The organism is Synechococcus sp. PROS-9-1, from assembly GCF_014279775.1.
GTDB lineage: Bacteria > Cyanobacteriota > Cyanobacteriia > PCC-6307 > Cyanobiaceae > Synechococcus_C.
This window is the reverse complement of record NZ_CP047961.1, coordinates 2179402-2232278: the sequence shown is the minus strand read 5'-3', so window position 1 is coordinate 2232278 and position 52877 is coordinate 2179402. Positions and strand designations below refer to the sequence as shown.

The following is a 52877-nucleotide window of genomic DNA, read 5'->3' as shown; positions in this document are numbered from 1 at the left end:
ATCGCTTCTATGAAATCATGCAGGTTTATGGAATGCCTATGAAAGATGTCATCCAGGAAAAGTTTGGCGATGGAATTATGAGCGCTATTGATTTTACTTTGGATGTAGATAAGGTTGAAGATCCAAAAGGTGATCGGGTGAAAATCACGATGTGTGGAAAATTCTTACCCTATAAAAAATGGTGAGTTTTTGATCTCATTTAAATAAGAGCTCGGCACGATCGGGCTTTTTTATTGTCTTTAATATTGCTGCTGAAGCTGGCGTACGGCTTGCTCACGTCGCTCTTGATTGGTGAGTTCTACGCTTAATGACTTCAACGCCATTTTGCTATGAGTTGTGGCCATGCATCCCAAGGCTCTTAATGCAGCCTCGGCAACAGCATCGGATCCTTCTTGGACCAGAATGCTAAGCCTCGTGCTAATGGCAATGTCGTCTCGTCGCTGAAGTAAGCGTATGCAGGCGATGACAACGGGATCACGCCAATCTTGCAGAGTGGATTCACACAACTGCAGCAATTCATTGGCTTGAAGTTGATGTGATTTGAAGCTGAGAAGATTTAAGCCAGCAAGTCGTTGGGCTTGACTTGGCAACTGCAGAATGTGCTGAAAGTCTGAATAGGTCAGCTCGGCGCCCCAGCAACTCAGTGCGTTGAGCAAGAAGGCATCTGGATCATTGGATTGGTTTAGTTGTGTGAGTAACCAATCTTTTGCTTCAGGTTGATGGCAAAGGCCGGCGGCATGGATTAATTCAGGCTGAATTCCGTGCTGTTGGATCAGGGTACGGATGATTGGCCATCCTGTTTCTGCCAACATCCCCAAGCGTTCAGCAACCGCAAAACGGAGTTCATCAGAAAGGCTGGGAGAGAATATCTCTCCCAGCCAAGTTGGATTCAATGGAATCCGTCGTGCATTGGCTAGCCGATCCCAAAGGGTGGCTTCATCAATGGCACTCATAAGCTTTGAAATCAGCGGGCGCCGAGCTCAGCGGCCAGTTCGCGTTCTAGTTTTTCATCATGCTCTGTTGGGAGCACATCAGAAATCTTGGTGCGGTGGGTGCTGTAGAAGAGCATGCCAATGAACACCATGCCGCCAACGATGTTGCCCAGGGTGACTGGCAAGAAGTTCCAGAAAATCACCTGACCGAAGCCCACACCGGAACCCAGGATCGGACCAGCAGTGTGAAGGAACTGGTTCACCACGATGTGCTCCATGCCCATCGATTGGAAGGCCGTAATTGGCAACCAGCAGGCCAGCAATTTGCCGGGAACACTTTTGCTCACAAGAGCCATCGTGACGCCTAGGCAAACCAACCAGTTGGCAACAACTCCACGCAGGAAGGCCAAGAAGAAGCCCATGGATTGAAGGTTCTCGTACTTGGTAACAACGTTGGTTTTGTTGAGGGCAATGATCTTCGCAGCCACCTGTTGCCACATGCCACCACCATCGGCAGCGGAGGCGGGATCCACGGTGCCACCACTGGTCAGGCTGATCGCCATGATCAAGGCAACTACAGCAGTGCCGATCCAGTTGCCCAGCCAGACCCAACCCCAGTTTCGGAACGTGGCTCTCCAGGTGCTCTTACCAGCCCATGTGGACATGGGTAGAAGCGCGAAGTTGCCAGTGACAAGCTCCATGCCAAACAGCACGATGCTGGCAAAGCCGAAGGGGAAGAGCAGGGATCCCAACCAAGGTTGGCCACTCTTGAGACCAATTGTGAGGGCAAGGATCACAGCAAGGCCGAGAATGGCGCCGGAATAAAAGCCACGAATGAGCAGGTTTTTGACGCTGACGGTCGCTTTTTTCCCGCCGGCGGCAATCATGCCGTCGACGAGTTCATTGGGCAGGACATAGTCCATCTGGGAAGCTGATGCACTCATGATTGGGTATTTAGTAAATAAAAGGGAATCAACCGCTGACGCGATTCATGAAGCGTGAGAAGACATCTTGATGCTGTGGTGCTACAGAAATTGGTGCTTTGTCTTCACCGCTTGCGCTAAGCCAATTGACAAAGCGTGATAGGAAATCAACTTTTAAAGTCATTGAGAAATGAGTAAATGTTTGACTTTTAGAGACGTTGCACCATGGCTTCAAAACAAAGCGCCACGGTTTAACGTCGTAGGCCTAATTCGGTTCGCTTAAGCCCGAGGCTTTGCACCGAATTGTTCGATGAGTACCTGTCGAAGAACGTTTTGAATGTCTTCTGCGGGAATTGCTTTGTGCTGCACTTCGCCGATCTGCGGGTTTTCACCCTGAGATCCTCCGATGCTCAGGGTGTAGGCCTCACCCATTTCGCCCTGACTGTTTTTAGCTTTGGTGCCCGTTAGGCCGATCGCACCCATGAAGGCTTGGCCACAGGTATTAGGGCAACCCGTCCAATGGATCTTGAGCTCTTCGGGTAATTCGAGATCTGCATCAAGTTTTTTTGCAGCTGCAATGGCTTGGTCTTTCGTGTTGGTTAGACCAAAACTGCAGTAGGTATTCCCTGTGCAGGAGACTGTTCCAGCTGCAATGGCACCTGGTTTAAGAGGGAAGCGTTGCAACAATGGATCTGCTTTGAAGCGATCCAGATTGGTTGTTGAAAGTCCCACGATGATCACGTTCTGGTCTTCAGTTAGGCGAATTTCGCCAGTTCCGTAATCCAAGCTTGCAGTGGCTAAATCGTGAAGGTCGGTTGCTGTAAGTCGTCCAACGCTTACGTGGAGCCCTGCGAAAAACTCACCTGCATTTTTTTGTGGGTGGATTCCGTAGTGAGAACGTGGTGTGGAATTAAAAACTGATCCTGGATCCTCTATGAGAGGACCAAAGAGGCCTTCCACTTTGCTCCTAAAAGTGTCAACACCTAGTTGGTCGAGATACATGCGGAAGCGGCCTTTGGGGCGTTTGTCACGCTCGCCGTTGTCACGCCAAAGGCGAATGACGCAATCGGTCATTTTGCAAATTTCATCCTGCTTCACCCAGGCATTCAGGGGGATGGCATAAGCATTCATCTGTGAAGAGAGGATTCCACCGATCCATACACCGAAACCCAAAACACCATCTCGTTCAACCGGATGAAAGACGATGTCGTTGTGAAGTAGAAAGTTATCTTTTGCTCCAGCTACAGCTGTATTCCATTTGCGTGGAAGGTTCGAAAACTCTGGATTACCTTCGCAGTGGTTGGTGAGAAAGTTTTGAAGCTCGGTGGTGAATGGCCGTGTATCGATAATTTCGTTCGGATCAATTCCTGCAAGGGGATTTCCAGTTACATTCCTAGGATTGTCAAAACCCGATTGGATGGAGCTCAGTCCAGCATCCTTTAGCCGTTTGAGAATGTCTGGCAAATCATCCAGTAGCACGCCGCGAAGTTGTAAGTTTTGGCGTGTTGTGATGTCGCAGCTTCCGTTGTCTCCGTAGCGCTCAACGATTGAGGCGACAACACGGAGTTGTTGGTGGTTGATGACCCCATTCGGTACCCGCAAGCGAAGCATGAACTTGCCTGGGGTTTTTGGGCGCCAGAACATTCCGTACCATTTTAGGCGAAGTTGAAGATCGGTTTCATCAACTTCTTCCCAGCCAATTCTTGCAAATTCTTCAATTTCATCACCTACAAGTAATCCGTCCTTTGCAGCTTTATTTTGCTCAATTTTATTGAGCTTCTTGTTTTCTAGGAATGGTCTTGTGGGCATTTGAATGCTCATAGCGCTGATGTCTGGTACGGGAATTCGTCGATTAGCGAGATTTCCAGCACATCAGAGAGAGGTATGCGTGCTGAGAAAAGGTTTATAGCGATCTGTGGGGTGATGTTTCGGTATCCGATCGAACCAAAATGGTGACAACAAGCTCGGAATTTTGTCTAATTCGATACAAGGAAGTTCCCTGATTTCTGGCTCGATTGATCTGTTCACAACGGCAGAGAATTGAATCAGTATTGGCGACCTATTTCTCCGATCCAGCGAACGGCACCATGGCGGAGCATGGACCAAACCCTTGCCATGGCCGCTAAATCGCGATCAAAATCATTCTTGAATCGCTGCGGTGCTCGATTGCTGCGAGCGGTTGACTGCATGGGAGCGCGAGAATGCCTTCTGCGGTAGTTAGTCATGCATGCATGAATGGAAACCACCTGACTACATCAGCTCAAGGGGCTTCAGATCCGTGGCCGTTGTTACGTAAACGTGGCGAATTAAGTGGCGCAACAGCCCTTCGTCTTGTGATCCATGGACGTTCAGGTGGATTGGTACCACCTTGTTTGCAGCAAATTGTGGTGGCTGTCGCTGAGCGCCGAGCGGCCCCAGTTGAATTGGAAGTGCTGACTGCCGAGCATCCGTCTCCAGTGCAGTGCGGCAGCCAGTGGCTTGTGCCTTTGCTCTTGCTCCCTGGCAGTCATGCACGCAGTGACGTCCCGCTGATTCGTAATCGGTTGAAGGCTGAGGGTGTTGTGGTGAAGTCGCTTCCTTTTCTGGGCGCCTGGGATTGTTGGTGGGTTCTGATGTCGCGTTGGATTGAGGATGTTGCTGCGAAGCATCCTTCTCTGGCGTTGGTTCATCATCCATTGAGGCCAGGGATTTCAGATCGTTTCCTCGCTTCAATTCAGCGTCGCTTTGATTTGCCTGTGGTTCCGTTTGATGCCTGGGACCAGTTTGCTAATGACCATCCCAACGTGGTTCCATTACCTCTTTCCTTGGCGCCTAATCGGATGTCTGAGGCGTTGCGTCAGGCTGGTGGTTTGCCATCCCTCCTTGAAGATCCCCAGCTTCGGCAGGGACTTATTCATTGTCTTGCCCTATTGCCGTGACTGACTCGACCATGACGGGAACTGTGTATCTCGTAGGAGCTGGACCAGGAGATCCCGACCTGCTCACCTTGAAGGCTCATCGTCTACTGCAATGTTGTGATGCCCTCGTCTACGACTCCCTAGTGCCAAGTGAGGTGCTTAATCTCGTCCCAGACTCATGTGAACGGCACTTTGTCGGTAAGCGTCGCGGACACCATTCCGTGCCTCAGCCCAGTACCAATTCAGTTCTTGTTGCCTTGGGTCAGCGCCATCAAACGGTGGTCCGCTTAAAAGGCGGCGATCCCTTCCTGTTTGGTCGTGGTGGAGAGGAAGCAGCCCATCTGGTTTCCCATGGCATTGCTGTTGAGGTCGTGCCGGGCGTGACGGCAGGAATTGCGGCTCCGGCCTATGCCGGAATACCGGTGACGCATCGACGAGCAGGCTCATCGGTCACCTTCGTGACGGGTCATGAGGAGATCGACAAGCGTCGACCGTCCGTGAATTGGCAAGCTCTTGCCACCGCGAGTGATGGTTTAGTGATTTATATGGGTTTGCATAATTTGCCGCGAATTGCCGAGGAATTGATGGCTGGTGGTCTTGATGGAAGTACCCCTGTCGCTGTCATTCAGCAGGGCACAGTCGCTGGTCAGCGTTGCTTGAAGGCACCCTTACGTGAAGTGGCAGCCGCTACTCGGACTGAACAATTTGCCTCCCCTTCGATCGTTGTTGTGGGAGACGTGGTCAATCATCAAGTTGATGCTTGTGCCCCTGAGCCTGCAGCGGTCACCATGCCGATTCCATTTTAAATTCTGTGCCTTTGGAAGCAGAGACGACGTAGAGCTTTGAGGTGTCCCAACGACTGAATCAGGATTCACAGATCTGGATTTACAGATCAGAATTCACTGGGGCTCTCCAGGATGCTTCTCGTAGTCGAGGCAGAAGTTGTACGAGATTGCAAGGACGCGTGTTCGCGTCTAATTGGCTGGAGATCAGTCGGTCCCAAGCTGTTTGAACGGCATCTAAAGAACCTGGAAGCACGAAGATGATGGTTCCGTTGGCGACGCCTGCTAAGCATCGACTTTGTAACGTGCTGGTCCCAATGCTCTCGTAGGAAAGAACGCGGAAGAGTTCACCAAAACCGTCGATGGTTTTGTCCAACAAAGGGGCGATCGCTTCTGGGGTTCCGTCTCGGCCGGTCAGGCCTGTTCCGCCGCTTGTGATCACAACATCAACGGTTGGATTGGCAATCCACTGACTGAGTTCTGAGCGGATCTGGTAGCGATCATCAGGGCAGATCCGTCGATCACTGAGTTGATGGCCTGCGGCCGTGAGGCGTTGTTCCAGTGCATCACCGCTGGTGTCTTCCGCTCTGGTGCGTCGGTCGGAAATGGTGAGGACAGCAATTGAAAGAGCCAGCTCCAAGATCGCGAGGGTTAGATAACGCTAGAACGAAGCTGAGCTTGTAGTTGATCGCTATGACGAAATCTTCTGACAGAACTCTTCAGGTGTTGTTGTTCGCTTCGCTTCGTGATCAAGCTGGTTGGGACGAACAGTGCATCTTTATTCCTGATAAAGATGTTGTGACGGCTGAAGATATTTGGCATCAATTGGAGCTTGGGCCTCGTCCATTATCCGTTCAGATTGCAATCAATCAGCAGTTGGTGAGTCCACTTACGCCTGTTCAAATAGGTGATGAAGTTGCATTTCTCCCACCCTTTACTGGTGGTTGAAGCGATGACACGAAAGCCAGATTTAATAGTTGAGATTCACCGCCATTCTTTTGATCCTTGGGTTCAGTTGTCTGATTGGTCATCGAATGCTGCTGCTTCAGCTTCATTCATTGGACGTGTTCGGCCTGCTGCTGAAAATGGGAGTTCTCTTGAAGCTCTAGAGCTCACGCACTATTCAGGGCTGTGCGAGGGTCTGATCCGTCAGGATGCGGAAAGGTTGTTGATGGCTCAAGGTGCTACGCGAGCACTTGTGATGCATCGGGTTGGACGCTTGTTGCCGACTGAGGTGATCGTGCTTGTGGCTGTTGAAGCTGATCGCCGTGGCCCTGCGCAACGTTGTTGCATGTCATTGCTGGAAGCGATCAAGCATCAGGCCCCTTTCTGGAAAAAAGAGTGGAGGAACGGACAAGGCTCGTGGGTTAGCGGAAATACGCCACTTTGATTGTCTTCTTAGAGGAGGCGGGATCGTATGAGTTGCGCCCAAAGACTCTCACCGGCTTTTAACCCTCCTGTCTCTGCGGGAATTTCCAGCAATAGATCGCTCTGAACCAGGGAGCCAATGCGGGATGAGGCTTGCGAATCGCTCACCCGAGCCATGAGCTCTCCGTTGGCATTGACCTCCAAGCGAGCGCGGGCTAGTTCGGGTCGTCCTGGCCGACGAGCCAAAGCGTTGGCCAGCTTGACTTTGATGCGTGGAAAGTACTCAGGCTCCTGTTGACCCTCCAAGATCTGTAAGGCTGGCCAGAGCAGTTGTAGGGCTGTGATCGCTGCAGCAACAGGGTTTCCCGGGAGGCCAAAGAAAGGCACGGTCCCTTCCTGGTTTTTGATGTGGCCGAAGGCAAAGGGGCGTCCCGGCTTCAGAAACAGTTTCCAGAAACTCACTTGCCCTAATTCGTTCACAAGCGCTCGGATCCAGTCACTTTCTCCTGCTGAAATCCCTCCTGTGCTCACCACAACATCACAGGTTTTGCTGAGTTCAGCTAAGGCTCGCCGCAATTCTTCTGGTTGATCGGGAACCACGCATTTTGTATGCACTACCTGGTGGAGGCTGTTCAAGATCGCCTCAAGCAGGGTGCTATTGCTTTCCCATATGGCTCCTGCTCGTCGCTCTAGCCCGGCTGGCACGAGCTCATCACCGCTGATCAGGAGGCCAATGCGAGGTTTGCGATGGACCTCAAGCGTGGCTACACCGCAACCTGCTAGGCGTCCTAGCTGGGAAGGCGTTAAGCGCTGGCCATGATTTATCAATCGATCCCCGGCTTTGCATTCTTCATCTTCGGCTCGGATCCAGGGTTGATCCGAGACTTCAGCAGCCAAGGTCAGTTGCGTTTGGCTGGTCTCCACACATTCCTGTGGCAAGACCCAGCCTGCTCCTTCTGGGAGGGGGGCTCCGGTCAAGATACGGATGGCTTCACCAGCGTTTAAGACCCGATCAAATGGAGAGCCAGGAGCTGATCGACCTTGAAGGGTCCATTGTTGACCGACTCTCGGTTGATGGTGTTGCCCTAAGGCGTACCCATCCATGATTGAGGCTCGGAACCCTGGGATCGAGACAGGAGCGTTGATTGACTTGGCATTGACGCGCCCAAGCGCCTCATCAAGAGGCAAATTATCTAACGCATTGATTGGGCTGATGTCTGCAAGAAGACGATGTCTGGCTTCGCTAAGAGGTAATCCTTCGCGTCCATAGGGCTCAACGGGACCAGGCACCGTTGCGACCTCCATCTTTATGGGTGAGAGCGATCTGACCCAAGGTCATCCCTGGATCAATGGACTTGAGCATGTCGTAAAGCGTGAGTAATCCAATGGACACTGCTGTCATGGATTCCATCTCCACACCCGTGTTGTTTGTTGTGCGGCACCGGCAACACAGGATGAGTCCCGGTAGGGAGGAATCCGGTTCAATCGTGACCTCCACACCACTGAGTGGTAATTGGTGGCAAAGGGGAATCAGTTCCCAGGTCCGTTTCGCCGCCTGTATGGCTGCGACTCGCGCAACAGCGAGGAGATCACCTTTCGGTGTGTTGCCGGAACGGATCAGTTCCAGCGTGGTTGGCTGCATTTGAAGGCAGCCCCTAGCGGTTGCTTCGCGTTTCGTTGGACGGCGATCACCCACGTCAACCATGTGAACCTCCCCTGATGTGTTGAGGTGAGTGAGGCCTTCTTCCATGTTCAGCGGCTTCCTAAGGCAGACCAAAGCGTTGCCTCAGATCCCACAACTGGATCGACTACGGCTTTTGGCGATGCGTTGGTGGCCGTTGATGACGAAAGTTGCTCAACCAACTCGCTGCGGGATCCCATATCGGCCCAGAGGGTGGCTGGTGAAGCAATCACTGGCTCCACTTGTGCATTGGGTCTAGTGCCGTCGATCGCAACCCCGCCTTGACTGAGCACCATTTGTACCGCAAGTGAGCCAACAATGAAGGCTCCTAGAAAGCCCGTCGCTATTGCGATTTGGCTGCGATTTCCTGTAGAGACGACCCCAGAGTTCATGCCTAAATCGAAGAATTCAGACTCTCACTATGGAAACGTGTTGAGTGAATCGCTACCAAATGCAGCAAAAGCTCCAGGATAATTCACATTCTTGATGCCGTAGGGCGTGCCTGCATGTGCATTGGCTTCGCTGGTATACCAACCGTGAAGAGAGCCAAGCAGAAGTCCAAGTGAAATGGCTAAACGCATCGAAGAGGCCATAAGATCGCAAAATCTTCTCTTTGAACGTTGAAGTTCGAGGTTGCGAATGAAACCATTTCGAGGGCGATGTCTACAAATGGTTCAATGCGAACATTTTGCGTCGTTCAATGCATGAATCAAGCCAGTCATTGCTTTGGATTTGAGAAGGATTTTGTGGGGAACTGGCGTTGCATTCCTCTTTGTGTGCGCCGGAAACTAGATCTCATCGGTGTCAAACTAAAATTGAGCCATTGGCTTGAGCTCACTCAGGAACAGCGCCAAATGCTTGTGGATTGGCCTGATGAGTTGCCAGCTTTGAATGCATTGCGTGAGCACTTGCGACTGCTCACTCGGTTGATGGCAGAGGGGATGGCAAAAGACTTGCCGATTGCGGTGGATGAACCTTGGCAAGTGTTGGGAGAGCTACCCAGCATTGTGAAGGAATCGGCTCGAAAGAAATCGATTGAGATTAGTGTTAGCCAATGGGCGTCTTTGTTTGAATTAGAGCGTTTTGCTTTGTGTAAATTGGCGCGTCCTGGCCATGATCACCACAATTTGGATGCTGCGTTCAGCGAAATGCTGGGATGATCATGCGTCGCAATCTTTTTAAGCGATTGCCTTGCTGTTCGATGGGTTTAATGACGGAGACAGCGGGGGCCACGATGACGGCACTGGCCTTCAATTCAGGTTGTTTCGAAATGGGGCAAGCATGGTCATGCATTAGCGCATTGACCTCACAGGCTTGAGTTTGCGTAAAGCCCCAATGCATGGGAAGAAACACCGTGCCCTTTCGGATCTTGTTTGTGACCAGCACGCGAGCGGTGAGTTGTCCGCGACGTGAGCTGATGGCGGCGAGTTCGCCATGTTCAACAGCGAACTGATCGGCATCCTTTGGGTGAATTTCAAGCAGGGGTTCGGGGTGCATCTTTGTTAAGCGCTTCACCTTCGCGGTGCGCGTCATGGTGTGCCACTGCCCCAGATATCGGCCAATGGTGAGCACCAGTGGGTAGGTGTCACAGGGTGGTTCTGCAAGACCACGTGGTTGGTCGGTACAGAACCGTGCTCGTCCATTCGCGGTTGAAAACTTCTGATTGGTGTACAGCCGTTTTGAATCTTGAGATGGTGAACTGTCTTGTGGAAATGGCCATTGTTGTGGTCCTTCTTTGGCCAGAACGTCATGACTTAACCCTGAAACATCACACAACCGCTTTTTCGTTAGTGCTGTGAATTCTGTATAGACCTCGGCTGCAGAGTTGTATGCGAATTGTTCTTTGAAACCAAGTCGCCGTCCGATCTCGGCAAAGACCTCCCAATCAGCACGGCTTTCTCGATGGGGATTCCTAAATGCAGGGCAGTAAGTCACTCTTCGCTCAGAGTTGGTCATGGTTCCGGCTTTTTCGCTCCATTGAGCGGCTGGTAGAAGGAGATGGGCGTAATGGGATGTTTCGGAGTCTGTATAGGCTTCGCTAACGACGACCAATGGGCAGCGCTTCATCGCTGCTTTAACGCGCTCGAGATCTGGCATGCTTACGAGAGGGTTGGTCGCAGCAACCCACCACAAATCAAGATCTCCTCGCTCCATCGCTTCCACCTGTTGCCAGGCCGTTAGGCCAGGCTCGGGTGCAATTTTCCCTTGAGGAAATCCCCAGGTTTGCTCGACTTCAGCTCGATGCGCTGGGTTTGTGACTTGACGATATCCAGGAAGAAGATGGGAGAGTCCGCCGGCTTCTCTGCCTCCCATGGCGTTGGGTTGTCCGGTTAGAGAAAAGGGTCCGGCTCCTTCTTTGCCAATTTGGCCTGTTAATAAGTGCAGATTGATGATTCCACCCACTACTGCGGTTCCTTCTCGCCGTTGATTCACTCCCATAGACCAGAGGCTCAAGACTTTTTCGCGGCGATGAAAAAGTTGGGCGACTTCTCGTAGGCGTTTTTCTGGAATGCCACAAAACAAGGCCACTCGTCTAGGCGTCCAACGGGCTACGACATCAAAAAAGGAGTCGTAGTTGTCTGTGCAGTCATCGATAAAGGTAGGATCTTGTCCGTTTTCACGCATTACCAGGTGGGCGATGCCGTGAAGCAGAGCAAGGTCACTCCCAGGAGCTACTGCTAGGTGAATGTCAGCTGCCTTTGCTGTATCGGTTTGGCGCGGATCCACCACCACGATGGTGACCGAGCCGGGATGTTTCTTTTTGCGTTTTAGTAATCGTTGAAAGAGCACTGGATGGCATTCAGCGGTGTTGGTTCCGATCAGGAATGCCACAGTGCAGTGGTCTAGGTCTTCATAGCTACATGGGGGACCATCTGAACCCAAGCTGCGGGTGTAACCCGCAACAGCAGAACTCATGCAGAGTCTTGAATTAGCGTCAAAGTTGTTAGTTCCTAGCGCTCCTTTGAGTAGTTTTTGCGCCAAATAATAGTCTTCAGTGTGGAATTGTCCGGAGCCATACATTGCAATGGAGTCTGGTCCCTTGGATTTCAGACTTGATTTGATTTGATTTGAGATGCGATCAAGAGCTTCATCCCAGCTGATCGGTTGGAAGTCGTCATCAAGACTGGTTCGACCAAGGGGTTGATCCAGTCTTCCCCTTGACAGGGTTTCTCCGACTGTGGCCCCCTTGATGCAAACCTGGCCGAGACTTGATGGATGCAGTCGATCTCCTCTAGCTGTCCACATGGGAGTTCCATCAGCATCTCGACGGACGGCTTCCCCTTTTTTTGCCGGTGGTCGCAAGTCCAAACCACACCCCACTCCGCAATAAGGACATTGACTGCGAATGGTTGTGTTTGGCTCTGCCATGGTTTTGATATAGGCGAATTAGAAACACCCTGTGCCAAAGCCACAGGGTGTGATTAAGTTATGAGTAGATCGTTGGTGTTAATTGTTAGCGAATTCAGGATTCGCTGTTTCTCCTTCATGAAGGTCATCGAAGGAACCCTTGGGTTCTTTGAGGAAAAAGAAGCAGAAGAAAGCAACAATCAGGCCAGCGACCCCCAAGACTTGAAAGAAAGCACTATTGGAGGCTGCGATGATTTCTGGTGAAGGATCCTTACCCCCACCCATCCACATCGGAAGCAGACTAAAAATTGTGAGATAAGTCACGGCTCCAACGTTGCCATAAGCACCAACCAAACCAGCGACTTGTCCTGTGACGCGTCGCTTTACCAAAGGAACGAGTGCAAACGTAGCCCCTTCTCCTGATTGAACGAAGAAGGAGGCAAGCATGGTGATCAACACAGCAATGATGATCCCTGTTGTTCCACTGAACGTGCCAGGTTTGATCATGCTCATGACGAGGTAACCAATCCCTAAACCTCCGGTTAAGAATGCCATCGTGTTCTTACGACTGCCGAGCTTGTCGGAGATCAGACCGCCGGCAGGTCGAGCGACAAGATTCACAAAAGCAAAGCAAGAGGCAAGGATGCCCGCGGTTGCCTTTGGGAGATCAAAAGTGGTTTCGAAGAATGTTGGCAACATCGAAACTACTGCCAACTCTGATCCAAAGTTCACAATGTATGTGAGTTCAAGAATGGCAACCTGCTTAAATTCATAGCGATCTTCTTTGGGGTACGTCTTCGTACCCATGATCAGCTCTCGATTGGTGCGAATAATTCCCCAGGTTTGAAAGATAAACCAGATCAGAACTGCACCTAAGGCCAGTGGATAGGTTCCTGCATTCAGGAAACCAACCTTTTGTAAGCGCCAGCAGAGTACACAGAGGATGGCTGCAAATGGAACATTCATTCCCAGCAATCCCCAGAAATCACGCATTGATGTGACTTCCAAGCCTGCTGTGCGCTCAGGCCTTTGATACGTTTTACCAGGAGGTGTATCGCTAACGTTGAAGTAATAAATAAAGCCGTATACGGCAGAAATAATTCCCGTAAGAGCAATAGCACCACGCCAATTAAGGACAGCGCCTGAGGGAAGTTCAAAACCGCCTGAGAACGAGAGCCACCCGGCCAGTCCTACGAGTGTTAGGGCCGAGAACGCTGATCCGAAATTGCCCCAACCGCCATAAATCCCCTCAGCCAGACCGATCTCTTTTGGAGGGAACCATTCGGCAACCATGCGGATCCCGATTACAAAGCCTGCACCCACGATGGATAAAAGCAGGCGTGCAACAACTAATTGATTGAAATCTTGGGCTGAGGCGAACATCAGGCAAGGAATGACTGAAAAAACCAGCAGGCTGGAATAGGTCAGTCGAGGCCCGTATTTGTCGAGGAGCATTCCAATCAGAACGCGGGCTGGGATTGTTAGCGCCACATTGCAGATCGCAACGGTACGGATTTGACCGAGAGTTAAGCCTAAATCGGCTTTAACGGTGGTAGCCAAAGGAGCCAGGTTGAACCAGACAACAAAGGTCAGAAAAAATGCGAACCAGGTGAGATGAAGAGTTCTGTATCTCCCCTGGAACGACCAGAGTTCTCCAAGCATGGGGGGTAATTGTGTGTGTAATTAAACCCCGGCTTCTAAAAAATGCGCTGAGGAATCAAGTTGCGGCGCACATGCAAACCGCCTTTATATTTCATCATTGGATCGTCATTGCCTTGGTTTCAATGGATACGGAATGCAAGGAGGTGAAGATGCTTGTCCTTGGTCTTTCGTCTTCTTCGCTACATTTTGGCCTCTGAGATGTCCAATCTTTTGATGGAGATGGATGTGTTATCGGTGCAGGGGCTTCGAGCTTGTCTGCTTTGCGGAGGGATGAGTCGTCGCATGGGACGAGACAAATCACTCTTGCCTCACCCACAAGGTGGCTGTTGGTTGTCGCACAGTATTGGTTTGTGCCGTCGCCTAGATCTGCCAGTTGATGTGGTTAGCTCAATTTCCAGTCATCATCAGTTGGCTTCAAGGTTTGATGGGGTTGAGTGCAGATTGGATCCCTTCCCTGGTCAGGGGCCTTTGGCTGCTTTGTCGGCTGTTTTTGGTCAGGAGAAGTTTCTTGCTTCACTCGTCCTTCCTGTTGATATGCCTTGGTTAGAGCCTTGGGTTCTGATCCAGCTGATTCGTGCTTGGCAGGAGCAGCCTTCCTTGGCTGTGGTGTCGCATGACAGTAGACAGCTTCAACCCCTGTTTGCTATTTACCCCAATGACAGCATTTATCGAGAACCCCTATTGCGTCAGCTGGCTGATCATCGGCTGAGCATGCATGATTGGCTTGGGAGGGTTCCGTATCGGGTTCTTGCTCTGCCGATGGGGCCGTTGCGCAATGTCAATTGTCCTTCTGATCTAGCAACTCTCGAAGAATGATAAAGCCAACACGTGTTCTTGATCTCTTGGCTAGGCCGTTGGGGGTTGTAAGGTTGTCCCTAACCGCTAAATGTAACTTAGCGTGTCCATATTGCTGCCCTGAAAGTATTGAACCTCCGGGTTTGTTGCACACACGCGATCAACTTCGCTTGATCCAAGCGGCCTGTCAATTGGGAGCACATACGCTTCGACTCACCGGTGGTGAACCCTTGCTCACCGACCGCCTTTGGCCGCTTCTTGATGCCCTCTCGCTTGGAAGGCAGACGGCTGCTCACCCTTTCAGTCGTTTGAAAGAGGTTGCCATCACCACCAATGGTTCTCTTCTCGATGATGAGAGGGTGAGACGTTTGCGCGCGGCAGGAGTCGATCGTATTACGATCAGCTTGGATGCTGTTGACGGCGCGAGTATCGCGCGAATGGCTGGCTTGCGTTCTGGTCCTGAGGCTGGGAATGCTCTGTTGGAGCGGGTGTTGGCTGGCATTGATGCGGCTCGTGCTGCTGGGTACAACCCTGCGCATGGAAGTCTGAAGCTCAATGCCGTGATCCAACGAGGCTGCAATGACGATCAGTTGATTCCCTTGGCACAGCTGGCCAGACAACAAGGATTGCAGTTGCGTCTGATCGAATATATGGATGTAGGCAATCGCAATGGCTGGTGTCGTGATCAGGTGATGCCAGCGAACGAGATGATTCAGCTCCTTCATCGCCATTGGCCGCTTCAATCCATTGGTCGACAACCTGGGGGAACAAGTAGTCAATGGCTTTATCAAGATGGTGAAGGGTCTATTGCCACAATTGCTTCAATTACGGAGCCATTCTGTTCTGATTGCAATCGTCTTAGGATCACTGCAGATGGGCAAGCCTTTACCTGTCTATTTGCGAGTGAAGGCCTTGATTTGCGTCCATGGCTTCGTATGGAGGTCTCCGACTCGGAGCTTGCAGAGGTGATGGCTCAGCTGTGGACTGGGCGTTCAGATCGTTTTAGTGAAGAGCGTGGATTGATGCAGAAAGGGAATCATCATGCTGAGATGGCTTATTTGGGTGGATGAGTGGCCTTTGCTACGGATTGAAAGAGATATCGGCGTTAAACCTGGGTTCTAAATCTTTGTTGAGATGTTTGAACTTATTCCGTACACGCGTTTTCGAGATACCCCATCTGTTCGTTTTTTTGATGTCACGATTCCTGATTCGAATGCTCGCGACTTAGTTGTTCACCGTGGGCCAGCGGTGAGTCCGCCGGATGCTGAAGATAGTGGGGCATGGCAGTTTTATCTGCATCCTCATCAGGACGATAATCTTCTCGCCGCCAGTGGTGGAAGAACTTTTTATTTGGTGAACTTGGCTTGGGAGCATCCTTTTCACATCGTTCGTTTGGACAGTGGTGGTGACATTCTCAATATTCCAAGAGGAACATTCCATCGCTCTTTGTCTGATCCCGATGGATCTGTTGTTCTTAATCAGGCCAAGCGAAATTCCAATGTATGTGTAGATAGAGAGTTCCGTGTTTACAACAGCCTGAAGATCCCAAAGCTCTATCAAGTCACTTCAAAAGCGGCAGCGCGTCCGCTATTGCATGGTCTTGCACCTGTCCTTCAGGCAGCGTGAGTTGTCTCTTGAGCCGTGTCCTCGGGCGGCCAACTTAAGACCTGTGCCTTGATTGTCCAGTTGAGGTTGCTGATGGTGTTGGGTGGACCTTTGAAATCGCCTGAAACAGCAGCGGTTAGTTCTGGATTTGATGAGCTGGCTAGCACGATGTAGCGCTCGCTGATTTCGCATCCAGCGCTGGGGTCAAAACCACGCCAGCCTGCTCCGGGAAGATAGATCTCGGCCCAGGCATGAAGGTCATAGTCAGTGGGGGCAGGATCGGTGAGTTGATACCCGCTGGTGAACCGTGCAGGCAGACCAACGCTCCTACAACATTCCACCATCAACATGGCTAAATCTCGGCAAGAACCCACCCTTTCTCTCAGGGTTCGGCCGGCTGGCCAGGCTCGACCTAAATGTCGCTCGGTGTATTTCACACGGTCTTGAATGGTCGCCATCAGTTCGCGCAAAAACGGCAAGGTTTGCTGGTTTCCTCCCATCAAGGCGTCTTGGGCTAGGGCTACGGCTGAGGGATCGTGCTGACCGTTTGGTAACCAGCCTTCCAGCGCACCGTATAGATCACGATTGAGATGTCCGCGGGGGTAGGGGAGCGGAGGATTCAGTGGGGTGAAGCATTCTTCAAGTGCCCTTGCAGCTTGGGTTTCCACTTTGCTGTGAGCCTCGATGCACAAATGACTCGTTGTACCTTGAAAGCAGATCCGTTGAATCTCATCTCCACTGGCTGCTACGAGAGCATGCTGATGGCTTGGTTCTGGAGACACGATCAGCTCGTGCTCAAGGAGCCGCTGATGACCGTGACCTCTGGGTTGGAGGCACAGGCGGTGTGCTCCAAGACTGATGGGTGCGTCGTATTGATACGTAAGGGTGTGGGTCAGCTCAACGAGCATGATGGGTCTGTCGAAATGGTTGAGAGGTCCTGCGGTGTGTGATCGGCGGTGGGGAAATAGCTTTTCTGAATGAGCCCATGCAGTTGATTGAGATCGGTCTGCAGTTGATCAATCACTTCATGCAAACCGCGGTTGATCAGAGACTCAATGCGGACATAACTCCACTTGGCCACGAGCTGACCGCGCAGGCATTCGAGGTCGTCAGGTGAACCTGGAATGGGCTTGTGTTGAATTCGCTCCAGGGTGTCGTTGATCTCTTGCAAGCAAAACCGTACGGATCTGGGAAAAATCGGATCCAGCAGAAGAAAACGTGCCACTGAAATGGGACTGATTGCTTGTTGGACGCTCTGCCGATACATCTGATAAGCCCCAGCGGTACGGAGAAGAGCAATCCATTGCAGCTCATCCAGCACTCCCCCCACTGCGCTGGGGACTGGTAACAGCAGAAAGTACTTCACATCAAGGATTCGGGAGGTTTTATCGGCTCTTTCAATCAGCCGGCCTAGACGGCTAAACAACCAGGCTTGATCGCGGCTGAGTGTGACGTCAGTGATGCCATAGAACAGTTGGCAACCGCGACGAATCGTTCGAAGTTGCTCTTGGTCTGGTTCACTCCATAGAACTTCTCCGTCTTGAAGACTCCAAAAGAGATCGTTGATGTGTTCCCACATCTCAGTAGAGATGACATCACGGATTTGGCGGGCGTTCTCGCGTGCATTCGAGATGCAGCTCACAATGCTGTTGGGGTTGTCGAGGTCTAGAAGCAAAAAATCTCTGACATCTTTTGACGATCGACGCGGATAGCTTTGATCAAAGTGCTGGCGATCACCATTCGCATCGATTAAGGGCAACCAGGGTTCAGCGTTGCCGCTGGGATTGTCCAAAGCCATCGCATTGCTTACCTCGAGAAAGCGAGAGATGTTTTCGGCGCGCTCTACAAAACGGTTGATCCAATAGAGGGAGTCCGCGACGCGGCTCAACACGGCATGGCCTCCAGATGTTCAATCGGTGCTTGTCGATCACTCACCACCCAGGTGTCTTTGCAACCGCCGCCTTGGGAGGAATTCACCACTAAAGAGCCACGTCTTAAGGCGACGCGGGTGAGTCCACCTGGACTGACCCAGCTGCTTTTTCCACGCAGAACATAAGGACGTAAGTCCACATGACACGGATAGAGCTCACCCTCACTGATGGATGGAACTGTGGAGAGCTGCAATGTGGGCTGTGCGATGAAATTTCGAGGATGAGCCTTGATCTTCTCGGCAAAGGCCTCGATTTCGTTTGTTGAGGCGTGGGGACCGATCAACATTCCATAGCCCCCTGCTTCAGCGACCGACTTCACCACGAGTGATCCGAGGTGTTCCAGCACGTAGGTCATGTCATCTGGCCTGGAGCAGAGATAGGTGGGCACGTTTTCGATGATGGGTTCCTGCCCGAGGTAGTAGCGAATCATCTTGGGAACGTAGGCGTAAATGAGCTTGTCGTCGGCAACGCCTGTTCCTGGTGCATTGGCGATAGCAACGTTGCCCTTGCGCATCGCGTCCATCAGGCCAGGCACTCCAAGGATGGAATCTTGGCGGAACACATTGGGATCGAGAAAGTCATCGTCAATCCGTCGATAGATCACATCAATTCGCTGCAATCCCTCTGTGCTGCGCATCCATACATATCCGTTCTCACAGATCAAGTCTCTACCTTCCACGAGCGTGACTCCCATTTGCTGGGCGAGGTAGCTGTGTTCGAAATAGGCGCTGTTGAACACTCCTGGAGTGAGTAAAGCCACGCGTGGAGAGTCACTCCAGAAGGCCAGGTCTTGGAGTGTTCTCAGTAAATGAGAAGGATAATCGTCGATCGCTTGGATGTGACTACCCACAAAAAGACTCGGAAATAATCGTTTCATAACACGACGGTTTTCGAGGAAATAAGCTACTCCTGAGGGACATCTCAAGTTGTCTTCCAGGACTCGCCAATTGCCGTCACCATCCCTGATCAAGTCAAGTCCAGACACATGACACCAGCGTCCCAACGGTAATTCGATATCTTGCATTTCTGGTCGCCAACCCTGAGAACTTTCTACGTCTTCTCTAGGGATTACCCCATCGTTAAGAATGTGTTGTGGCCCATAAATATCTGCCAAAAAATGATCAATTGCGTCAAGGCGTTGCAGTAAACCCTCCTCTAATGTGTTCCACTCACTTTTATGAATCAATCTGGGCAAGGGATCAAAAGGAAGGATGCGTTCTGCTTCGCGGGGCCCTGAGCCGTTGATTCTGAACGTGGCTCCAAGCCGTCTCAACAGATTGCTGGCAGAGGCATGGTTACGTTGGAGTTCTGCTAAGCCGATGGCACCGAGTGAGTTGAGCAGAGGCTCTAAATCTGCACGCGGGGCAGCCTGCTTTCTGCAGAAATACTCGTCATATCCATGGGATGGCCGGTATTCCTTGAACATCGCACTAACGGTTATTGGGGGTATCCAAAAACTGGAGTGCCTCTTGCTCAGGTGTTGTTTGTTACTGATTCCTGGATCGTTCCTTTAACTCAAGCTTGGCTTCTGCCTTTTGGTCGTATCGATCACCTATTGCTCGATTTGCGAGTGCACGATCGCGATCAAGTGGTGGACGAACTGATGGTGATTTATGAGCGCAGTCAGGATCTCTGGGCGCAACAGTGGCGCGATGAGTTGTCAGAACTGCGCACTTTGAACCGGACGATTCAGCGGATGTATGAGAGGCCGCGGTACGTCAGTTGAACGGACCTTTTCTGGGCCTCCACCTGATGTGCTTGATACACACTGCGGCGATAGGTGAGCTGCACATTGGCTTTGTGTGCTGCGTCATTGAGTTGCTGGTAGGTGTGGCCCCGGTACAGAAGAGTGGTCATAAGACGTTCCACGAAGCAAGCTCAGGTCCCCGTTCCATGGCCTGAGTCGAACTGCGCCTCGCAAGGGAGCGAGGTGAACGCTGCGTATCAGCTGATACAGCGTAAGTATTCGAATCTCACCAGATCTTTGGCGTTTGCTTCGATACAAAGTTATGAAAACGTCTTGTTTTATGTATGGAGCTGGTTCGTTAAGTCCGTCAGGATTTGACCCATGGCAATCCGGCCGCGGCGTTCAACCGTTGCTCCGATGGTGGTCCACTGTTGCCTCAGTAGGGCAGGGCCATCGCGGCCTAGGGCGCCCACCACGTAGTCCTGGTCATCAGCGATCCAGCGCTTCAGTGATTCTGCGGTGACCTCCCAGTGGCACTGCACTCCTGCGGCATGGTCGCCGATTCGGAAGAGTTGTTCTGGGCAGTGCAGAGATGAGCCCAGCAGGCTGGCCTCCTTAGGTAGGCGAATACGGTCGCCATGCCAATGCAGCACCGGCTCGCTGGCGTGGAGCCCCCGCAGCGAGGGATCGTCGCTTGGATCGACCACCCAGTGGATCGCACCGATGCCCACTTCCAGCAGCGGTTGGGGTGGCTCTCCAACCTGCAGCGGTTCAACGGTTCCTCCCGCTGCAACGGCCAGCAGTTGCGCTCCGAGGCAGATGCCGATGACCGGTTTCCTCTGTCGGTGCCATTCCACCAGCCAATCAAGTTCGCTTTGAAGCCAGGTCAGGTTGGATCGGTGGCGATCGTTCACCCCCATCGGCCCCCCCAGCACCAATGCGATTGTGTTTGGGCAGGTGCTGGGATCGGGGAGGGTATCGCCTCGGTTTGGTCGCAGGATTTTGATCGTCATTCCCCGCTCGTCGGCGATGGTGCCAATCAAGTCAGCTCCCTCGCGATCAACGTGCTGGATCACCAACAGGGTGGTGGTCACAGCAGCAGATAACGCTGGGCGAGGGGCAACACCTCTGCTGGTTCGCAGGTGAGTAGTTCACCGTCGGCAAATACCTCATAGGTCTGCGGATCCACGCTGATGTTGGGTAGGGCTGAATTGAGTTTGAGTGCACTTTTGCCCACGTTGCGGGTGTGTTCTACGGCGATACAGGTGCGTTCCAGCCCGAGTTTGCTTTGGATGTTGTCGTTCATGGCTGCATCGCTCATGAAGGTGAGGCAACTGGGCGCAAGGGCTTTGCCGAAGGCTGCAAACATTGGTCGCCCATGCACAGGACCTGGCGTGGGGATTGAGGCATTGGCATCACCCATTTGGGCCCAGACGATCGAACCGCCTTTCACAACGAGTTGAGGTCGTATGCCAAAGAATCCTGGTTTCCAGAGCACCAGATCGGCGAGTTTGCCTGTCTCCACAGACCCCACCTGACTGCTGATGCCATGGGCGATTGCTGGATTGATCGTGACCTTTGCGATGTAGCGCTTTAGGCGGTGGTTGTCGTTTCGGCTTGAGTCCTCGGGTAAGGCTCCGCGTTGAACCTTCATTTTGTGGGCGGTCTGGAAGGTGCGTGTGATCACCTCTCCCACCCGTCCCATCGCTTGGGAGTCGCTGGCGATGATCGAGAAGGCGCCGAGGTCGTGAAGGATGTCTTCAGCAGCAATGGTTTCGCGGCGGATGCGTGATTCCGCAAAGGCCACGTCTTCTGGGATTTTGGGATCAAGGTGATGGCACACCATCAACATGTCGAGGTGTTCTTCGAGTGTGTTGCGGGTGTAGGGCCGGGTGGGGTTCGTGCTGCTGGGAAGCACGTTCGCTTCGCCGCAGATTTTGATGATGTCTGGTGCATGGCCGCCGCCAGCCCCTTCAGTGTGAAAGGTATGAATCGTGCGGCCTTTGATCGCGGCGATGGTGTCTTCAACGAAGCCGGCTTCGTTGAGCGTGTCGGTATGGATGCAAACCTGCACATCCATTTGATCGGCTACCGACAGGCAGGCATCAATGGCGGCAGGTGTCGTGCCCCAATCCTCATGAAGCTTCAGTCCACAGGCACCAGCGCGCACTTGCTCTTCTAGGGCTTCAGGGGTGCTGGCATTTCCTTTTCCGAAAAATCCCAGGTTGACGGGCAGCCCCTCGGCGGCCTGGAGCATTCGGCTGATATGAAATGCACCAGGGGTGCATGTGGTTGCATTGGTCCCTGTGGCCGGTCCGGTGCCGCCGCCCATCAAGGTGGTCACACCACTGGCTAGGGCTGTTTCGATCTGTTGGGGGCAGATGAAATGGATGTGCGTGTCAATGCCACCAGCGGTGAGGATGTGCCCTTCACCAGCAATCGCTTCGGTGCCGGGTCCAATCACGATGGTGACGCCTTCCTGGATGTCGGGGTTGCCGGCCTTGCCGATGCCAACGATGCGGCCATCCCTGAGGCCGATATCGGCCTTGACGATGCCCCACCAATCAAGAATGAGGGCATTGGTAATCACGGTGTCAACGGCGCCGTCAGCCCGGGAGGTTTGGGATTGGCCCATCCCATCTCGAATCACCTTTCCGCCGCCGAATTTCACCTCATCGCCGTAGGTGGTGAAGTCCTTCTCCACTTCAAGGATGAGTTCGGTGTCCGCTAAACGAATGCGGTCTCCAGTGGTTGGCCCATAGGTTTCGGCGTAGGCCTGGCGGGAGATGCGGTAGGGCATGAATCAGGCGTCGAGGGGTCCGTTGATGTGTCCGTTGAAGCCGACCACGCGGCGTGCTCCAGAAAATGGGATCAGATTCACGTCGCGGTTGTCACCGGGCTCGAAGCGAATGGCCGTACCAGCTGGAATGTCAAGCCTTTGGCCGCGTGCAGCGTCACGGTCAAAGATCAGGGCAGCATTGGCTTCTTGGAAATGAAAGTGGGATCCCACCTGCACGGGGCGGTCGCCACTGTTGGCAACGGTGAGGGTTGTGACCTCTCTGTTGGCGTTGAGTTCAAGCTCACCGGGTTCGGCTAGCAGTTCACCGGGGATCAGGAGTGCCATTCAGAGGAAGCCTCAGCGAATCGGATCATGCAAGGTCACAAGCTTGGTTCCGTCCTGAAAAACCGCCTCGATTTGAACCTCGTTAACGAGTTCTGGAATTCCTTCCATCACTTGGTCGCGTCTCAGCCATGTGCTGCCTTCTTGCATTAAGTCGGCCACACTCTTGCCATCTCTGGCTCCTTCAAGGACCAAAAAACTGAGCAAAGCTACGGCTTCAGGGTGGTTGAGCTTGAGTCCACGGTTGAGACGACGTTCCGCCAGGAGGGCGGCGGTAACGATCAGCAGTTTGTCTTTTTCCTGAGGGCTGAGGTGCATGGTGACCTTGCACTGACTTTAGTTTCTCTCTCTCTGGGCCAGCAGAAGGTTCAGAATGAACCTTCTGCTGGCCTCAATGGATGCTCTTGCAAAGGCCAGACCCTGGGAATCTGTGGCGCTGCCAGGTCTCGTTCCTGACGGGTTCGAGCCCAGATTCTGCTGAACCAGAAACGGGCATCACGGCTTGATAAACCGCTGTAACGGGCGATCAGGCCCTGGGGGAGAACGCCGCAATGCATGCTTCCTTCGAGTTCCTTGCGATCCTCCCGAACCGCATCGAGGAGGGTGTTGATCCTTTCTGTTTGGAGAGGGAAGGGTGCCGCCCAAACCAAGGTGCCAAAGACGGGTTGCTGATTTAGTCCATGGACCCCATTCAGCGCTTCGTCGCTGATTTCCAGTCTGTCAACGAGTTCCCAGCGTCTTCCCTCAGGCGTTCGGCGTTGGAGCTCAATACTTGATCTCCAGCGGCCCTTCCCCAATGTTTCGTTTGCGGCAGTGCGCCCCAGACGTACGATTTCCGCGCTGAGAAACGAGCCATTTAACGGCAACGTGATGCTTAGGTTTTGCTCAAATAGTGCGTCCGCATAGAGCACAAGCTCTTGGGGAAGCCACTCCAAATCACTCCCTGCATCAAGGTTCGCCTTCACGTTTTGATGGGCCCAAGCTCCCTGGGGGTTGAGCTTGCTGCGACCTACTGATCCATAAACCTTTTGAGCGGCCACGCTGGTGATCAGGCAGCGACTATCTCGTTTCAACGTCAGGTTGATGCTCAATTGGTCTCCCCCCACGAGGCCACCAGCGGTGTGAAGCAGTGGCAGCTCGCAACGCCCGTTCTCTCCACGCTCGGCGCGCATCAATTTCAGGGGAGCGGTGCAGCCCCCTTGATGCTGACTGCCGCTGCTGCCTGCAAAAAACTGCAAGTTGCAGGTGCCGTGCCATGGATCAAGTCGATGCATGGAGGCACGCTCGACGCCAACACTCCTCAGCTCTGTAGCAAGCACTACCAAACGATGGTGTGCTGTTTGGGCAGTCTTTGTTGTGTGATCTTGTTGGTTGTCTAAACCCTTGGATGTTGGCTTGATCGTTTTGGACCATCGCCTCAGGTCTGAGGAGTTATCGCCCAACGGCAGCCTCTCGGTGATGGAGTTGCCGCTGAGCGCCCACCAGCGCACGGTGCTGCGTGGCCGTCGTCGCACAGCCTGTGGTCGAGAGGTGTTGTTGCAGTTGCCGCGCGAGCGCGCCTTGATGCCTGGTGATCGCCTTACCGATTCGCATGAGCAGCTGCATGTGCTGGTTACCGCTGCTCCTGAGGAGTTGTTGCGAGTGGAGGCAGCAACGCCGTTGGCATTGCTTGAGGCTGCTTATCACCTAGGAAATCGCCATGTGGCTCTTGAGTTGCATGAGCATGAGCTGTTGTTGCTCGATGACTCCGTGCTCGCCACCATGCTCAACGGTCGTGGATTGAAGGTGACACGGTGCTGTCGTCCATTCATGCCTGAAGGCGGTGCCTATATCGGTCATCAGCACTCATGACATCGCTTGCATTACTGCAGTTGGTGAGTCCTGCCTTGCCCGTTGGTGCATTCAGTTATTCCGAGGGTCTTGAAGTTTTGATCCAAAACGGTTCTCTGATCGATGCATGCGATCTTCAACATTGGATTGAAGCTGAGCTTCAGAGGGGTGCACTGAGGTTGGAGGCTGCGGCGTTAAATCCATTGCGCGTTCAACTTCAAAGCTGGGAGGAAGAACGGTCAGTGATGCCCAGCGACTTGATCTCTTTGGATGGCTGGTTGCTGGCTGTGAGGGAGTCGGCTGAGATGCGTGCCCAGCAAACACAGATGGGCGGTTCATTGCTGGAGTTGATGGCTGATCTTGGACATCCATTGCCTCAACCAGTGGTTCTGGCTTGGCCCGCGGCCTGGGCGTGGGCAGCCCTTTCCTTGAAGATTTCTGAGCTGGAGATGGTTGAGGGTTATTTGTATGGCTGGGTTGCGAATCAGCTCAGTGCAGCGGTCCGCTTAGTTCCAATTGGCCCCACCACGGCTCAAAGGATCCAGAAGCAATTGATGCCGATGATCAGTTCACAGGCTCTTGTTTTGAGAGCTCAGGATCCGAAGGCACTTTGGAGTGGTGGTGCTGGTGCAGGGCTCGCCCAGTTGGCTCATGCTGAGTTGTATTCACGATTGTTCCGGAGCTGATGAGCAGCAAACTCAGGCTTGGCGTCGCCGGTCCGGTGGGCTCTGGCAAGACAGCGCTCGTGGAAGCGCTCTGCAGGAGATTGCGCGATCGCCTGCAATTAGCGGTAGTGACCAATGACATCTATACGCAAGAGGATGCCCAATTCCTGACGCGCTCAGGTGTGTTGGAGCCGGAGCGGATCCGTGGTGTTGAAACCGGGGGGTGCCCCCATACGGCGATACGAGAAGACTGCTCCATCAACCGAGCTGCTGTGAGTGACCTGGAGCGTCAGTTCCCTGGGCTTGATCTGGTGATGGTTGAAAGCGGTGGCGACAATCTTGCGGCCAGCTTTAGTCCCGAATTAGTGGACCTTTGTCTCTATGTGATTGATGTAGCGGCTGGGGACAAGATTCCACGTAAGGGTGGCCCAGGAATTACACGGTCGGATTTATTGGTGATTAACAAGATTGATCTGGCTCCTCTCGTTGGTGCCGATCTAGCAGTCATGGAACAGGACACGCTGAGGATGCGGGGGGATCGACCCTGGTGCTTTACCAATCTTCGAACTGGGGAAGGACTCGATCGCGTGGAAGCGTTTGTGTTGCAACAGCTACCAAAGTGAAGCGTATTTAGGTGTTTACCGGCCAAATTGTCCCGATTGATACAGGAACCCCTTGCTCTTGATCTGTACCTTTCGTTCTCCGGCGTTTAAGCGCCGTTTCACTTGTTTTCGGTACTCATGAGTTCATCATTGTCCAAGCGTCTATTTGCCGGCATGGCCGCAGCGTCGCTGGGTCTGGCCGTCACTGCGTGCGGTGGTGGCGATGAGAAGGCCTCCAACGTCGAATATGACGACAACGTCACTGTCGGGATCCTCCATTCCTTGACGGGCACCATGGCGATTTCTGAGTCCACCTTGGTGGATACAGAAAAGATGGCCATTGATGAAATCAATGCAGCCGGTGGTGTGGAAGTTGATGGCAAGAAGTACAAAATTGACTACATCGTCGAAGACGGTGCCTCTGATTGGCCCACTTTCGCTGAGAAGTCCAAAAAACTCATCGATCAGGACGAAGTACCTGTTGTTTTCGGTGGCTGGACCTCTGCTAGCCGCAAGGCAATGCTTCCGGTTTACGAATCGAAGGATGCTTTCCTCTACTACCCGATTCAGTACGAAGCACAGGAGTGTTCTAACAACATCTTCTACACCGGAGCGACTCCGAACCAGCAGTCGGAGCCCGCAACCAAATTTATGTATGAGAAGTCGCCTGCCGCTGGCAAGCCTTTCTTCTTAGTTGGTTCTGATTACGTCTTCCCACGGACGTCCAACACGATTACTAAATCCCAAGTTGAGCAGCTTGGTGGAACCGTTGTCGGTGAGGACTACCTTCCACTCGGTAATACAGAAGTTGCACCGATCATCGCCAAAATCAAAAAGGCTTTGCCTGACGGCGGTGTCATCATCAACACCCTGAATGGTGACCAGAACGTCGCCTTCTTTAAGCAGATCCAGGACGCTGGCATCACACCAGCCAACGGCTACTACGTGATGAACTACTCCATTGCGGAAGAAGAGATCAGCACGATTGGATCTGAGTTCCTGGAAGGCCATTACGGCGCTTGGAACTACATGATGTCGATCGACACCCCTGCATCCAAGAAGTTTGCTGCAGACTTCAAGGCTAAATATGGTGAAGACCGCCAGGTCGCTGACCCTCAGGAGTCGGCCTACAACATGGTTTATCTGTGGAAAGCAGCTGTCGAGAAGGCCAACTCCTTCGATGACAACAAGGTTCGTGAAGCTCTCGTGGGCATCACCTTTGATGCACCGCAGGGTCCTGTGGAAGTGATGCCAAACCATCACTTGTCTCAGACTGTCCGTATCGGTCAAATCACAGCTGATGGTCAGTTCGACATCCTCGAGGAGACCGATGGACCTATTGCACCACAGGCTTGGAACCAAATTCACCCAGATTCCAAAGGCTATGCCTGTGATTGGACTGATGCATCAAAAGGTGGCAAGTACAAGCTCTGATCTCTGTATCTCAGATATCTTGATCTTCTTGTGATTCAAGGGAGGAGTTCGGTTACGGACTCCTCCTTTTGTTGTTTTTTTGTCCTTGATTTCAGCTCGTGCAACTGCTGCTAGAAAGCCTCTTCAATGGTGTCGCAATCGGCTCAGTGCTGATGATGGCCGCTCTTGGATTGGCCATTGTTTTTGGTTTGATGGGTGTGATCAATCTTGCCCATGGTGAGTTGATGATGCTTGGGGCTTACACCACTTACGTGGTGCAAATGGTCTTCAAGCTTCCCGCTTTTCAACCTATTTATGGCCTCTATGTATTGGTGGCAATTCCTTTGGCATTCGTTGTCAGTGGAGTCGTTGGGATCCTTCTTGAACGCACAGTAATTCGACGTCTTTATGGCAGTCCGTTGGAGACGTTGCTGGCTACTTGGGGTGTGAGTTTGATTTTGCAGCAGTTTGTTCGCAGTGTTCCTTTAGCGCATGCGGCTGGGCTGATCCTGGCTTTGGTGCTCGGATTTGGTTTGCCATTGGTGCTGCCTCATCGGTTTTTTGAAGGAGCTCGGGCACGCATCAACCGCGCCATCACCTGGGCGGTGTCTGCCCTTGGCGGTGTCTTGCTTGCTGGTGTTTTGGCGTCGCAGATCAGTCGCATTGCCCGGGCCACATCCCGCAATGTCGACGTCACGGCACCGAAGTGGATGCGGGGTGGCATCGAGTGGATGGATATCACGTTCCCGGTTCCACGCCTGGTGATCATCGTGATGACGATCGTCGCAGTGGTCGGTGTTACATGGTTCCTCAATCGAAGCGTCTGGGGGATGCGCATTCGTGCCGTAACTCAGAACCGTTCGATGAGTGATTGCCTTGGCATTCCTACCGACACCGTTGACGTGCTCACCTTTGGTATCGGCTCTGGCCTGGCCGGTGTGGCTGGCGTAGCGGTGTCACTTTTAGGTTCCGTCGGCCCAAATGTTGGTGGTTCTTACATCGTGGGCTGCTTCATGGTTGTGGTGCTCGGAGGTGTTGGCAACCTGCTCGGCACCGTTCTTGCCTCCTTTGCGATCGGCTTGTTAACGGACCTCATTGGGGCCGGACGATTGCTCACGATCTGGCCAGATATGCCGTCGCCTTTGGCTGGAACTGTGACCTTTTTTGCCACAACCAGCATGGCTCAGGTCTTGGTGTTCGCCTTGATTGTGGTGTTCTTGCAGTTCCGTCCAGCGGGCCTCTTCCCGCAGAAGGGACGCATGGTGGAGGCTTAAAACAATGATGAATGCTTTTCAACAACGCCGATGGCCCCTGGTGATTCTCTGGGTGTTGATCATTGCGGCAATCGTGGCGGCACCATCGGTGCTGCCCGTGTTTCGACTCAATCTTTTGGGCCGCTTCCTTGCGTTGGCCATTGTTGCTCTGGGCATCGATTTAATTTGGGGTTTCACAGGCCTGCTCAGCCTTGGCCAGGGCATTTTCTTTGCACTCGGCGGATATGCGGCTGCGATGTACTTGCAGCTGAACAGCTCGGGAGATTTACTCAACGGCATCCCTGAGTTTTTCACCCTCTATGGGGTAGATCGTCTACCTGCTTTCTGGCAGCCGTTCCATTCGCCATGGTTCACCCTGGTGGCGATTTGGCTGGTCCCTGGGCTGTTGGCTGGCCTGCTTGGCAACCTGGTTTTTCGAAATCGCGTTAAGGGTGTTTATTTCTCAATCCTTACCCAAGCTGCGTTGTTGGTGTTTTTTAACTTCTTCAACGGTCAGCAGAAATTGATTAATGGAACCAATGGACTCAAGACCGATGTGACCCAGTTGTTCGGTCAGATGGTGGGGTCGGCGGAGATGCAGCGTGGCTTTTTTTGGGTCACTGCTGTGATGGTGATCCTGATGTGGCTGTTTGTGCGCTGGGTGGTGCGTGGTCGCTTTGGCGATGTGCTGATTGCCATTCGAGATGATGAACCGCGCCTGCGCTTCGCGGGGTACAACCCCACGTTGTTTAAGACGTTAGTTTTTGCCATTGCTGGCAGTTTGGCTGGCATTGGTGGAGCTCTTTACACCGTTCAGTCTGGAATTGTGTCCCCCCAATTCATGACGGTGCCGTTCTCAATCGAGATGGTGATTTGGGTGGCTGTTGGTGGTCGCGGCACCCTTGTTGGCGCGATCCTCGGAGCGGTTGCGATCAACTACGCCAAGAGCCTGGTGAGCGAAGCCATGCCCCAGAGCTGGCTGTTTATCCAAGGTGGGTTGTTCATTCTTGTGGTGACGGCATTGCCTGAGGGTGTGATTGGTTGGTTCCGTGGAGAAGGTCCAAGGAATCTGATGACTCGTGTGGGTTTTCCTCGGCCTATCGGTACGTATCCGCAACTTGAAGTTGATGGCAATGATGAGGTGCAGCCATGAGCAGAATCGTTTCTGGCTCCAGACCACTGCTGGAGCTCACGGACATCACAGTTAGTTTTGACGGTTTTCTTGCCCTTCGGGACCTTAATCTCAGCTTGCGGCCTGGGGAATTGCGGGCGGTGATTGGTCCCAATGGAGCTGGGAAGACCACGTTTCTAGATGTCATCACTGGAAAGGTTGCGCCTAGCTCAGGAGGCGTGCTCTTTAAAGGTCGCTCTCTGGTTGGAATCCCAGAACACCGCATTGCTCGACTTGGAATCGGACGCAAATTCCAAAGCCCTCGCGTGTTTGAAGATTTAACGGTTCAAAACAACTTGGCATTGGCTGTTAGTCGGTCTAAGCAGCCTTGGACCTTGCTTTTTGGTCGAATTAGTGCCGAACAGCGCGACCAAGTTCACCATCTTATGAACATCGTTAATCTTCAGTCTCGTGCCGACTGGAGAGCAGGAGCTCTGTCTCATGGACAGAAACAGTGGTTGGAAATTGCGATGTTGGTTGGTCAGGATCCAGACCTCTTGCTGGTGGATGAACCAGTTGCAGGTCTTACTGATGAGGAAACTGATCTTACGGCTGATTTGCTGAAGTCTTTGGCTGGAGATCACACTGTCTTAGTGATTGAGCACGATATGGAATTCATCCGTCGTCTTGACAGTCCTGTGACGGTGTTGCATCAGGGCCATGTTCTTTGTGAGGGATCGATGGACCAGGTGCAACAAGATCCTCGCGTGATTGAAGTTTATTTAGGAACCAAGGAGGACGACGCTCAATGACAATGCTGGAGATTCGGGGCCTCAATACCTATTACGGCGAGAGTCACATCCTTCGAGATGTTGATTTGAGGGTCCTTGCAGGGGAAATGGTCTGCCTCATTGGCCGCAATGGCGTGGGTAAGACCACTCTTCTGAAGTCTCTGATCGGTTTGCTTAAGCCACGGTCTGGTGAGATTGTCTTTGAAGGTAATGGAATAGAGCGTCAACCTCCTCATCGGCGAGCAAGGTCAGGAATCGGTTATGTGCCTCAAGGGAGAGAAATTATTCCTCAACTAACTGTTGAAGAGAATTTGATGTTGGGGATGGAGGCCCTTCCAGGAGGTCTTGCTCGAAATCATCGTATCGACCCCTTTGTTTATGAGCTCTTCCCAATTCTCCAGGAGTTTCTTTCACGTAAAGGTGGTGATCTTTCTGGTGGTCAGCAGCAGCAGCTTGCCATTGCTCGTGCTCTGTTAGGTCAGCCTAAATTGTTGCTTCTTGATGAACCCACTGAGGGGATTCAGCCCAATATTGTGCAGGACATTGAGGCTGCCGTTCAACGAATTATCGCTGAGAAAGGGATTGGCGTTTTGCTGGTGGAACAGCATTTGCAATTTGTGCGCCAAGCTGACAGGTATTACGCCATGCAGCGTGGCGGGATTGTGGCGAGTGGGTCTACGGCTGAGCTCAGCCAAGACGTGGTGGATCGTTTCTTAAGTGTGTGAGCGCGTGGGATGAAACTTCAGGCAGAGCGCTGTTGACCGCGATCGGCAGCACCACTTGCGCCATGTCTCTCAGTTCCGTAAAAGCCAGAGCCAGAAGGATGGAATCCACCCCCTATCCCGAGCCAATGGTTCCGGTGAAGATGGTCAAGGTGAGGCTCTTGAGGCTCTAGTCACGCCGTCATTCCATAGCGCCGATCGCGGCCTGTTGCGCTCAGGATGGCAATCACTGCTCAGAATGCGACAGCAACAAGGATCTCCAAAAAGCTTCTCCATTTCCGTGATTCGTGAGTGGTTCTCCATTCACTTGGCTGATCGTCCTGCAGCCAAGGCTGTTGATTAATAACCATTGATCACCAGGTTGCGGTTCTGCTGAAAGCGACTGCTCTTTTATCAGTCCCTGCTTGAGGGCTTGTCCCCGCATCACTCCAGGCAGGCAGCCATCGCTTATGGGGGGTGTGAGCCACTGGCCATGGCGTTGCACAACAAGGTTTGCGCTGCTGCCGCAGCACAGTGAGCCATTGGTGCTGAGCATTAATCCATCTTCAGCCTCCCTCTGTTGAGCCTCCCGCCGCACTTGAATCGCTTGGCCATAGGCGAACGTTTTGCATCGACTCATCAGGCTGTAGGCATGCCGATATTCATGACGACTGATCCATGTGCGTACCGTCTGAAATGTTGGCGTATGGGTTTGCAACGTCATCCAAAACCGATGCCTGGATGGATCGGCTGGGTTGTGATCGAGGCCAATCCCTCGCTTGCTCCCATCGCCTCGACTCCAGTTCAGGCGCAGGGCCCCGTACATCTGCTCGAGTCCAAGTCGTTCGATCGCTTCTTGAATCAATGGATCCAACCAGGACCTTTTTGGGGGTGGTGCCATTCCCAAAAGGTCAGCACTTTCATCCCATCGACGGAGGTGTGCGTCTAATAAGCAGGGATGGTTGTGATCAATGAGGACCGTTTCGAATAGTCCATCGGCGAGCAGCAGCCCCCGGTCGCTCAGTGGCAGCTCCAGTTCTGCAGGACGCCCCCACTTTCCCTTGATCCAGGCGATGGAGTCTTGTGGCTGAGATGCTGTCACTTCAATGCCTCCAAAAGTGGCAGCAGTTTCCAGTCGAGTTCGTCGGCTTCTGCTTGCGGATCCGAGTCGGCAACAATGCCGCAGCCTGCATGCACCCGAAGCTCATTGTTTTTGCGCAGAACGGTGCGAATCAAAATATTGCTGTCAAAACGTCCATCCCAGTTCAGCGTTAGCAAGGAGCCGCAGTAGGGACCTCGACCTTGGGGTTCTAATTCTTGAAGCCTTTGGCACGCTCTCAGTTTTGGTGCACCACTAATCGAACCACCAGGCCAGCTCGATTCCAATAGATCCACCCAGCTCAGTCCGTCCCTGAGTTGGCCGCTCACGACTGAGGTGAGGTGATGGACCCGGGCGTAGCTTTCGAGATTGACCAGTTGAGGAACATCGACGCTGCCAGGAACGCAGACCCTGCCAAGGTCATTGCGCAGCAAGTCGACGATCATCACATTTTCAGCACGGTCTTTTTCGCTGCACACCAATGCAGCTGCTTGATCAGCATCCCGTTGTGGATCGGAATCTCGAGGGCGTGTTCCCTTGATCGGCCTTGTTTGAACAGCACCATTGGGCAGCACTTCCATGAAGCGTTCCGGCGATGTGGACAGGAGTGCTTCACCATCGGCCTCACCGCTGGCAACGACCAGACCAGCAAAGGGTGCCGGGCAGGCTCGACGCAAGCGCCGAAAGAGCTCCAGATTGTTGATCGATTCCTGCAATGTTGTGCTGGAGCAACTGGTGAGATTGGCTTGAAAGAGATCACCCATCGCGATCAGATCACGGATGTGCTCGACGCCCTTGGCATAAGCCTTCCTGTCGCTGTGGCGTACCCAAGCTGTATGCAGGGGTTTGGAGTTGGGGAGTGCGTTAGGGACTCGGTTGCCTTGTTCACTCAGGCCCAGAATCCAGCGCTCCATTGCGGCATGGCGCTTGGCATCAAGCCCCTCAATCCAAATCTCCCGGAGTTGTAGGTCAAAGCGCAAAACGGGGTCGTAGCGCCCGATCCAAAGGCTCGCCATGGCATCGCTTCGCCAGGCGTTTTTGGGTTCGAGCCACGCGGCGGCGTCGTAACTAAGCCAGCCCGTCCAGTGCCCAGGATCGAGCGAGCGTAGAGCCTCAAACGGATTGGTGGCTCCCATCTCTCCCGGCAATCCACGGCAGCAGCGTTGCTCGAGAGGGTCAGCTGCCAGGGTGAGCCAACGGCCAAGCTCGCTGGCATCCCCGTCCAACCAAATCAAGCCAGCTTCTCCATGCTCTTCGGCGAGCGCTTGTGCGACTACATCAGGTTCGATCCAGAGATGCTTGCTGCGAATGAGCTTTTGGGTGCCGGCTTGATTGGCGTTCATCGACGGCCTGGGCTGCATAGGTCCGGCCGCCCGGCGGCGATCAGCGCCTCATCACGGATGCGGCAGCTATCGCAGACACCACAGGGCACGTCGCCTCCGCTATAGCAACTCCAGGTGCGTTCGATGGGAACCCCTAGATGCAATGCTTCCTCTGCAATTTGCTGTTTACTCCACTCCACAAGTGGTGCCCAAAGCTTTGGACCATGGCCCTGTCGTCCAGCGCGGCTGCTGAGGTCTGCGAGATCCTGAAACGCCTCTAGATAATCGGGCCGGCAGTCGGGATAGCCCGAGTAGTCCACGGCATTCACGCCCAGCACGAGTCGATCGGCGCCTCGCGCCTCGGCGAGGCTGAGTCCGATCGCAATGAACACGGTGTTTCGCCCTGGGACGTAGGTGTTGGGAATCATGCCCGCCTCAACGCCGCTGGTGGGAAGGGTTTGGGTGTGATCGGTGAGTGAGGAGCCTCCCCACATCGCCAAATTCACGTTGATGGTGTGATGCTCATCCAGATTCAGAGCCTTGGCGATCTCTACGGCGGCATCAAGCTCCCGTCGATGGCGCTGGCCGTAATCAAAGGAGAGGCCAATCACGCGGAAGCCTGACTTGATGGCGAGCGCAGCAGCCGTTGCGGAATCAAGCCCTCCCGAGAGCAGGGCAATCGCGGTGGAATCGGTCATGCTTGCATTCTGTTGCCGTAGGGGTAGGACCATGGGTCTGGGATTCTTGAGGCTGGCACTGCCGCTGCTGATGGTTGCGGCCTCAGCTCCTACTGCTGCGATTCCTCGTCTTGACCTGAGTGGTTATCCAGCACCCAAGCAAGGCCAAAAGCGTTGGGTGATTCAGCCCTCGGGCCTTTTGCCGAAGAGTGATGACGAGATGATTTCGGCCCATCCACTCGATTGGCGCGTCCAGTTGATCGTGGGCAAAGAGGTGGATGTTGACTGCAATGTCAAACGTTTGTCGGGTCCGTCTTTATCGATGCAGCGACTGCCTGAAGCCTCTGGAAAGGCCTTGTTTGAAGTAAATGGCCCCGTGCTTGTGCTCAGTACACGCATGGCTTGCACTCAGGAACAAGTGGAAGGCAGATCCTTTTTGTCGCTCGGTAAGCAGCCCTATTTGATTCCCTACAACGCGTCTTGGCCGGTGGTGGTGGATCTGCCCGAAGGGGTGGTGTTGCGCTGGAGGGTTTGGAAAGCGGAGACGCTTCAACAGGAAGCTGTGAAACTTTGAATGGGATGAGGCACAACTAGCGCACGCCAAGCCATTTGTGGCTTTGCACGCTTAACCGCCAACGCTGATCTTGCTGGACTTTGGCCACGGCGAGTTGCAGGCCTTCCTCGCAGTCCCAGCCAGGCTGAAGAAGCCATTTGGCCTGGGGCGCTTGTGCTGCCACCACCTCCGCAAACAGCAAATCTGCCGGCTCGTGCACAACAACCTTGAGCTCGTGACACGTTTGCACCACCTCCGGTCTTGGAGGCCTGTGGCGCTTCGGTGAAAGGGTGATCCAGTCGGGGGCACCGCTCAATCGATCGACACCACTGGTCTCAAGATGCAGGGGCTGTCCGCACCTTGAGCGAATCGCAGAGGTGAGCTCATCGAGGTTGTGGTGCAGAGGTTCTCCACCGGTGATCACCACAAAGGCGGCTCCGGTTTCAGCGGCATCAGTGGCTTCAGTCGCCAAGTCCATCACCAGACGCTTTGGATGGGAATCAGTAGGCCATGAGTGCTTGGTGTCGCACCAGCTGCAACCCACATTGCAGCCCGCCAGACGGATGAAAAAGGCACTCCGGCCCGCATGGATCCCTTCCCCTTGAAGAGAGTGAAAGGTCTCAACAACGGGCAAAGAGTCGGTCAAGGCTGCAGGTTGGCATGACTGGATCCAGCCGCTGAATTGTTTTGTTGGCGCATGGCTTCGCTGGGGCTGGAGGGCAAGCGTTGTTGCGCCGCTTCGATCAGACCTCGGAATAGGGGATGGGGCCGGCCGGGTCTGGAGAGGAATTCGGGGTGGTACTGACAGGCTGTGAAAAATGGATGTTCGGGAAGTTCGATCAGTTCCACCAACCGGCCATCGGGGGAGCTTCCGCTGATTTCGTAGCCAGACTCAAGAAACAGGTTTCGGTAGGCGTTGTTGAATTCGAAGCGGTGGCGATGGCGCTCGTACACCACCTCTTCTCCATAAAGCCTTGCGGCCAGGCTGCCTGCAGTGACTCGGCAGGGATACACGCCAAGACGCATCGTGCCTCCAAGGTCAACAACGTCCTGTTGTTCAGGCAGGAGATGGATCACAGGATGGGTGGTGCCAGGCTCGAGCTCAGCGCTCGTGGCATCGGTGAGTCCTGCCAGATTGCGTGCCCACTCGATCACGGCGCACTGCATCCCTAGGCACAGGCCAAGGAATGGCACGCGCTGCTCCCTCGCCCAGCGGATGGCGGCGACTTTGCCATCCACTCCACGGTTGCCGAATCCGCCTGGAACCACCACGGCGTCCATTCCTTTAAGTAGGGCATCAGCCCCCTGGTGTTCAATCTCTTCGGCGCAGACCCAATGCAGATCCAGTGAGGCATCCTGGGCCAAGCAGGCGTGGCGCAAGGCTTCTACGACAGACAGGTAGGCGTCATTGAGTTGGATGTACTTGCCTACTAACGCCACCTTTACCGCAGGCCCGGGATTGCGGAGTTTGTGCACCAGTTGCACCCAATCCACCATGTCACTGTCGTGATCTTCGAGGTCCAGGACGTCGAGGACTTCACGGCACAGTCCTTCGTCTTCGAGTGTGAGCGGAACGGCGTAAATGCTGTCGGCGTCTAAGGAGGGGATCACCGCTCGCTGGGGCACCCCGCAGAAGCCGCCAATTTTGCGTTTGAGCTCATCATTGATATCGCGATCACTGCGACAGACGAGCAGATCTGGCTGGATCCCGATTGAGCGCAGCTCTTTGACCGAATGCTGGGTGGGTTTGGTTTTCAGTTCTCCCGATGTGCCGATGAAGGGGAGAAGGGTCACGTGGATGTAGGCCAGATCTTGTCGTCCCACATCCCCTCTGAATTCTCGAATCGCTTCTAGGAAGGGCAAGGATTCGATGTCACCAACGGTTCCACCGATTTCGGTAATCACCACATCGGCATTGCTGTTTGCGGCCACACGGTGAATGCGGTCGCGGATTTCACCGGTGATATGGGGGATGACCTGGACGGTCCCGCCGTTATAACTTCCTCGGCGCTCTTTATTAATGACGGATTGATAGATCGAGCCGGTGGTCACGCTGTTTAGGCGCGACATGGCGGTGTCCGTGAAGCGTTCGTAGTGGCCGAGATCGAGATCGGTTTCGGCACCGTCTTCGGTGACAAATACCTCACCGTGCTGAAACGGGCTCATCGTGCCTGGATCCACATTCAGGTAGGGATCCAGCTTCAGGATTGAGACGCTGTAGCCCCGTGACTTCAGCAGGCGCCCAAGGCTTGCGGCCACAATCCCTTTGCCGATGCTGGAGACCACACCACCGGTAACAAACACGAACTTGGCCATGGCTTGCTCGGCAACGTGTCAATTTACCGCTGTAGACCCTCAACCTGGTAGCCGTGCGCACTCTCCTGATTAGTGGTGCAAGTCGTGGCATTGGTCGTGCGGTCGCGGAACGAGCTCTTGCCGACGGCCATCGCCTCAGTCTTGGGCTTCGCGATCGGGCAGCGTTGAAGCAGACGCCCCTGGATCCCGACCTGGCTGGGAGCGAACGGGTTTTGCTGTATCCCTATGCCGCTGAGGACCCCGCGGCAGCCCAGGCCTGGGTCGAGGCCACCACTGATCATTTCGGCGGCTTCGACAGCGTGATCCATAGCGCTGGGATCTTCAGCCGTGTTCCGCTCCTGTTTGCGCCCAGCGAAGAACAAGAAATCGCTCACACCATCAATGTGAATTTGATGGGACCGTGGTGGCTAACTCGTGCCGCCTGGCCGCAGTTGGCAGCCCATGGAGAGGGTCGCATTCAGGTTTTGGTTTCGATGAGCGGGAAGCGCAGCAAAGGTCGCCTGGCTGCCTATAGCGCCAGCAAATTTGCTCTGCTTGGTCTGTGCCAAACCATGCGCAACGAGGGTTGGGCTGCCGGAATTCGGGTCACGGCGATTTGTCCTGGTTGGGTGAATACGGATATGGCAGCTGCTGTGCGCAGCGGTCCGAGCGACCGCTGGCCAACGCAATCGATGGACGTTGAAGCGATGACTCAGCCCGAAGATATCGCTTCGATGAGCGCTGAACTGTTGAGGCTTCCCAATCGGGCGCTCCCCTTTGAGCTTGCTGTCAGCTCCAGCCTGGAGTGATGGTGAGTTGTCCAGCAGGCTGCGCAGCATCCAGGCTGTTTTGCGTGGATCTGAAGCCGTTGGGTCAGCAGGTCAGCAGTCGGTTCGTCGTTGGCAGTTGCCAGCCTCTTCAAGCGGAAAGAGGCCTCGTTGCGTGCGTGCCACGGCCTCATGGCCGGTGATTGGTTTAAGAATCCAGGGATTGGATGTAATCACGGACCTTGCTCCGGCGCTGGGGCTGGCGCAGTTTCAACAGAGCCCGGGTTTCGATCTGACGCACCCGTTCGCGGGAGAGATTCATGTCTTCGCCGATTTGGGCGAGGGTTCGGGGTGTGTCGTCTTCCAGTCCAAAGCGACAGCGAATCACGGTGGCTTCCCTCGGGGTTAGCTCATCAAGCAAATGTTCGAGATCGTCGTGGAGTGCATCGCGGGTCAGGGTTTGCTCTGGTGTGGCGTGTTCGTCTTCTAGGAGCTCCCCAAGTTGGGTGTCTTGATTCCTGCCCACCTTGGTTTCCAGCGACACAGACCGTGGAACGCGAGCCAGGGTTTGACGCACTGTGTCTTCGCTGACGCTGAGTTCCCTTGCAAGATCTGACATCGAAGCGGTGCGCCCTTCACTGCTGGCGATCTCTTGCTGCACCCGTTTGATCCGGTTGAGCTTCTCGGTGATGTGAACGGGCAAGCGGATCGTTCGGCTTTGGGTGGCGATCGCCCGAGTGATCCCTTGGCGAATCCACCAGTAGGAGTAGGTGCTGAAGCGAAAGCCGCGGGTGGAATCAAATTTTTCGACCGCCCGTTCGAGCCCCAAGGTTCCCTCTTGGACCAGATCAAGCAGTTCCATGCCTCGGTGCTGGTACTTCTTCGCTACAGCCACCACCAAGCGCAAATTGGCTTGGATCATCCGGTCACGAGCCTTTCGCCCTTCACGCAGACGCCGCTGGAGGTCGCGGCTGTCGGATTCAATCAGACCCGCCCAGGTTTCATAGCCCTTGGTGATGGCCTGGTTCAGCTCTTGCAAAGGCATCTCGGCGGCACGTGCCCATTCCTGCCTTGTGGGCCAGTGAGAGAGATGGTTGGCCTCCCTCAACTGCAGTTCCTCAAGGCACAGCAACCGTTCGATCGCCGGATGATCTTCGGCTAATTGACGTTCTTCGCGCTTGAGGCGCTCGTATTGCTGCACGAGGCGCGACAACACCACCTCGTCTTCAGCGGTGAGCAGGTCGACCCGACCGATGTCCTGCAGGTAGAGACGCAACAGGTCGTTGCCGCCGCTCCAGCGGATCGGGGTTGATCCCGTTGATGAGGAGCTGGCGGACAAAGGACTGAGAATTCGATGAGATGTATCAAGGGTCTCGGTTTAAGCCAGTTGGTCTGCAGAAACGTTGGTTTGTGTTCGGGTTTTGCTTTCTGGCTAGTCAGCGTTTTCTGTCACAGGATCCACCCACGTGCTGGCCACATGCAGATCCTCGAGCTGCTTCCCAGATACACCTGCAGGCGCTGCAGTCATCAGGCAGCGGGCTTGCTGGGTTTTCGGGAACGCGATCGTGTCGCGGATCGAGTCTTCTCCGGCGAGCAGCATCACCATTCGGTCCACACCAAAAGCCAGTCCACCGTGGGGAGGTGCGCCCATGTCGAGCGCATCGACCAAGAATCCGAACTGTTCTTGGGCTTCCTCCGGAGCAAGCCCGATGCTGTTCAGCACTTCCCGCTGCAGGGCGGAGTCGTGAATACGCAGGGAGCCCCCTCCTAGTTCCAAGCCGTTGAGAACCAGGTCGTAGGCCTGGGCGCGAGCTGTGGGAAGGGTTTTGCCCCACTCCTCAGCCTGATCGCCCAGGTCGGTGGTGTTCGGAGCGCAGAAGGGATGGTGCAGGGCTTCGAGCCGATTTTCATCCTTGTTGAATTCGAACATCGGGAAATCGACGACCCATAGAAAATTCCACTGATCGTTGTCCCTGTCGGGCTTCACGAGCCCCATCTCTTTGGCGAGATACTGGCGCACGCGATCAAGAGCTTTGTTCACTGTTGCGGTGTCTCCAGCACCAAAGAGCAGCAGGGTTCCGGGCTCAGCCCCGGTGCGCTGCAGCAGGGTTTGCTTCTGCTCGTCTGAGAGGTTGTCCTTGATGGCACCGATGGTGTCGATCTCGCCGCCTTCTCGCACCCGGATGAAGGCCAGGCCACCGGCTCCTGCCGCTTGGGCTTCGCTAAACACGTCACCACCAGGTTTGATGCGCACGTTGGATACAGCGTCATTGCCTCCGGTAACCGCAATGCACTTCACGGAGCCGCCTGACTTCACGGCTCCACTGAACACCTTGAAACCCATGTCTTTCACGATGTCGCTCACATTCGTGAGCTCCATGCCGTAACGGGTGTCGGGGCGATCCGTGCCGTAGCGCTCCATCGCCTCGTGCCAGGTCAGGCGTGGAAACGGTAGTGGCAGATCAATCCCCTTCACCGTTTTCCAAATGGCAGCAATCAAACGCTCATTGAGCTCGAGGATCTGCTCCTGGCCCATGAAGCTCATCTCCATGTCCAGTTGCGTGAACTCAGGCTGTCGATCTGCCCGCAGGTCTTCATCGCGGAAGCAGCGAGCCACTTGGTAGTACCGCTCAATGCCGCCCACCATCAGCAGCTGCTTAAACAGCTGCGGGGACTGGGGAAGTGCGAACCATTCACCACCGCAGACGCGGCTTGGAAGGATGTAATCCCTGGCACCTTCTGGTGTTGAGCGGGTCAGTATCGGAGTTTCCACTTCGATAAAGCCTTCGTCTTCGAGGAATCGGCGCGCCGTTTGGATCGTTTGGGCACGCAAGCGCAGGTTGTCGCTCATGCGCTTGCGGCGCAGATCTAAAAAGCGGTGGCGGAGGCGCAGTTCTTCGCGCGTGTTTTCCTCGTCATGGACAGACACTGGAAATGGAAGCGTGCCTTTCACGCTGTTGAGCACGTGGATGCTGCTCGCTAAAACCTCCACCGCACCGGTGGCAAGTCGGTCATTTAGCGACTCACCAGGACGGGCCCGCACCTTGCCCTCGACTTGCAAGACGGTTTCGCTACGCAAGTGTTCAGCGACGGCAAAGGCATCAGCACCAAGGTCGGGATCCACGGTGATTTGAACCGTGCCGCTGCGGTCGCGCAGGTCGATAAAGATCACCCCGCCATGATCGCGGCGGCGATCCACCCAGCCGCAGAGCTGAACGGTTTCGTCGATGTGCGTGTCGCGCAGGTCGCCGCATCCGTTGCTGCGCATGGGAGTTTCACTGGAGAGAGGCGAGTTTCCCACAGCCTGTGCCAAGAAGCCTGTGCCAAGCAGCCTGAGCCCCTCCTATGAACGGCGATAGAAGGGACGCTTCACCACGGTGGCCGGTTGGAGCTGTCCACGGATTTCCACACTGAGCTCTGTGCCGAGCTTGGCAAGGGCTGGCGGAAGGGAGGCGAGGGCAATGGGCTCTTCGAGAGTGGGGGACCAGCTGCCGCTTGTCACGACGCCCACGGTCGAGCCGTTGTGGATGACGGGGTAATCGTGGCGGGCAATGGAACGGCCTTGCAGCTTCAATCCCACGAGACGCTTGGAAGGTCCCTGTTCAGCCGCTTGCTCAAGGGCTTTCCGTCCGATGAAAGGGGCGGGCATTTCCAGATGCACCAGCCACCCCAAGCCCGCCTCAAAGGGGGTGGTGGCAGCGTCCATATCTTGGCCATAGAGATGCATGGCTGCCTCCAGACGCAGGGTGTCGCGAGCGCCGAGGCCGCAGGGTGTCACACCCTCCTCGATCAATTGCTGCCAAAGCTTGCGTCCGTCGTCTGGCTTGAGCAGTAACTCCACTCCATCTTCTCCGGTGTAGCCCGTGCGCGCTGTGAAGACTGGAGCTTTGAGCCCCTGAATGTTGAGACTGCAGTGGCCGAAGCGCGGCAGCTCGCTGAGATCGCTGCCGCTTAATCGCTCCAGAAGGCCGATTGCCTTTGGCCCTTGGAGAGCGAGCAACACACCGTCCTTCTTTTCGTCGAGGACCTGCAGATCAGTTCCCTCGAGATGTTGGCGAATCCAGGCTGTGTCGGTCTCTGCGCAAGCTGCATTGATCACAACCAGCAAGGTTTCGTGGCTCGCGTCCAGCAACGATGGCCCGAGGTCATAAATGATTAAGTCATCAATGATTCCGCCTTGTTCATTCAGCAAGACCGAATAGCAGGCTTGGCCAGGGCCGATTCGGTGCAGATCACTCGGCACAAGTTGTTGTAAAGCATCTTTGGGATTGGCACCTTCAATCCGCAGAACTCCCATGTGGGAGATATCAAACATGCCGCTGCCGCTGCGTACGGCCTTGTGTTCAGCCATGAGCCCTGAAAACTGAACGGGCATTTCCCAGCCAGCGAAGGACACCATTCGTCCTCCGGCTGCGATGCAGAGGTCATGGAGCGGTGTGAGGTTCTGGTCCATGACTGAGGCACTAGCGCTCAAATCCTATGAACCAATTTGCGCTTGCATCGGAATCAATTCTGGAATTGGAAGCAAAGCAGCAGATTGCGCTGGTTTTGTGGTCCGCTTTAACAAGCGTCCTTAGTCTGAGTTCGCGTTTCAGCAGGTGTGATGTGACTCAGTCAAGTTGTCAATCCTGCTTGCATTGCACACCCCCTGCAGCTACAGGATCTGGGTGGTGTCGCTTACGACGACTCTCCGTTCATGCGGAGTTGGCGAACCAGGTGTTCTGTCATCACTGGACGAGTCGTCCACCATCTCTTCCTGAGCTCAATCTTCAGGAGCCCTTATTGATCCCCTTGGATCGCCAGTTGGATTTTTGTGATTCGATGCAAACGTCTGATCAGGATTCTGAATTAACAGTTCGGCTGTAGAAGTTGACCCAAACTGCTTTTCGTTCCGTTTGATTCTTCGTTGAGGTCTTTCTTGGGGCTCGGGATTCATCAACGCCAACGATTTGATGCTGACTGATGTCATGTCTTGTGCAGACATTTGATTGATAGAACGACCTAGTGAGCCATCAACAGCAGCAGGCTTCTTGTGACTTTGGCCGCTAAAACGCTACTGATCCCACTCGGATCGAGTTGAGGGGCGAGTTCCACCACGTCTGCGCCTATCAGGCGGTGATGGCTTAGCTCGTTGATCACAGCTGCGAAGTCGTTCCAAACAAATCCACCTGGTTCTGGGGTCCCTGTCCCTGGCATCACAGCAGGGTCAAACCAGTCGAGGTCCACCGTGAGGTAGATCGGCCGTCCCCTGAGCGTGCTCATTTGATCCGGGATGTCTTGAACTGAGATCAGGCGTCCGCTGCGACGGAGCTCTTTGAATTCATCAGAGGTGCCGCTGCGGATCGCAATCTGCATGAGCTTTTGGCTGGGAAGCACCTCCAAACAGCGGCGCATGGCGCAGGCATGGCTGTGACGGGCTCCAAGCCACTCATGTCGTAAGTCAGCATGGGCATCGAGTTGCACCAGCACGAGGTCGGGGTGTTGTTCCGCTACAGCCGCAACCGCACCAGAACTGATGGAATGCTCACCGCCAAGCATCAGTGGCTTGATGCCTGCAGCAAGCACGGTGCTGGTGGCATGGCGCACGGCATCCACAACGGGCTCCGGATCGCCGTAGGGAATCTCAACGGCTCCAATGTCGGCGTAAGAGATGTCTTCGAGGTCTCGATCCAGCTGGGGGCAGTAGGTCTCAAGACCTGTACTCACCTCACGAATCGCAGCTGGGCCAAATCGGGTACCAGGGCGGAATGAGGTGGTGCCGTCATAGGGAACGCCAAATAAGGCCACGCGGCATCCCTCTGGATTGCGTCGTGCTCCCATGAAAATGGCACCCTCATCGTCAAACAGGCTTTGATCAATCGGTTGGGTTGAGGGATTGGTCATGGATTCAGTTCCCGTTCAATAAAAGCTGGAATGGTGTTGAAGGCTCCTTGCTGCCAGCGGGGACTCCAGATGGCACACCCTTCGGCCACGGCAGCGGCGCGCTCGCTTTGAACGGTGAGATAGCGAGGAGCATCCTTCGCGGCAAAGGTCCAGCTCCACCAGCCACTTGGATACATCGGGACCCAGCCGTAGAGAGGATCAGCGTGGCCAAACAGCTCGCGAATGAGCTTCACCATGTCGATGTGCACTTGGCGGAAGGCTTCGGGTGATTCGCTTTGGGTGGCAAACACCCCCCCCGGCTTGAGGATGCGGCAACAGTTGCGGAAGAAGGCACGGTTGAACAAGCCCTCGGCGGGCCCTGTGGGGTCGGATCCATCCACTAGGACAACGTCGTAAGAGGCGTCTTCGGCTTCAGCGGCCCAGGCAATCCCATCACCAACGCTCAGGTGGAAGCGGGGGTCGTTCCAGCACCCGCCTCCGATCGAAGGAAGGTGTTCTTGGCTGAGATCCACGACCCGGCCGTCGATCTCCACCAGGTCGAGGTGCTTCACCCCTGGGTGGCGCAGGCATTCGCGGGCGGTTCCGCCATCACCGCCGCCGATCACCAGCACGCGCTCGATGGCCTCGGCTGAGCAGAGCGCAGGATGCACTAAGGATTCGTGGTAGTGGCGTTCCTGGTGCTCAGCAGTCATCCAGCAGCCGTCTAAAAGGAGTCCTTTCCCGTAGCGCTGGCTATCGATCACGGTGATGCGCTGAAACGGGCTGGTTTCGTCTACCAGCACGCGGCCCTCCAGGCCGTAGCGCACTCCGTTGTGGTGCTCATCGATCCAGTTGCCACTGGTCTGAGGTGCAGTGGTCATGGCGGGTCGCTGGACGTTCGCTCCATCCAGCTAAAACCAGCACCGGTTGGACGGCGTGATGCCAAGGTCAAGGGTGTCAGTCGGTCGTTCAGCGATGGATGCACTGAAGGAGTGCTGGATCGATGCCCCAGGATCTCACCGTGAATGCTCGCCTGGTGATCCCCTCGAGGGAGCTTCAATGGCGGTTTTCCCGCGCCTCAGGTCCTGGAGGGCAGGGCGTCAACACCACGGATTCTCGGGTTGAGTTGGTGTTCGATCTGGCGAATTCGGCGGTGCTGGGCCCCTTTCGGCGACAACGGCTGATGGAGGTCCTGGCATCGCGACTAGCGGATGGCTGCGTGCGTGTGGTGGCTGCAGAGGAACGCTCCCAGTGGCAAAACCGCCAGCGAGCGATGGCTCGGCTGGCTGATTTATTGCGAGAAGGCTTGAAGCCACCGCCTCCACAGCGCCGGGCCACGCGTCCAGGACGAGGTGCAGTGAAGCGACGCCTTGAGGCCAAGGGGCGTCGCAGTCAGATCAAAAAAAATCGCCAACAGCGTCCATCGTTGGACGATTGAACGATGGGGAGCTTGGCCGCCTTCAGGGATGGTGATTGCTAGCTGCGCTGTTGGAGGCTTGTTCGGCACGGATTGCCAGTTTTGCTTCCTGCCAAACCGTTTCGAGTTCGTTGATATTGCGGCCTTGGAGGTCTCCACCCAGAGAGGCTTCCACGCGAGAGAAGCGATCGAGAAAACGCTGGTTGGTCCCTGCGAGGCCTTCTTCCGGCTGGATGTCACACCAGCGAGCCACATTCACAAGCGTGAACAGCAGGTCTCCGAGCTCTTCTTGAGCGTGCTTTGGATCACCGGAGGACACCGCTTCCTTGAGTTCATCCAGCTCCTCATGCACTTTGTCCCAAACCCCCTTCATGTCATCCCACTCAAACCCTGCTTTGGCGGCTTTGCGCGAGATGGTCATGGCTCCAGCCAAAGCTGGTTGTCCGCGAACTTTCCTGGTGAGTTGATCACTCAACGGGCTGGTTGATTCAGAGGGGCTTTCGCCCCGCTCGGCTTGTTCTGCGGCCTTGATGGCCTCCCAATTCGCGGAGACGGTTTCGCTGTCACGGGCCTCTGCATTGCCAAAGACATGCGGATGGCGGCGAATCAATTTCTCAGTGATTCCACGAGCAATCTCATCGAGATCGAAGCGCTGGTGCTCCTTGGCGAGTTGGGCGTGCAGTACGACTTGTAAAAGCAGATCGCCTAGCTCCTCTTTGAGGTGCCGATCATCGCCATGGCGGATCGCATCCACGACTTCGTGAGCTTCCTCCAGCACGTAGGGCACCAAGCTCTGATGCGTTTGCTTGAGGTCCCAAGGGCAACCGTTGTCGGGGTCGCGCAATTGCGCGACCACCTCGACCAGATCGTGCATGGCGTCGCTCATGGGGGCAGGTCGAGGAGTCTTTGTTGCCCTGAGTCAACGACGGCGTCTGCGCTTGCGAGGCAACTGAAGCTTGATCGGCAGTCTTGGCATGGGGTCACCGTCTTGAACCAGATGCAGCCAGGCGCTCGCTTCAAGGCCAATCAGTGCGACCAGAACGGAGTTTGATGATTCGTTCCATGTCTGTTGCAGCCAGCTCTCCCATTGCTCTGGAGAGGGGGCGCCCCAACGGCTGCCTAGCCAGCTAATGGCTGCCACTAAAAAGCTGAGATAGGTGATCCGAATGGCCGTTCCTAGAAATGGGCTGTGCGACAAAACCGAGCGGTGACGGATCAGGCGTTGGTAGGGCCACCACAGCCAGCGCAGTCCACCCCAACGTTGATAGGGCCTGGAATTGATATCGAGATCAGGTGAAAGGAAGAGACCGCCGAACAAAAAGGCCAGTCCACTGCAGATGGCACCGCTGATCCCTAGCCATGGCCACCAAATGACCCCGTAGATCACAGCCAGGACATAGGTGGCTCGATCGTGCTCCCGACCGGAAGCCATGCTTGTTGAAGCACAGTGTTGGACGTAGCCTGCCACCTTCAGGCAGAATCCATGTGTAAGGGCGATTAGCTCAGCGGTAGAGCGCCTGCCTTACAAGCAGGATGTCCCTGGTTCGAAACCTGGATCGCCCATCTCAACTTCACCTCAAAAGCTAAGCAATGCTTGGCTTTTGCCTCCCAAAAGTGTCAGCGATGGACTTTTCTGTTGTGGCATTGAGCTGGTAGCCGGGCTGCCTTCGCTGCAGGCTGTGAACCGGATTTGTTTTGAGTAGAAATGACTACCAACTGAATATTGATAGTTCTTTACATTTGCTTGGAGCCGCTACTTCGGTATGAGTTTGCCTCTCCACTTTCAATTCGAGAAGCTTCGACTTCAAGGGGCTATCCAACACGCCAGTGACATGGATGAGCTCAAAGAAGTAGCGGGGCAGCTTTTAGATCTTTATTTCATGCAAAAAGCCGCTACAGAGCGGGTCATTTCCGAAAAATAAGGAGTTTTCCCATGTCATCAGATCACTCCCATGAAATCGTCGCCACTGTCCACTTGAGCCTTGAGGCGTTGCGATTGGCGTACAAAACTACTAGCGATGCGCTTCGCAATTGGCCTGGCGGTGACCCCCTCGAGCAACAATTCTTGGCCGAAAGTAAAGATCAGCTCTTTCGTTGTTTGCTGGAGCAGTCATTTGAGCTTGAAGCTGGATAAGCCTAGGCCGATGAAGTGTTTTTAATACTTCATCGGCCAAAGTGCTCAATATTTTTACCTTTAGCCTCGTTTTGAAAGCTGTCATGATATAGGCATTTAACGAGATGAGTAAACATATATCGGCTAGTGAATTATTCTATTGTTGTGTAGCTAATGATTTGCAACCATATTCCTGCCGTGCAGATGCATGTTCAACGTGTGCCGCGAAGGTAACAGTAACAGCTGGTTCAATTGACTATAGCCTTGTCGATAGATGCCAAATAGTGAATTGATCGGAACGATTGCTCTATGATTCTTGTCAAGATGCATTAATTAGTAAGCTTTATGATGGCCTTTTTGTTGTGAGCCCTCTTGGTGATGGTATCAATCATGGACGTTGATGAACCAGTGATGATGCTGATTCATCAATTTGCTTTTGAAGTTCTGGTCGCCCAATATCGTTTATTCGTGGCTGTAGTGTTGTTAATAGTCTTAGCTATCCGTTCCGCAACAGAGTCCGGAAAAAGACCCATGCAGTGGATGGTCAGGGTGTTGACGCCCTTCGGCGTAATAGAGTTTTTCCATCAGGAGATTTGGGGCCCTCATCCCCATGCTTGCTTGGGCTGGAGTAGTCATCAGGGTAATAGCAGCAATTGCCGAGAAAAGTTTCATGTTGTTCATCCAATGGATTGATCTGGCCAGGCTTTGTCAAAGCTCGATGGCGCGCAGCAAGTTTTCTCCAGTGATCAATTTTGTGGCTATGGCAGCAACGAAGCCATGGGTTGCTCTTGGCCGTCAACGTTGCCTTGGCCTTCGACTTCTCTGGTGATGAGGTCCTTTGGTGCGTGGAGTGTTGTTGCGGTCATGGATGTCTCCGATTGGGACCTGTTTGGTCTAGATCTGCCTTCCTGAAACCGAAAAGGGGGGCAGCCGTATCAGAAGGTTCGGTTTCAGCACTTCTCTGACTGCCTATTCCTGTTAATCGCTCTGAGGGGCTAGCAGTTAAAGAATGATCCAATCCCTTGATCCATTAACGCAGATTCTCTAAGTGTGCGTTTGCAAAATAGCTGTGATGCTATGTGGTCTTCGCAGGAGTTCTTCATTGAATTCCATCGCTAGATTCTGTGCTTCCATTGCGTCTGAAGCGTAAACATTGTCTTCGTGGGTGCAACCCGATGAGTCTCGGTATCGGATTGCGTAGCGTTTGAAGGTCTGATGAGTGGACATAAAATTTCCGCTGAGCTGCTGTTAAATCAGAATGGAGCGTCTCTAGCCTCCGGCGAAGCCAGCGGGACACGCTGGAGGGCTGAATGAGTGATGTGTTGTGATCAACCCGAAACAGCTGAAATGCTGTATGGAGCTTCGGGAAAACTTGTTGGCATTGGATCGAGTTTGCCTTCAGCTAATGCTTTGGCGCGTTGATACATCTGGCTTGATGTCGCACCTGATGCTTCCATGGCTTTAGCAACAACGTCCCAATTGCGAATTTCAATAGACATTTGAATTTAATTTCGAACCCATCAATAATCGCTAGTTGATCGATCCGTGCGTGACAGTGAAATCCCCCCATCGGCCGAACACGCGTTTGTGATCAACTGTCGATACCTTTTTCTGCATGGGTTGGTTTGTCTTGAGCCAGCTGCCTATCTTCCGATCTCTACAAGTCTGCAATGCTTGCCCATGCGTTTGGTTGGCTCTTCCATGCAGGCGCACGATTCTCTTGGTGCGTCGCAAATAGCTTTCTGTGCACTAAGTAACGAAACGATTTTCATTTGATTGCTCCTTTTGGGGGCAGGCTTGGTAATAATTAATCCATCCCTTTTTGCTGTAATCATGTCGAAAGCTCGCGACCTGATCAATGCCCATCTCTATCCGGTGCTGGCAATATTTTCCGTGATTTACTTCGCGATCCAAATTGCTCCGATCGCTAATCAGGCTCGAAATATCGACCATTGCGTGGATGAAGTCACTAAGGAAGTGAAGGGTAGTTTTGCCGAGAAATGAGTCTGTGCCGCCAACCTGTGCAGTGGGAGCTAATCAGTATTCCCAGGCTCTCTAAGGGCGATTGTGTTGGCACTCAGAGCAAATGCCGAAGAATTCCAAGGTGTGGAACAACATCTTGAATCCAGACTGCTCTTCGCTGGAGATTGAGAGTCCGTGAATCGGGCAGTGATCTAATGCTTTTGTGCTTCCACAGTCGACACATGTGAGGTGATGGCGGTCCTGCTCAATCGGGGCATAAAGGGCCTCCCCGGTGGGTAAATGTCGGCAGCGCACAAGACCCTGCTGCTGAAGTTGTCTGAGGTTTCTGTACACCGTGGCGAGTCCCATGGCGCTGGATCCGTTCTCTAAGAGCCGATGCAGCTGTTGCCCACTCATTTCGTCACCGCAGCTACGCAAGGTGTCGAGAAGGCGTTGCTGTCGCTGTCGGCTCGCTGTCGGCTGGGTCGTCATGGTGATTTAGACCTTGCTCGTCTTGGATTCGATGATGTCTTCGCTGGTCGTCCAAAGACGCTCGCGTTGTTCGGCGTCTCTGGCTGTTCGGGCCACAGGCTGAAGTGTTGGCATTCCACGCATGGATGCAAATCCACCTGGACCGAAGTGTTCTCCACCTTTAACGCTGCTTGCTGTTGCTGCATGCAGTTGGGGGAGTGCACCCATCTCTGCGCTTTGAAATAAGGGATCGATGATTCGGTAGGCCAAAGACTCTTGCCAGGCTCCGGTTGCGGCGACGGAGACCGGTTGAAGGTTCGTGCGGGCCAGGCCTGGATGGGCGGCAAGAGAGATCACGGTGCTGTTTTGTTGCTGAAGCCGCTGATTGAGCTCGAGCGCAAACATCACATTGGCCAATTTGCTCTGGCAGTAGGCACTCCATCGGTCATAGCGTTGCTCGCCCTGCAGATCTGACCACTCCATTTTGCCGAAATATTGCGCTCCAGATGTCACAGTGACCACCCGTGCATCTTGGCGGCCTTCCATCAGCGGAAGAAGCTGTTGGGTCAGTGCCATATGCCCGAGATGGTTCACGGCAAATTGCATTTCCAAGCCTTGGACGCTCAGCCGTCGTGGAGGTGCCATCAGGCCAGCGTTGTTCAACAACAGGTCCAGGCGGCCATAACGCTCTTGGACAACGTTGGAGCAGCGTTCAACACTCTTGAGATCGGATAAATCAAGATCCAGCAGGTCAACGCCCGTTGTGCCGTCATCCAGCAAGTCACGGCGTGCTGCTTCGCTTTTGCGTTGGCTGCGGCAAGCCATGAGCACGGTTGCGCCTTTTTGTAAAAGCGCACGACTGGTTTCCAAACCCAGGCCGCTGTTGGCCCCAGTGACGAGGGCCACACGCCCAGTTTGGTCCGGGATGTCCTTCAGGGTCCAGCCCATTCAGCAGACGTCAGAGAAGATACAGTCTCGCTGTTGGAATCAGTCTTCGGGGAAGAGCAGTTCCGCTAGTTCGTCGGCGTCGACGTCGTAGACACGGGCAAGAGACGTTTCGATCGCACTGGTGACTTCGCCTGGAAGGAATCTCATGGCGTTGAGAGCATCTTCGGCGATCTCGTCTGTCAGGAGGAGGTCATCGCCTTCGAGCTTTTCGTCATTGATGACGGCCATCACCCAGCTCTGATAGGCGTACACCAGATCCGAGAACTCGAGTTCGGGATCGTTGAGATCCAGGGTCATGGCCAGAGTCGATCGTCAGCACCACCATTTTGACCTCCGGTAGGGAAGATGTCTTGAAGAAGATGTTTGATATGAGCCTTCCGGATCCTGATCAGCTGCAAGGAACCCTTGTGGACTTTGCGCTTTTGGAGCTGATTCGACAGCACCGGCTCAGTTTTCAGCCGCTTTGGACGGTTGATGGCTGGGCGAAATTGATGATTTGGCTTGCCTTGAATTGCGGCCTTTCAGGAGATACCGAAAGCCTTGAGCACTTCGCGACATCTCTTGGGGAGACGATCACGACGCGGATGCGCCGCACATTCTTTGAACGAGAGTTGGGCGATCTTGAGCTTCATGTCTTGGCAGATCCAGCTGATCCTCAAGTGCTGTTGCTCTCTCAGGCCCCACAAGATCCCTTGGTGCTGGCACCGGAACGTCTGACCCGTGCCCTACAGCGGGTTGATTTGCTCGAGCATGTGACTGCTGATCAAAGGGAATGGCAAGCCCTCGATGGCGTTGTTGCGATCCCTTGGAAACGTCCTAAATCCTGATGTCTACAGACCTGATCGCTCGGTATCGCAACGCCGGTTTTGAAGCGGTGGCTGATGGTGCCATGGCCTTTTTTGATCGTCGCACTGATTTGCAGCGGACTGGGGTGGCCTTCGGGCCTGGAGCTGCTGAGGAACCGGCCAAGGTGTCGACGGATATCAGCTTGGTTGCGATTGATCGCAGTGATCCGGATGCCTTCGGATTGTCTGACGTGATTTTGCGCGGCGTTGCTGCTGGATTAGAGCGCTATCTGCAGGAAAGACCTCTGTTCCGTTCGGTCTGTCCTGAGCAAGAGTTGTTTGTGATGCCGATCTTCAACTTGCAGCGGTATGCCCCTGGCGAAGGCTTTAAGCAGTGGCATTGCGATTGGACCATCAGCGATGAAGCAACTGAGCCCGTGCATCGCGTGTTGGCTTGGATTCTTTATTGCGACACGGTGGAAGAAGCAGGCACGGAATTCCATTGGCAGAACCATCACGAACCGGCCGAACGCGGCAAATTAGTGATATTCCCAGCGGGCCCATCCCATATTCACCGCGGCAGGGTGAATCCAGATTTGAGTAAGACGATTGCCACAGGTTGGATCAATGCGGGCGCTCAGCAGGATTACCTCAAGCGGCTTGCTCAGTTCTGAACAATCCCTGTTGTGTGTGAACCTCCTTTCTGATGCTGTTCAGTGGCCATCCGTTCTGCTGGATGGCAGCGCTCAGATCGTTGGAGGTCTGATCCATGGATCGTTTGCATTGCTGCCTTGCGATCAGCGTTTTAAGGCGACCTGAGGCCGCCTTTTGAGACCATGAAGGCAGTGTTCGCGCTCCTCCCGTGTCTGATCTGGCCAAGACCTATGACCCGGTTGGTACGGAAGCCAGATGGCAAAAGGCCTGGGAGGACGAGGGGGCATTTCATCCGGACCCTGCGGCTGAGGGCGAACCGTTTGCTGTGGTGATCCCGCCGCCCAATGTCACCGGCAGCCTGCACATGGGGCATGCCTTCAATACAGCTCTGATCGATACGATCGTGCGCTACCAACGGTTGGCGGGCAAAAATGTGCTTTGTCTGCCTGGCACGGATCACGCCTCGATCGCAGTGCAGACGATTCTTGAGAAGCAGCTGAAGGAGGAGGGCAAGACGCGCCATGACCTTGGTCGTGAGGCTTTTTTGGAGCGGGCCTGGCAGTGGAAAGCAGAAAGTGGAGGTCGCATCGTTGATCAGTTGCGCCGGTTGGGGTATTCCGTCGACTGGAAGCGACAACGATTCACGTTGGATGCAGGTCTTAGCGAGGCGGTGAAAGAGGCCTTCGTTCGCCTCCATGAGCAGGGCCTGATCTATCGCGGTGAATATCTAGTGAATTGGTGTCCTGCTTCGGGCTCCGCGGTGAGTGACCTGGAGGTGGAGATGAAGGAGGTGGATGGTCATCTCTGGCATTTCCGCTATCCGCTCAGCAGTGGTGAGGGCCATCTTGAGGTGG

General features: G+C 54.2%; 66 protein-coding genes and 1 tRNA gene (2 of these 67 only partly in view). 31 read left to right on the top strand and 36 right to left on the bottom strand.

The features are described from left to right. Positions 1-185: the 3' end of a cyanase gene (gene cynS, locus SynPROS91_RS11885; RefSeq protein ID WP_186517207.1), read on the top strand. Its footprint begins 256 nt before the window's first position; only the last 185 of its 441 coding nucleotides appear in the window; its start codon lies off the left edge, out of view; the stop codon is at positions 183-185. A 54-nt stretch (positions 186-239) separates the two neighbouring features. Here cynS and SynPROS91_RS11880 read toward each other — a convergent pair whose 3' ends face one another. From SynPROS91_RS11880 to SynPROS91_RS11865, 4 genes are all read right to left on the bottom strand, one after another. Next, complete coding sequence (locus tag SynPROS91_RS11880) at positions 240-953, bottom strand: HEAT repeat domain-containing protein (protein ID WP_186517205.1); 714 nt, start codon at positions 951-953, stop codon at positions 240-242. A gap of 11 nt (positions 954-964) precedes the next feature. Further along, positions 965-1855 (bottom strand): formate/nitrite transporter family protein, encoded by an 891-nt coding sequence (locus SynPROS91_RS11875; protein ID WP_186519809.1) that lies wholly within the window; start codon positions 1853-1855, stop codon positions 965-967. Between the two features lie 279 nt (positions 1856-2134). Further along, on the bottom strand, positions 2135-3676 hold the full coding sequence (locus tag SynPROS91_RS11870; protein WP_186517203.1) for a ferredoxin--nitrite reductase: 1542 nt from the start codon (positions 3674-3676) through the stop codon (positions 2135-2137). A gap of 224 nt (positions 3677-3900) precedes the next feature. Continuing rightward, positions 3901-4044 carry a hypothetical protein gene (locus tag SynPROS91_RS11865; RefSeq protein ID WP_255439815.1) on the bottom strand — a complete coding sequence of 48 codons (144 nt, stop codon included), beginning with the start codon at positions 4042-4044 and terminating at the stop codon, positions 3901-3903. Between the two features lie 42 nt (positions 4045-4086). Here SynPROS91_RS11865 and SynPROS91_RS11860 point away from each other — a divergent pair, with 42 nt between their 5' ends. Both SynPROS91_RS11860 and cobA read left to right on the top strand, forming a co-directional pair. Beyond that, on the top strand, positions 4087-4773 hold the full coding sequence (locus SynPROS91_RS11860; protein ID WP_186517199.1) for a DNA mismatch repair protein MutS: 687 nt from the start codon (positions 4087-4089) through the stop codon (positions 4771-4773). Positions 4774-4784: 11 nt separating this feature from the next. After that, on the top strand, positions 4785-5558 hold the full coding sequence (gene cobA / locus SynPROS91_RS11855; RefSeq protein ID WP_370586808.1) for a uroporphyrinogen-III C-methyltransferase: 774 nt from the start codon (positions 4785-4787) through the stop codon (positions 5556-5558). A 79-nt stretch (positions 5559-5637) separates the two neighbouring features. On the opposite strand, the gene moaB is transcribed toward cobA, so the two are convergent. Continuing rightward, positions 5638-6168: a molybdenum cofactor biosynthesis protein B gene (gene moaB, locus SynPROS91_RS11850; protein ID WP_186519808.1), complete on the bottom strand. Its 531-nt coding sequence runs from the start codon at positions 6166-6168 to the stop codon at positions 5638-5640. 59 nt (positions 6169-6227) lie between these two features. Here moaB and SynPROS91_RS11845 point away from each other — a divergent pair, with 59 nt between their 5' ends. Both SynPROS91_RS11845 and SynPROS91_RS11840 read left to right on the top strand, forming a co-directional pair. Continuing rightward, positions 6228-6482 (top strand): MoaD/ThiS family protein, encoded by a 255-nt coding sequence (locus tag SynPROS91_RS11845; protein WP_186517195.1) that lies wholly within the window; start codon positions 6228-6230, stop codon positions 6480-6482. A gap of 4 nt (positions 6483-6486) precedes the next feature. After that, entirely contained in the window at positions 6487-6924 is a 438-nt protein-coding gene (locus SynPROS91_RS11840) for a molybdenum cofactor biosynthesis protein MoaE (protein WP_255439814.1), read from the top strand. Positions 6925-6932: 8 nt separating this feature from the next. Here the strand turns inward: SynPROS91_RS11840 and SynPROS91_RS11835 are convergent, their stop codons facing one another. The 4 genes from SynPROS91_RS11835 to SynPROS91_RS11820 are packed head-to-tail and all read right to left on the bottom strand — an operon-like array spanning position 6933 to position 9176. After that, positions 6933-8192 (bottom strand): molybdopterin molybdotransferase MoeA, encoded by a 1260-nt coding sequence (locus SynPROS91_RS11835; protein ID WP_186519807.1) that lies wholly within the window; start codon positions 8190-8192, stop codon positions 6933-6935. After that, the gene (gene moaC, locus SynPROS91_RS11830) at positions 8176-8652 is read right to left on the bottom strand and encodes a cyclic pyranopterin monophosphate synthase MoaC (protein WP_186517191.1); all 477 of its coding nucleotides are present in this window, start codon (positions 8650-8652) and stop codon (positions 8176-8178) included. The genes SynPROS91_RS11835 and moaC overlap by 17 nt, the downstream gene beginning before the upstream one ends. 2 nt (positions 8653-8654) lie before the next feature. Next, entirely contained in the window at positions 8655-8975 is a 321-nt protein-coding gene (locus SynPROS91_RS11825; protein WP_186517189.1) for a hypothetical protein, read from the bottom strand. A gap of 27 nt (positions 8976-9002) precedes the next feature. Beyond that, positions 9003-9176: a hypothetical protein gene (locus tag SynPROS91_RS11820; RefSeq protein WP_186517187.1), complete on the bottom strand. Its 174-nt coding sequence runs from the start codon at positions 9174-9176 to the stop codon at positions 9003-9005. A 111-nt stretch (positions 9177-9287) separates the two neighbouring features. Between SynPROS91_RS11820 and SynPROS91_RS11815 the strand changes: the two genes are divergently transcribed. Further along, positions 9288-9743, top strand: a complete 456-nt coding sequence (locus SynPROS91_RS11815; protein WP_186517185.1) for a nitrate reductase associated protein — start codon at positions 9288-9290, stop codon at positions 9741-9743. Here the strand turns inward: SynPROS91_RS11815 and SynPROS91_RS11810 are convergent. Both SynPROS91_RS11810 and SynPROS91_RS11805 read right to left on the bottom strand, forming a co-directional pair. Then, the gene (locus SynPROS91_RS11810; RefSeq protein ID WP_186517183.1) at positions 9724-11952 is read right to left on the bottom strand and encodes a molybdopterin oxidoreductase family protein; all 2229 of its coding nucleotides are present in this window, start codon (positions 11950-11952) and stop codon (positions 9724-9726) included. The genes SynPROS91_RS11815 and SynPROS91_RS11810 overlap by 20 nt on opposite strands. Positions 11953-12030: 78 nt before the next feature. After that, the gene (locus SynPROS91_RS11805) at positions 12031-13593 is read right to left on the bottom strand and encodes an MFS transporter (protein WP_186517181.1); all 1563 of its coding nucleotides are present in this window, start codon (positions 13591-13593) and stop codon (positions 12031-12033) included. 153 nt (positions 13594-13746) lie between these two features. On the opposite strand from SynPROS91_RS11805, the gene SynPROS91_RS11800 reads away from it, so the two are divergent. The 3 genes from SynPROS91_RS11800 to SynPROS91_RS11790 all read left to right on the top strand — a co-directional run bounded on the left by SynPROS91_RS11800 (position 13747) and on the right by SynPROS91_RS11790 (position 16014). Next, entirely contained in the window at positions 13747-14409 is a 663-nt protein-coding gene (locus SynPROS91_RS11800; protein ID WP_255439812.1) for a molybdenum cofactor guanylyltransferase, read from the top strand. Then, a complete protein-coding gene (locus SynPROS91_RS11795) occupies positions 14406-15458 on the top strand; it encodes a GTP 3',8-cyclase MoaA (RefSeq protein WP_186517179.1) in 1053 nt (350 codons plus the stop codon). Before SynPROS91_RS11800 ends, SynPROS91_RS11795 begins: the two co-directional genes overlap by 4 nt. Positions 15459-15522: 64 nt before the next feature. After that, on the top strand, positions 15523-16014 hold the full coding sequence (locus SynPROS91_RS11790) for a redox protein (protein ID WP_186517171.1): 492 nt from the start codon (positions 15523-15525) through the stop codon (positions 16012-16014). Here the strand turns inward: SynPROS91_RS11790 and SynPROS91_RS11785 are convergent. From SynPROS91_RS11785 to SynPROS91_RS11775, 3 genes are read right to left on the bottom strand one after another with little or no spacing between them, the layout of a single operon-like run. Beyond that, the gene (locus tag SynPROS91_RS11785; protein ID WP_186517169.1) at positions 16002-16901 is read right to left on the bottom strand and encodes a transglutaminase family protein; all 900 of its coding nucleotides are present in this window, start codon (positions 16899-16901) and stop codon (positions 16002-16004) included. The genes SynPROS91_RS11790 and SynPROS91_RS11785 overlap by 13 nt on opposite strands. After that, positions 16886-17884 (bottom strand): alpha-E domain-containing protein, encoded by a 999-nt coding sequence (locus tag SynPROS91_RS11780; RefSeq protein ID WP_186517167.1) that lies wholly within the window; start codon positions 17882-17884, stop codon positions 16886-16888. The genes SynPROS91_RS11785 and SynPROS91_RS11780 overlap by 16 nt, the downstream gene beginning before the upstream one ends. Continuing rightward, positions 17878-19350 (bottom strand): circularly permuted type 2 ATP-grasp protein, encoded by a 1473-nt coding sequence (locus SynPROS91_RS11775; RefSeq protein ID WP_186517165.1) that lies wholly within the window; start codon positions 19348-19350, stop codon positions 17878-17880. The genes SynPROS91_RS11780 and SynPROS91_RS11775 overlap by 7 nt, the downstream gene beginning before the upstream one ends. Here SynPROS91_RS11775 and SynPROS91_RS11770 point away from each other — a divergent pair. Continuing rightward, positions 19324-19650: a hypothetical protein gene (locus SynPROS91_RS11770; protein ID WP_186517163.1), complete on the top strand. Its 327-nt coding sequence runs from the start codon at positions 19324-19326 to the stop codon at positions 19648-19650. The genes SynPROS91_RS11775 and SynPROS91_RS11770 overlap by 27 nt on opposite strands. Here the strand turns inward: SynPROS91_RS11770 and SynPROS91_RS11765 are convergent. The 6 genes from SynPROS91_RS11765 to SynPROS91_RS11740 form a co-directional block, all read right to left on the bottom strand. After that, entirely contained in the window at positions 19614-19793 is a 180-nt protein-coding gene (locus tag SynPROS91_RS11765) for a DUF4278 domain-containing protein (RefSeq protein ID WP_370586772.1), read from the bottom strand. The genes SynPROS91_RS11770 and SynPROS91_RS11765 overlap by 37 nt on opposite strands. Before the next feature lie 156 nt (positions 19794-19949). Continuing rightward, the gene (locus SynPROS91_RS11760) at positions 19950-20705 is read right to left on the bottom strand and encodes a type 1 glutamine amidotransferase (RefSeq protein WP_186517161.1); all 756 of its coding nucleotides are present in this window, start codon (positions 20703-20705) and stop codon (positions 19950-19952) included. Further along, positions 20702-22411, bottom strand: coding sequence for an urease subunit alpha (ureC, locus tag SynPROS91_RS11755; protein WP_186517159.1), 1710 nt, complete (start codon positions 22409-22411; stop codon positions 20702-20704). The genes SynPROS91_RS11760 and ureC overlap by 4 nt, the downstream gene beginning before the upstream one ends. A gap of 3 nt (positions 22412-22414) precedes the next feature. Continuing rightward, positions 22415-22735: an urease subunit beta gene (locus SynPROS91_RS11750; RefSeq protein WP_186517157.1), complete on the bottom strand. Its 321-nt coding sequence runs from the start codon at positions 22733-22735 to the stop codon at positions 22415-22417. A 12-nt stretch (positions 22736-22747) separates the two neighbouring features. Next, positions 22748-23050, bottom strand: a complete 303-nt coding sequence (locus SynPROS91_RS11745) for an urease subunit gamma (protein WP_186517151.1) — start codon at positions 23048-23050, stop codon at positions 22748-22750. A 50-nt stretch (positions 23051-23100) separates the two neighbouring features. Next, positions 23101-24006: an urease accessory protein UreD gene (locus SynPROS91_RS11740; RefSeq protein WP_186519804.1), complete on the bottom strand. Its 906-nt coding sequence runs from the start codon at positions 24004-24006 to the stop codon at positions 23101-23103. 109 nt (positions 24007-24115) lie between these two features. Here SynPROS91_RS11740 and ureE point away from each other — a divergent pair, with 109 nt between their 5' ends. The 8 genes from ureE (at position 24116) to urtE (ending at position 31122) form a co-directional block, all read left to right on the top strand. Beyond that, positions 24116-24583, top strand: a complete 468-nt coding sequence (gene ureE, locus SynPROS91_RS11735) for an urease accessory protein UreE (RefSeq protein WP_186519803.1) — start codon at positions 24116-24118, stop codon at positions 24581-24583. Further along, entirely contained in the window at positions 24580-25248 is a 669-nt protein-coding gene (locus tag SynPROS91_RS11730) for an urease accessory protein UreF (RefSeq protein WP_186517149.1), read from the top strand. The genes ureE and SynPROS91_RS11730 overlap by 4 nt, the downstream gene beginning before the upstream one ends. Beyond that, positions 25248-25850, top strand: coding sequence for an urease accessory protein UreG (ureG, locus tag SynPROS91_RS11725; RefSeq protein ID WP_186517147.1), 603 nt, complete (start codon positions 25248-25250; stop codon positions 25848-25850). Before SynPROS91_RS11730 ends, ureG begins: the two co-directional genes overlap by 1 nt. Before the next feature lie 117 nt (positions 25851-25967). Continuing rightward, complete coding sequence (gene urtA, locus SynPROS91_RS11720; RefSeq protein ID WP_186517146.1) at positions 25968-27263, top strand: urea ABC transporter substrate-binding protein; 1296 nt, start codon at positions 25968-25970, stop codon at positions 27261-27263. Between the two features lie 98 nt (positions 27264-27361). Continuing rightward, positions 27362-28516 (top strand): branched-chain amino acid ABC transporter permease, encoded by a 1155-nt coding sequence (locus SynPROS91_RS11715; RefSeq protein ID WP_186517144.1) that lies wholly within the window; start codon positions 27362-27364, stop codon positions 28514-28516. A 4-nt stretch (positions 28517-28520) separates the two neighbouring features. Next, complete coding sequence (gene urtC, locus SynPROS91_RS11710) at positions 28521-29648, top strand: urea ABC transporter permease subunit UrtC (protein ID WP_186517142.1); 1128 nt, start codon at positions 28521-28523, stop codon at positions 29646-29648. Continuing rightward, positions 29645-30418, top strand: a complete 774-nt coding sequence (gene urtD / locus SynPROS91_RS11705; protein WP_186517140.1) for an urea ABC transporter ATP-binding protein UrtD — start codon at positions 29645-29647, stop codon at positions 30416-30418. The genes urtC and urtD overlap by 4 nt, the downstream gene beginning before the upstream one ends. Then, a complete protein-coding gene (urtE, locus tag SynPROS91_RS11700; protein WP_186517138.1) occupies positions 30415-31122 on the top strand; it encodes an urea ABC transporter ATP-binding subunit UrtE in 708 nt (235 codons plus the stop codon). The genes urtD and urtE overlap by 4 nt, the downstream gene beginning before the upstream one ends. A gap of 223 nt (positions 31123-31345) precedes the next feature. Here the strand turns inward: urtE and SynPROS91_RS11695 are convergent, their stop codons facing one another. From SynPROS91_RS11695 to queC, 3 genes are read right to left on the bottom strand one after another with little or no spacing between them, the layout of a single operon-like run. Then, positions 31346-32200, bottom strand: coding sequence for an aminotransferase class IV (locus SynPROS91_RS11695; RefSeq protein ID WP_186517136.1), 855 nt, complete (start codon positions 32198-32200; stop codon positions 31346-31348). Further along, positions 32197-33540 carry an anthranilate synthase component I family protein gene (locus SynPROS91_RS11690; RefSeq protein WP_186519801.1) on the bottom strand — a complete coding sequence of 448 codons (1344 nt, stop codon included), beginning with the start codon at positions 33538-33540 and terminating at the stop codon, positions 32197-32199. Before SynPROS91_RS11690 ends, SynPROS91_RS11695 begins: the two co-directional genes overlap by 4 nt. Beyond that, entirely contained in the window at positions 33537-34217 is a 681-nt protein-coding gene (queC, locus tag SynPROS91_RS11685; protein WP_186517134.1) for a 7-cyano-7-deazaguanine synthase QueC, read from the bottom strand. Before queC ends, SynPROS91_RS11690 begins: the two co-directional genes overlap by 4 nt. A gap of 31 nt (positions 34218-34248) precedes the next feature. Here queC and SynPROS91_RS11680 point away from each other — a divergent pair, with 31 nt between their 5' ends. After that, entirely contained in the window at positions 34249-34770 is a 522-nt protein-coding gene (locus tag SynPROS91_RS11680) for an ecotin family protein (protein ID WP_186517127.1), read from the top strand. Between the two features lie 16 nt (positions 34771-34786). Here SynPROS91_RS11680 and SynPROS91_RS11675 read toward each other — a convergent pair whose 3' ends face one another. Both SynPROS91_RS11675 and SynPROS91_RS11670 read right to left on the bottom strand, forming a co-directional pair. Continuing rightward, complete coding sequence (locus tag SynPROS91_RS11675; RefSeq protein ID WP_186517125.1) at positions 34787-35395, bottom strand: 7-carboxy-7-deazaguanine synthase QueE; 609 nt, start codon at positions 35393-35395, stop codon at positions 34787-34789. Beyond that, positions 35392-37065, bottom strand: a complete 1674-nt coding sequence (locus SynPROS91_RS11670) for a CTP synthase (RefSeq protein WP_186517123.1) — start codon at positions 37063-37065, stop codon at positions 35392-35394. The genes SynPROS91_RS11675 and SynPROS91_RS11670 overlap by 4 nt, the downstream gene beginning before the upstream one ends. A gap of 53 nt (positions 37066-37118) precedes the next feature. Here SynPROS91_RS11670 and SynPROS91_RS11665 point away from each other — a divergent pair, with 53 nt between their 5' ends. Beyond that, complete coding sequence (locus SynPROS91_RS11665) at positions 37119-37853, top strand: SDR family NAD(P)-dependent oxidoreductase (RefSeq protein WP_186517121.1); 735 nt, start codon at positions 37119-37121, stop codon at positions 37851-37853. A gap of 166 nt (positions 37854-38019) precedes the next feature. Here the strand turns inward: SynPROS91_RS11665 and SynPROS91_RS11660 are convergent, their stop codons facing one another. The 3 genes from SynPROS91_RS11660 to gcvT form a co-directional block, all read right to left on the bottom strand. Then, positions 38020-39150, bottom strand: coding sequence for an RNA polymerase sigma factor, RpoD/SigA family (locus tag SynPROS91_RS11660; RefSeq protein ID WP_186517113.1), 1131 nt, complete (start codon positions 39148-39150; stop codon positions 38020-38022). 93 nt (positions 39151-39243) lie between these two features. Next, positions 39244-41079, bottom strand: a complete 1836-nt coding sequence (gene aspS / locus SynPROS91_RS11655; protein ID WP_186519799.1) for an aspartate--tRNA ligase — start codon at positions 41077-41079, stop codon at positions 39244-39246. A gap of 75 nt (positions 41080-41154) precedes the next feature. Continuing rightward, the gene (gene gcvT, locus SynPROS91_RS11650) at positions 41155-42264 is read right to left on the bottom strand and encodes a glycine cleavage system aminomethyltransferase GcvT (protein WP_186517111.1); all 1110 of its coding nucleotides are present in this window, start codon (positions 42262-42264) and stop codon (positions 41155-41157) included. A gap of 179 nt (positions 42265-42443) precedes the next feature. Between gcvT and SynPROS91_RS11645 the strand changes: the two genes are divergently transcribed. Further along, entirely contained in the window at positions 42444-42677 is a 234-nt protein-coding gene (locus SynPROS91_RS11645; RefSeq protein ID WP_186519836.1) for a hypothetical protein, read from the top strand. A gap of 135 nt (positions 42678-42812) precedes the next feature. Here SynPROS91_RS11645 and speB read toward each other — a convergent pair whose 3' ends face one another. Together speB and speE are read right to left on the bottom strand one after the other, a co-directional pair. Beyond that, on the bottom strand, positions 42813-43694 hold the full coding sequence (gene speB / locus SynPROS91_RS11640) for an agmatinase (protein WP_186517109.1): 882 nt from the start codon (positions 43692-43694) through the stop codon (positions 42813-42815). After that, positions 43691-44554, bottom strand: a complete 864-nt coding sequence (gene speE / locus SynPROS91_RS11635; RefSeq protein WP_186517107.1) for a polyamine aminopropyltransferase — start codon at positions 44552-44554, stop codon at positions 43691-43693. Before speE ends, speB begins: the two co-directional genes overlap by 4 nt. Positions 44555-44676: 122 nt before the next feature. Between speE and arfB the strand changes: the two genes are divergently transcribed. Further along, entirely contained in the window at positions 44677-45111 is a 435-nt protein-coding gene (arfB, locus tag SynPROS91_RS11630) for an alternative ribosome rescue aminoacyl-tRNA hydrolase ArfB (protein WP_186517105.1), read from the top strand. A gap of 22 nt (positions 45112-45133) precedes the next feature. Here the strand turns inward: arfB and mazG are convergent, their stop codons facing one another. Together mazG and SynPROS91_RS11620 are read right to left on the bottom strand one after the other, a co-directional pair. After that, on the bottom strand, positions 45134-45976 hold the full coding sequence (mazG, locus tag SynPROS91_RS11625; protein WP_186517103.1) for a nucleoside triphosphate pyrophosphohydrolase: 843 nt from the start codon (positions 45974-45976) through the stop codon (positions 45134-45136). Positions 45977-46009: 33 nt separating this feature from the next. Next, the gene (locus tag SynPROS91_RS11620; RefSeq protein ID WP_186517093.1) at positions 46010-46522 is read right to left on the bottom strand and encodes a metal-binding protein; all 513 of its coding nucleotides are present in this window, start codon (positions 46520-46522) and stop codon (positions 46010-46012) included. Positions 46523-46581: 59 nt separating this feature from the next. On the opposite strand from SynPROS91_RS11620, the gene SynPROS91_RS11615 reads away from it, so the two are divergent. From SynPROS91_RS11615 to SynPROS91_RS11600, 4 genes are all read left to right on the top strand, one after another. Then, a tRNA-Val gene (locus SynPROS91_RS11615) sits at positions 46582-46653 on the top strand. A 200-nt stretch (positions 46654-46853) separates the two neighbouring features. After that, positions 46854-47012, top strand: coding sequence for a hypothetical protein (locus SynPROS91_RS11610; protein WP_186517091.1), 159 nt, complete (start codon positions 46854-46856; stop codon positions 47010-47012). An 11-nt stretch (positions 47013-47023) separates the two neighbouring features. Continuing rightward, the gene (locus SynPROS91_RS11605; protein WP_186517089.1) at positions 47024-47224 is read left to right on the top strand and encodes a hypothetical protein; all 201 of its coding nucleotides are present in this window, start codon (positions 47024-47026) and stop codon (positions 47222-47224) included. Positions 47225-47581: 357 nt separating this feature from the next. Then, a complete protein-coding gene (locus tag SynPROS91_RS11600; RefSeq protein WP_186517088.1) occupies positions 47582-47896 on the top strand; it encodes a hypothetical protein in 315 nt (104 codons plus the stop codon). A gap of 635 nt (positions 47897-48531) precedes the next feature. Here SynPROS91_RS11600 and SynPROS91_RS11595 read toward each other — a convergent pair. Next, on the bottom strand, positions 48532-48702 hold the full coding sequence (locus SynPROS91_RS11595; RefSeq protein ID WP_186517086.1) for a hypothetical protein: 171 nt from the start codon (positions 48700-48702) through the stop codon (positions 48532-48534). Positions 48703-49036: 334 nt separating this feature from the next. Here SynPROS91_RS11595 and SynPROS91_RS11590 point away from each other — a divergent pair, with 334 nt between their 5' ends. Beyond that, positions 49037-49207 (top strand): hypothetical protein, encoded by a 171-nt coding sequence (locus SynPROS91_RS11590; RefSeq protein ID WP_186517084.1) that lies wholly within the window; start codon positions 49037-49039, stop codon positions 49205-49207. A gap of 51 nt (positions 49208-49258) precedes the next feature. On the opposite strand, the gene SynPROS91_RS11585 is transcribed toward SynPROS91_RS11590, so the two are convergent. From SynPROS91_RS11585 to SynPROS91_RS11575, 3 genes are read right to left on the bottom strand one after another with little or no spacing between them, the layout of a single operon-like run. Then, the gene (locus tag SynPROS91_RS11585) at positions 49259-49657 is read right to left on the bottom strand and encodes a transcriptional repressor (protein ID WP_186517082.1); all 399 of its coding nucleotides are present in this window, start codon (positions 49655-49657) and stop codon (positions 49259-49261) included. A gap of 6 nt (positions 49658-49663) precedes the next feature. Then, positions 49664-50584: an oxidoreductase gene (locus tag SynPROS91_RS11580; RefSeq protein WP_186517080.1), complete on the bottom strand. Its 921-nt coding sequence runs from the start codon at positions 50582-50584 to the stop codon at positions 49664-49666. A 39-nt stretch (positions 50585-50623) separates the two neighbouring features. After that, positions 50624-50881 carry a hypothetical protein gene (locus SynPROS91_RS11575; protein WP_186517071.1) on the bottom strand — a complete coding sequence of 86 codons (258 nt, stop codon included), beginning with the start codon at positions 50879-50881 and terminating at the stop codon, positions 50624-50626. 62 nt (positions 50882-50943) lie between these two features. Here SynPROS91_RS11575 and SynPROS91_RS11570 point away from each other — a divergent pair, with 62 nt between their 5' ends. The 4 genes in view from SynPROS91_RS11570 to SynPROS91_RS11555 are tightly spaced (at most 43 nt apart) and all read left to right on the top strand, a layout consistent with a single transcriptional unit that may run on beyond the window. Continuing rightward, complete coding sequence (locus SynPROS91_RS11570; RefSeq protein WP_186519797.1) at positions 50944-51411, top strand: protein phosphatase; 468 nt, start codon at positions 50944-50946, stop codon at positions 51409-51411. Beyond that, positions 51411-52043: a 2OG-Fe(II) oxygenase gene (locus SynPROS91_RS11565; protein ID WP_186517068.1), complete on the top strand. Its 633-nt coding sequence runs from the start codon at positions 51411-51413 to the stop codon at positions 52041-52043. The genes SynPROS91_RS11570 and SynPROS91_RS11565 overlap by 1 nt, the downstream gene beginning before the upstream one ends. Further along, a complete protein-coding gene (locus tag SynPROS91_RS11560; RefSeq protein ID WP_186517066.1) occupies positions 52030-52188 on the top strand; it encodes a hypothetical protein in 159 nt (52 codons plus the stop codon). Before SynPROS91_RS11565 ends, SynPROS91_RS11560 begins: the two co-directional genes overlap by 14 nt. A 43-nt stretch (positions 52189-52231) precedes the next feature. Beyond that, positions 52232-52877: the start of a valine--tRNA ligase gene (locus SynPROS91_RS11555; protein WP_186517063.1), read on the top strand. The gene runs 2099 nt beyond the window's last position; the window shows 646 of its 2745 coding nt (coding positions 1-646); the start codon lies at positions 52232-52234; its stop codon lies off the right edge, out of view.

Coding starts and splice junctions, on each gene's coding strand:
- SynPROS91_RS11880 (WP_186517205.1), bottom strand. CDS start 953: ATGAGTGCCATTGATGAAGCCACCCTTTGGGATCGGCTAGCCAATGCA.
- SynPROS91_RS11875 (WP_186519809.1), bottom strand. CDS start 1,855: ATGGACTATGTCCTGCCCAATGAACTCGTCGACGGCATGATTGCCGCC.
- SynPROS91_RS11870 (WP_186517203.1), bottom strand. CDS start 3,676: ATGAGCATTCAAATGCCCACAAGACCATTCCTAGAAAACAAGAAGCTC.
- SynPROS91_RS11865 (WP_255439815.1), bottom strand. CDS start 4,044: ATGCAGTCAACCGCTCGCAGCAATCGAGCACCGCAGCGATTCAAGAAT.
- SynPROS91_RS11860 (WP_186517199.1), top strand. CDS start 4,087: ATGAATGGAAACCACCTGACTACATCAGCTCAAGGGGCTTCAGATCCG.
- cobA (WP_370586808.1), top strand. CDS start 4,785: ATGACGGGAACTGTGTATCTCGTAGGAGCTGGACCAGGAGATCCCGAC.
- SynPROS91_RS11845 (WP_186517195.1), top strand. CDS start 6,228: ATGACGAAATCTTCTGACAGAACTCTTCAGGTGTTGTTGTTCGCTTCG.
- SynPROS91_RS11840 (WP_255439814.1), top strand. CDS start 6,487: ATGACACGAAAGCCAGATTTAATAGTTGAGATTCACCGCCATTCTTTT.
- moaC (WP_186517191.1), bottom strand. CDS start 8,652: ATGGAAGAAGGCCTCACTCACCTCAACACATCAGGGGAGGTTCACATG.
- SynPROS91_RS11825 (WP_186517189.1), bottom strand. CDS start 8,975: ATGAACTCTGGGGTCGTCTCTACAGGAAATCGCAGCCAAATCGCAATA.
- SynPROS91_RS11820 (WP_186517187.1), bottom strand. CDS start 9,176: ATGGCCTCTTCGATGCGTTTAGCCATTTCACTTGGACTTCTGCTTGGC.
- SynPROS91_RS11815 (WP_186517185.1), top strand. CDS start 9,288: ATGAATCAAGCCAGTCATTGCTTTGGATTTGAGAAGGATTTTGTGGGG.
- SynPROS91_RS11810 (WP_186517183.1), bottom strand. CDS start 11,952: ATGGCAGAGCCAAACACAACCATTCGCAGTCAATGTCCTTATTGCGGA.
- SynPROS91_RS11805 (WP_186517181.1), bottom strand. CDS start 13,593: ATGCTTGGAGAACTCTGGTCGTTCCAGGGGAGATACAGAACTCTTCAT.
- SynPROS91_RS11795 (WP_186517179.1), top strand. CDS start 14,406: ATGATAAAGCCAACACGTGTTCTTGATCTCTTGGCTAGGCCGTTGGGG.
- SynPROS91_RS11790 (WP_186517171.1), top strand. CDS start 15,523: ATGTTTGAACTTATTCCGTACACGCGTTTTCGAGATACCCCATCTGTT.
- SynPROS91_RS11785 (WP_186517169.1), bottom strand. CDS start 16,901: ATGCTCGTTGAGCTGACCCACACCCTTACGTATCAATACGACGCACCC.
- SynPROS91_RS11770 (WP_186517163.1), top strand. CDS start 19,324: ATGGGATGGCCGGTATTCCTTGAACATCGCACTAACGGTTATTGGGGG.
- SynPROS91_RS11775 (WP_186517165.1), bottom strand. CDS start 19,350: ATGTTCAAGGAATACCGGCCATCCCATGGATATGACGAGTATTTCTGC.
- ureC (WP_186517159.1), bottom strand. CDS start 22,411: ATGCCCTACCGCATCTCCCGCCAGGCCTACGCCGAAACCTATGGGCCA.
- SynPROS91_RS11750 (WP_186517157.1), bottom strand. CDS start 22,735: ATGGCACTCCTGATCCCCGGTGAACTGCTAGCCGAACCCGGTGAGCTT.
- SynPROS91_RS11745 (WP_186517151.1), bottom strand. CDS start 23,050: ATGCACCTCAGCCCTCAGGAAAAAGACAAACTGCTGATCGTTACCGCC.
- SynPROS91_RS11740 (WP_186519804.1), bottom strand. CDS start 24,006: ATGCATCGACTTGATCCATGGCACGGCACCTGCAACTTGCAGTTTTTT.
- SynPROS91_RS11730 (WP_186517149.1), top strand. CDS start 24,580: ATGACATCGCTTGCATTACTGCAGTTGGTGAGTCCTGCCTTGCCCGTT.
- ureG (WP_186517147.1), top strand. CDS start 25,248: ATGAGCAGCAAACTCAGGCTTGGCGTCGCCGGTCCGGTGGGCTCTGGC.
- urtA (WP_186517146.1), top strand. CDS start 25,968: ATGAGTTCATCATTGTCCAAGCGTCTATTTGCCGGCATGGCCGCAGCG.
- urtC (WP_186517142.1), top strand. CDS start 28,521: ATGATGAATGCTTTTCAACAACGCCGATGGCCCCTGGTGATTCTCTGG.
- urtD (WP_186517140.1), top strand. CDS start 29,645: ATGAGCAGAATCGTTTCTGGCTCCAGACCACTGCTGGAGCTCACGGAC.
- urtE (WP_186517138.1), top strand. CDS start 30,415: ATGACAATGCTGGAGATTCGGGGCCTCAATACCTATTACGGCGAGAGT.
- SynPROS91_RS11690 (WP_186519801.1), bottom strand. CDS start 33,540: ATGAACGCCAATCAAGCCGGCACCCAAAAGCTCATTCGCAGCAAGCAT.
- queC (WP_186517134.1), bottom strand. CDS start 34,217: ATGACCGATTCCACCGCGATTGCCCTGCTCTCGGGAGGGCTTGATTCC.
- SynPROS91_RS11680 (WP_186517127.1), top strand. CDS start 34,249: ATGGGTCTGGGATTCTTGAGGCTGGCACTGCCGCTGCTGATGGTTGCG.
- SynPROS91_RS11670 (WP_186517123.1), bottom strand. CDS start 37,065: ATGGCCAAGTTCGTGTTTGTTACCGGTGGTGTGGTCTCCAGCATCGGC.
- aspS (WP_186519799.1), bottom strand. CDS start 41,079: ATGCGCAGCAACGGATGCGGCGACCTGCGCGACACGCACATCGACGAA.
- gcvT (WP_186517111.1), bottom strand. CDS start 42,264: ATGGACCAGAACCTCACACCGCTCCATGACCTCTGCATCGCAGCCGGA.
- speB (WP_186517109.1), bottom strand. CDS start 43,694: ATGACCAATCCCTCAACCCAACCGATTGATCAAAGCCTGTTTGACGAT.
- speE (WP_186517107.1), bottom strand. CDS start 44,554: ATGACCACTGCACCTCAGACCAGTGGCAACTGGATCGATGAGCACCAC.
- arfB (WP_186517105.1), top strand. CDS start 44,677: ATGCCCCAGGATCTCACCGTGAATGCTCGCCTGGTGATCCCCTCGAGG.
- mazG (WP_186517103.1), bottom strand. CDS start 45,976: ATGAGCGACGCCATGCACGATCTGGTCGAGGTGGTCGCGCAATTGCGC.
- SynPROS91_RS11620 (WP_186517093.1), bottom strand. CDS start 46,522: ATGGCTTCCGGTCGGGAGCACGATCGAGCCACCTATGTCCTGGCTGTG.
- SynPROS91_RS11610 (WP_186517091.1), top strand. CDS start 46,854: ATGAGTTTGCCTCTCCACTTTCAATTCGAGAAGCTTCGACTTCAAGGG.
- SynPROS91_RS11605 (WP_186517089.1), top strand. CDS start 47,024: ATGTCATCAGATCACTCCCATGAAATCGTCGCCACTGTCCACTTGAGC.
- SynPROS91_RS11600 (WP_186517088.1), top strand. CDS start 47,582: ATGGTATCAATCATGGACGTTGATGAACCAGTGATGATGCTGATTCAT.
- SynPROS91_RS11595 (WP_186517086.1), bottom strand. CDS start 48,702: ATGTCTATTGAAATTCGCAATTGGGACGTTGTTGCTAAAGCCATGGAA.
- SynPROS91_RS11590 (WP_186517084.1), top strand. CDS start 49,037: ATGTCGAAAGCTCGCGACCTGATCAATGCCCATCTCTATCCGGTGCTG.
- SynPROS91_RS11585 (WP_186517082.1), bottom strand. CDS start 49,657: ATGACGACCCAGCCGACAGCGAGCCGACAGCGACAGCAACGCCTTCTC.
- SynPROS91_RS11580 (WP_186517080.1), bottom strand. CDS start 50,584: ATGGGCTGGACCCTGAAGGACATCCCGGACCAAACTGGGCGTGTGGCC.
- SynPROS91_RS11575 (WP_186517071.1), bottom strand. CDS start 50,881: ATGACCCTGGATCTCAACGATCCCGAACTCGAGTTCTCGGATCTGGTG.
- SynPROS91_RS11570 (WP_186519797.1), top strand. CDS start 50,944: ATGTTTGATATGAGCCTTCCGGATCCTGATCAGCTGCAAGGAACCCTT.
- SynPROS91_RS11565 (WP_186517068.1), top strand. CDS start 51,411: ATGTCTACAGACCTGATCGCTCGGTATCGCAACGCCGGTTTTGAAGCG.